We start from the raw sequence: 45,139 nt of genomic DNA on the forward strand, positions 1-45,139 counted from the left end.
GTGTCCTCGGCGAGCGCGTCCAGGGCGGCCAGGCCCAGGGCGTGCTCGCGCAGGGCCAGGCCGCGCTTGCGGCCCAGCGACCGCTTACGCAGCGCGGCGAGCTGACCCGGCTCGGTGTACCCGGGGCCGTAGATGATCCGCAGGTACTCCCGGCCCCGGCACTTGATGCCGGGCTGGAGCAGCGAACCCCGCGCCGACCGGGCGGCCGGGCCGGCGTACGGCTTGACCACCATGCCCTCCCCGCCGGCCGCCGTCAGCGCCAGCCACCACTCGGTGGCCGCCGCCACCGCCGCGGCGTCGGTCAGGTCGACCACCCGACGGCGGGTCGGGGTGAAGAACTCCGGGTCGGCCGCGCAGAGCCGGTCCGCCAGGTCGAGGTGCCAGCCGTGGTCCCGGTCGGCGTAGCTCACCCCGGCCCCGGCCAGCACGGCGAACGGCGCGAGGGTCACCCCGCGCAGCCCGTCGGTCGGCCCGACGTACGCCCGGTACGCCGCCGAGTACGCCTCGACCTCCGCCGCCCGGTCGGCCATCCGCCCGCGCAGCTCGTCGACCGGCAGTCCCCGTCCGGCCGCCGCGTCCAGCGTGGCGAGCACCGCCGGCAGGGCGGCCCGGCCGGCGGCGCCGACGCCCGCGTACTGCTCCCGGATCAGCCCATCCGCCTTCGCCGACCAGGGCAGCAGCTCGCAGTCGAGCAGCAGCCAGTCGGTGTCCAGCTCGGCCCAGAGCCCGGCGGCGGTGACCGCGGCGCGGACCCGGCCCAGCAGCTCGTCGTCGAGCGGCGGCCCGAAGAACGGCCGGCCGGTCCGGGTGTGCACCACCCCGCCGCCGAACCGGCCCGGCTCCCGCTCGACCAGCAGCACCGCCCGCGAGCCCATGTGCTTCTCCTCGCAGACCACCCGCTCCACGCCCGCCGACCGGTAGTCGTCGAACGCCTGGGCCGGGTGCTCGAGGAACCCGTCGACAGTGGAGGTCGAGCAGGGCGCCATGGTCGGCGGCAGCCAGACCAGCCGCCCCGGGTCCACCGCGAACCGGCTCATCACCTCCAGCGCGGCGGCGGCGTTCTCCGCCGGCACGGTCAGCGTCCCGTACGCGTGCTCCAGGTGCCGGCGGCCGGTGACGTCGGCCAGGTCGAGCACGGTGTCCGGTCGGATCGGCGTGGGCGCGACCAGCGGGCGGGCCGGGGCGTACCACTCCTTGACCGCGGCGACCGAGACCAGCTCCTTCTCGGGGTAGCGGAGCGCGGTGAGCTTCCCGCCGAAGACGCAGCCGGTGTCGATGCAGATGGTGTTGTTCACCCACTCCGGCTCCGGCGTCGGCGTGTGGCCGTACACGACCATGGCCGAGCCCCGGTAGTCGCGCGCCCACGGGTAGCGGACCGGCAGGCCGTACTCGTCGGTCTCGCCGGTGGTCTCCCCGAAGAGCGCGAACGCCCGGACCCGGCCGGAGGCGCGGCCCTGGTAGGCCTCCTTCAGCCCGGCGTGCGCGACCACCAGCCGGCCGCCGTCCAGCACGAAGTGGCTGACCAGACCGTCCACGAACGCCGCGACCTCCGCGACGAAGCCGTCCGGCTCCGCCGCCAGCTGGGCCATCGTCTCGGCCAGGCCGTGGGTGAGCCGCACGTCCCGGCCGCGCAGCTTGCGCAGCAGCTTCTGCTCGTGGTTGCCGGGCACGCAGATCGCGTGCCCGGCCGCGACCATGCCCATCACGAGGCGGAGCACGCCGGGGGAGTCCGGGCCGCGGTCCACCAGGTCACCCACGAAGACCGCGGTACGACCAGCCGGGTGCACCGCGTCCACCGGGCGGCCCGTGTCGTCGCGGCGCAGCGTCCAGTCGAGCCGGAGCAGCAGCGCCTCCAGCTCCTCCCGGCAGCCGTGCACGTCACCGACGATGTCGAACGGCCCGGTCAGCCCCCGCCGGTCGTTGAACAGCTTCTCGTACCGGATCTCCGCGGCGTCGATCTCCTCGATGCCGCGCAGCACGTGCACCTTGCGGAAGCCCTCCCGGGCCAGCTGCCCGTGCGACCGGCGCAGGTCCCGCTGCATCCGGGCCAGCACCGGCCGGCCGAAGGTGCGGTCGGCCCGTCCCCGCGTACGCTCCCAGGCCAGCGCCTCGGGCACGTCCAGCACGATCGCCACCGGCAGCACGTCGTGCTCGCGGGCCACCCGGATCAGCGCGGCGCGGGCGTGCGGCTGGAGGTTCGTCGCGTCCACCACGGTGAGCCGGCCGCGACGCAGCCGGGTCCCGGCGACGTGGTGCAGCGCCTCGAACGCGTCCGCCGAGGCGGACTGGTCGTTCTCGTCGTCGGCCACCATCGCCCGGAACATGTCTGAGGAGAGCACCTGGCTGGGCAGGAAGTGCCGGCGGGCGAAGGTGGACTTGCCCGAACCGGAGACGCCGACCAGCGCCACCAGGGCGAGCTCGGGGATGTCGAGAGTGGTCATCGGCTCTCCTCCTGTCGGGTCAGCACGGCCAGCTGGGTCGGTGCGCCCACCTCGGGGTCTTCGTCGCCTACCCCGCTGGTCGTGGCGGTGTAGCCGTACGTCGCGGCCACCCGCTCGACCCAGGAGGTGAACTCGGACCGGGTCCACTCGAAGCGGTGGTCGGCGTGCCGGAACCGGCCCGCGCCGAGCCCCTCGTAGCGGACGTTGTACTCGGCGTTCGGGGTGGTCATCACCACCGTGCCCGGCCGGGCGTGGCTGAACACCGCGTCCTCCAGCGCCGGCAGCCGGGGCGGGTCGACGTGCTCGATCACCTCCATCAGCACCGCCGCGTCGTACCCGCGCAGCCGGTCGTCCCGGTAGGTCAGCGCCGACTGCCACAGCCGGATCCGGTCGCGCTGCCGCTCCGGCAGCCGGTCCAGCCGGAGCCGGCGGGCGGCCAGGGTCAGCGCGTGGCTGGACACGTCGGTGCCGACCACCTCGGTGAACCGCCGGTCGGCGGCCAGCGCGGTGAGCAGCGCGCCACCGCCGCAACCCAGGTCCAGCACCCGGGTCGCCCCGCCGGCCCGCAGCGCGGCCAGCACCGCCTCGCGGCGCCGTACGGCCAGCGAGGCCCGCTGCGGGCTCTCGGCCGTCGGCTCGTCGGCGACGCTGTCCTCGGCCGGGGTCTCGTCGGCGAGGCGCAGCTCGGCCAGCCGGGCCAGGGCCTGGCCGGCCAGCGCCCGGCGGTGCGCCAGGTAGCGGCGGGTGATCAGGGCCCGCTCCGGGTGGTCGGCCAGCCAGCCGGCGCCGGCCCGGAGCAGCTTGTCGACCTCGTCCGGCGCCACCCAGTAGTGCTTGGCGTCGTCCAGCACGGGCAGCAGGACGTACAGGTGGTTGAGCGCGTCGGCCACCCGGAACGTGCCGGCGAGGGTCAGCGCGACGTACCGGCTGTCCCCCCACTCGGGGTGGGTGCCGTCGAGCGGGATCGGGTCGGCCGTCACCGTCCAGCCCAGCGGGGCGAAGACCCGCACGGCCAGCTCCGCGCCGCCCCGGCAGCGCAGCACCGGCACCCGGACCTCCAGCGGGATCGCGGTGGCGGCCAGCTCCGGCCGGTCCCGGGACTCGCCGCGCAGCGCCGACCGGAACACCTTGGCCAGCGCCGACGAGAGCAGGCTGGACGCGGCGTACGGGCGGTCGTTGACGTACTGGCCGAGGGTGAAGGTCTCCGGGGTGGCCGCCTTCGCCTTCCCGCGGCCGCGACCGCCGGCCAGCCGGAGCGGGTCGACCTCGACCAGCAGCGCGGCGGTGCAGCGCTGCTCGTCCGCCTCCGGGTAGAGCACGTGCGCGGTGCCGGTCGGCAGGTCGAAGCTCTGCAGCCGGTCCGGGTGCTTGACCAGCAGGTGACCGAGGTCGGTCGCCGGGCGGTGGGTGGTCGTCAGGGTGAGCAGCACGCGTCGATGGTGTCAGGGCGATCGATCTTGCGTCGTCCCGTTTTCGGTCGCGGCGGATACGGCGGTGCCCCGCCGACCGTGGTGGTCGGCGGGGGCACCGGGTGTCGCTGGGTGGTGCGGGATCCGTCAGGCGACGAAGCGGGTCTTGCGGCGGCGGGCCACCACGTAGCCGCCCGCGCCGGCCGCCAGCAGCAGCGCGCCCAGGCCGGCGATCAGCGCGGTCGAGCTACCGGTGATCGGCAGGGTGCCGCCGCCGCCGCCGCCGCCGCCGTTGCCGCCGTTGCCGCCGTTGCCGCCGTTGCCGGCACCCTTGATGACCAGGGCAGCCATGTCGTTCTTCGGGTTCAGGTCAGCTACCTGGTCCCCCTGCTCCAGGTCGAAGTGGAACAGCTTGACCTCGCCCGGCGTGCCGGCCACCTTGTCGATCCGCAGGCCGAACTCGAAGACAGCCGCGTCGCCCTTGTGCAGGGTGTCGTACCACTCGCAGAAGTAGACGCGGCCGCCCGGCTCGCCGTACCCGCCGGTGGGCTCCTCGGCGGTGCCCGGCGAGCACTCCCGAGGCGCCTTCACCACCACGGCGCCGGCGGGAACAGTGACGCGGGTGCCGGTGACGATCTCACCCGGCGTGTACGAGTTGGTCATGGCCGGGCCGTTGTTCACGAAACCGATCTTCGCGGTGACCGTCTTGCCGACGGCGCCCGGCAGTTCCGCGCCAGTGGCGGCGAGGTCGGCACGCTGGTTCCCGGTGACGGAGGCCTGGATGAAGGTGTAGTTGTTCTTCGGGTCCTTGTCCGTCTGCCGCAGCACGCTGGCCTGCTTAGCCGGTGCCGGCACGAGCTTCAGCGCGTCGCCGGTGCCCTGCTGCCAGCCGTCCCCGGGCAGGAGTCCCTTGGCGAACTCCTCGAAGTCATCCTTGGTAAACCAGATCGCCTGACCGTACTGCCGGCTCGGGGCCCACGCGTCGGCGGCGATCTTCAGGCCTGCGGAGCCGTCCAGCTGGAGGGCGTCACCGGCGGCGATCTCGTCGTCGAAGCGGCAGACGGTCAACTGGGAGCCGAACTCCTCCGTCGAGGAGCAGTTGCCGTAGCGCTGCGCCGGGGAGAGCGAGGCCATGGTGGCCAGGAACAGTACGGCCCCATGGGTCGTCGTGTCGCCGATGTTGGCGATCCCGACGGGGGTCTTGACCGTCGCGCCGGGGGCGCCGGACACGTTGAGCTGCTCCTGCGCCTGCAGGTCGACGCCCTCGCCCACCTCGATGGTGGACCGGGTGCTGACGGTCTCCCTGCCCTTGCTGGCCAGGCTCAGCAGCAGGTCGCCCTTGGCGCCCGCCTCGGCCTTGTCGGTGGCCTTGACCGTCAGGTCGAGCACGTAGTCGATGAGGTCCGCGCCCTTGAGGTCGCAGGTGATGACCGCGTCGGTCTCCGTGCAGCCCTTCAGCTTGTCGGACAGGGTGACCGTGGCGAAGCCGGTGACCGCGTGCCGGTCGACGGTGACGGTCACCTCGTCCGGAAGGGCGTCGGTGAAGGCCAGCAGGACGACCGACCTGGCCTCGCCGCCGGGGGCGATCAGCGCGTCGTTCGCGTAGAGCAGTAGATCGTCGACAGCCGGCTCGGCGAGGGCGGGGGTGGCGGAGGCGGCGACGAACGCGCCTGCGACGCCGATCCCGGCCAGCCAGCGCCGGGTGGAGTGCGTGAACATTGGTGGGTTCCTCCCGTGGGGGTGCAGGTGGAGCCCGTGGATCTTAAAGAACCCTTAAGTCGCGGCGCTGCCCCTGGTCAGGGATCGCGGCGGATAGGAGCCGAAAGGATGATCGGCGCTGCCGCAACGTTCCACGGGCCCGCACCCGTCAACAGGGCGGGACACCGGGAGGTGCAGTGACGTACGAGGAGTTCGCCGACTCGCGGCTGGGCGCCCTGCTGCGGTACGCGGTCATGCTGACCGGAGATCCGCACCAGGCCCAGGACCTGGTGCAGGACACCATGGTCCGAGTCCAGCTGAACTGGCGGCGGGTGGCGCGGACCGACTCCCCGGAGCGGTACGTCCGCCGGATGCTCACCAACCAGTACGTCGACTGGCGGCGGGGGTCGTGGGCGCGCCGGGTGCTGCTGCGCGGCGAGCCGGACGAGGGAGTGCCGGCACCGACCGACCACGCGCAGTCCGCGGTGGACCGGGACCAGCTCTGGTCCTGGCTGTCCCGGCTGCCCCGCCGGCAGCGGGCCACGCTGGTGCTGCGCTACTACGAGGACCTGCCGGACGCCGAGATCGCCGAGATCCTCGGCTGCGCCGTCGGCACCGTCCGCTCCAGCATCTCCCGGGCGCTGGCCACCCTCCGAGCCGAGTACGTGGAGGCCTGCTCATGATCGAGGACGACCTGCGGGCCGCCTTCGCGCGGCACGAGGAACTCACCCCGCCGACCGGTCCGCTCCGCGCCGCCATCGACCGGGCCGTGGTCCGCCGCCGGCGTCGCCGCCTCCGCCTCCGGCTCGCCGGTACGGCCATGGCGGTGGTCGCCGCCGCCCTGGCCGGCTTCACCGCGATCGCACCGCGGCAGCCGGAGACGGCGAACCTGATCGGTGCGCCGGCATCACCGACGCCCACCGGGGCCCTGAACGTGCTGATGCTCGGCGTGGACACGGCCGGGCCGGACGGCTCCCGACGGGCCGACTCCGTCCTGCTGGTGCACGTCCCGGCCGACCGGAGCCGGCTCTACCTCGTCGCCCTCCCGCGCGACCTGCTGGTGTCGATCCCCGGCCAGGGGACGGACAAGCTCAACAAGTCCTTCGCCTCCGGCACCACGTCGGCGAAAACCGACCTGGCGGCCGGCTACGACGCCACTCGACAGGTGGTCTCCCAGCTCACCGGGGTACGGATCGACGCCGGTGCGGTGCTGACCTACGGGGCGGCGCGGCAACTCACCGACGCGGTCGGCGGCGTACGGGTCTGCCTGCCGACCAGAATCCGCTCGCACCACACCCTGCGGGCCTATCCCGCCGGCTGCCAGCAACTCGACGGCGCCGCCGCGGTGGACGTGCTCCGGCAGCGCTTCAACATGCCCGACGGCAGCCTGGACCGCGACCGGAACGCCGAGCGGTACGCGGCGGGGCTGCTCCGCCGGATTCACGAGCAGGGGGTGCTGACCAACCCGGCGCTGCTCAGCAAGCTGGCCACACAGGCCGGCTCGGGCCTGGCGGTCGACACCGGGGACACCACCCTGCCGACGCTGGCCCAGGTCGTCGGAAAGGCGGCCGCCGTCGAGCCGGTCGCGCTCGGCCTGCCGGTCCGGTACGTGGAGAAACAACCGTACGGATTCAGTTTCGACCCCGCGCTGGCACCGGGATTCCTGGACGCGCTGCGCACCGACCGGCTCGGCGACTGGATGGCGGCCCATCCGGACCAGGTCGTCGGCCTGCGCTGACGCGGGAGGAGCCCGCCGGCCCCTCCCGCCGCGTCAGCGGTAGTCGTCCTCGTCGCCGGCGACCACCCGGGCCTGCTCCATCGCGTCCCAGTCGGCGACCTCCAGGCCGCGGTGCGGCTCGGTCTCGACGTCGCCCGGATCGGTGGAGATCGCCTGCTCGACGGCGTCGGCCGGTTCCGCCTCCAGATCCCGTTCCTCCGGAGCGAGGTGGTCGCTCGGGGCGAAGTCCTCGTCGGGCTGACCCATCGTCCCTCCCTGGATCTCGGTGCGGACAGCTACCCACACACCGTACGGGCTGTGCGCGGAGCCTGCTCGGAGCCGAGCGGAACCGGAGTCGGCGGATTGTCCCTCCGTAACCGGACCCCGGTGCCAGGATGGGGGCGTGGGCTTCCTGATCCGACTGGCGATCACCGCGATCGCGCTGTGGGTCACCACGCTCATCGTGCCCGGGGTCGAGGTGACCGGCCGCAGCGGCGCCGACACGGCGCTCACCCTGATCGTGGTGGCGCTCATCTTCGGCGTGGTCAACGCGGTGCTGAAGCCGGTCATCAAGGTGTTCGGCTGCGTGTTCTACCTGCTCACCCTCGGCCTGTTCGCGCTCGTGGTCAACGCGCTGCTGTTCCTGCTCACCGACTGGATCGCCCGGGGACTGGACCTGCCGTTCCACGTGGACGGCTTCTGGGCGGCCTTCTGGGGCGCCATCGTGATGGCGGTGGTGAGCTGGCTGATCAGCGTCGTGGTCCCGGACCGGCTGGAGAACCGGTGAGCACGCCGGCGGGCACGTCCCGGGTCGATTGTGCCCGTCGCCACCTTCTACGGGATACTGCCCGCGGTGGACAGCGCGGTCCGGCGCACCCATGGAAGACAGCGGCCTGCACGGCCGAGAGCGGTAAGTAAGGAGCGTTAGACATGCCCATCGCTTCCCCCGAAACGTACGCGGAGATGCTGGACCGCGCCAAGGCCGGCCGGTACGCGTACCCCGCGATCAACGTGACCTCCTCGCAGACGCTGAACGCGGCGCTGAAGGGCTTCGCCGACGCGGAGAGCGACGGCATCATCCAGGTGTCCACCGGTGGCGCGGAGTACCTCTCCGGCCCGTCCGTGAAGGACATGGTCACCGGCGCGGTGGCGTTCGCCGCGTACGCCCGCGAGGTGGCCAGGAACTACCCGGTGAACATCGCGCTGCACACCGACCACTGTCCGAAGGACAAGCTGGACAAGTTCGTCCGGCCGCTGATGAAGATCTCCCAGGAGCGGGTGAAGCGCGGCGAGGAGCCGCTGTTCCAGTCGCACATGTGGGACGGCTCCGCCGTGCCGGTGGCGGAGAACATGGAGATCGCGTCCCAGCTGCTCGACGAGGCCGCCAAGGCCGCGGTCGTCCTCGAGATCGAGGTCGGCGTGGTCGGCGGCGAGGAGGACGGCGTCGAGAACGCCATCAACGAGAAGCTCTACACCACCGTCGAGGACGTCCTGCGCCGCGTACCTGCGGATCGCCACCACCGGGCGGGCCGACGCCGAGGCGGTGGACCTGCTGCGCCGCTCCTCCCCGGCCGGCGTGCTCGACCGGGTCAAGGCGCCCACCCTGCTGGTGCAGGGGGAGGCGGACACCCTCTTCCCGCTGGCCGAGGCGGATGCCAACGCGCGGGGGATCGCCGCCGCCGGCACCCCGGTGCGGGTCGCCTGGTTCACCGGCGGCCACGACGGCGGCGCGGGGCCGATGTCCGACTCCGACCGGGTGAAGTTCCTCACCGCGCAGTGGCTCGACCACTACGTCAAGGGGGAGGGCGCGGCGCCGGGCGAGGGCTTCACCTTCTCCCGGATCGCCGGCTTCGACGCGCTGGACCGGGGGCTGGTGGCCACCGGGTACCGCACCGCCGACTACCCGGGGGTGACCGGGGACGCCCGCCGCGAGGTCGCGGTCGCCGGCCCGACCCAGCAGATCGCCAACCCGCCCAACGGGAATCCGGCGGCGATCTCCGCGGTGCCGTTCGCCGGGGCGCTGGGCTCGCTGCTGAACGGCGTGGCCGGCGACATCCCCGGCCAGCACGCCCGGTTCGAGTCCCCGCCGCTCGCCGAGGCGGTGGACGTGGTCGGCGCGCCGACGGTCCGGCTCCGGGCGGCGTCGCCGACCGGCGAGGCGGTCCTCTTCGTCAAGCTCTACGACGTCGACCCGAACGGCGCCGCCACGCTGCCCGACGGCCTGGCCGCCCCGGTCCGCCTCACCGGCCTGCCGAAGACCGTCGACGCGGCCCAGCCGGTCACGGTCACGCTGCCGGCGATCGTCCGCCGGGTCGAGGCCGGGCACCGGTTGCGGGTCGTCGTGGCGACCTCCGACCAGGCGTACGCCACCCCGCCCGAGCCGGGCGTCTACACGGTCGCCCCCGGCGGCGGCGCGCTGAGCCTGCCGACCGTCGACGGCGAGCCGATCCCCACCGCCGCCACGGTGTGGCGCTGGATCCTGGTCGGGCTGCTCGCCGCGATCGCGGTCGGGCTCGTCGTGGTCGTCCTGGTCGCCCGCCGGCGGCACCGCCGCCAGGACAGCTCCGTCCACCCGGAGTACGCGGGCGTCCCGCTCGCCGTCCGCCGGCTCCGCAAGGAGTACGCGGACGGCTTCGTCGCCGTCTCCAACGTCGACTTCGAGGTGCACCCCGGCCAGGTGGTCGGCCTGCTCGGCCCGAACGGCGCCGGCAAGACCACCACCCTGCGGGTGCTGATGGGGCTCACCCAGCCGACGGCCGGGGAGATCTACGTCTTCGGGCACCGCCTGGTGCCCGGCTCGCCGGTGCTCTCCCGGATCGGCGCGCTGGTGGAGGGGCCGGGCTTCCTGCCGCACCTGTCCGGGCTGGAGAACCTGAAGGCGTACTGGCGGGCGACCGGCCGGCCCTGGGACGACGCGCACTTCGACCAGGCCCTGGAGATCGCCGGCCTGGGCGACTCGGTGCACCGGCGGACCAAGAACTACAGCCACGGCATGCGCCAGCGGCTGGCCATCGCGCAGGCCATGCTCGGCCTGCCGGAGCTGCTGGTGCTGGACGAGCCGACCGACGGGCTGGACCCCCCGCAGATCGCCGAGATGCGCCGGGTGCTCCAGCGGTACGCCACCGACGGCCGCGCGGTGCTGGTCTCCAGCCACCTGCTGGCCGAGGTGGAGCAGACCTGCACCCACGCGGTGGTGGTGAACAAGGGCCGGATCGTGGCCTCCGGGCCGGTGGAGGAGATCGTCGGCGACTCGCCGAGCGTGCTGTTCGAGGTGACCGACCCGGACGCCGCCCGCACGGTGCTGGACCGGCTGCACGGGGTCCGGGTGCTGCCCGACGGCGACGGCGGGCTGGTGGTGGACACCAACGGCACCGCGCGCAGCGAGGTGGTGGCCGAGCTGGTCCGGGCCGGCATCGGGGTGGACCGGGTGGTGCCCCGGCGCCGCCTGGAGGACGCGTTCCTCGCCCTGGTGGGCGAGAACTCACGGGGAAGCGGTGACCGGTGATGGCAGGCTCTTCGGTCGGGTCGCGCGACGCGGCCGGCGCGGTCGGTCCGGGCGGGGCGGCGGCGGGCTACCGGCCGTCGGCCACCCTGCCGTTCGCGGCGGAGTTCCGCCGGCAGGCGTCGCGGCGGCGTACCCAGCTGGCGCTGGGGTTCATGGTGCTGCTGCCGCTGATCATCCTGGTCGCGTTCCAGTTCGACTCCGGCGAGGACGACCGCAACGGGCGCAACGAGTTCGGCAGCCTGGTCGACCTGGCCACCTCGGGCGGGCTCAACTTCACCCTCTTCTCGATCTTCGTGTCGGCGTCGTTCCTGCTGGTCGTGGTGGTGGCGCTGTTCTGCGGGGACACGGTGGCCAGCGAGGCGAGCTGGGGCAGCCTGCGCTACCTGCTGGCCATCCCGGCGCCCCGGGCCCGGCTGCTCACGGTGAAGCTGCTGGTCGCGCTCGCGTACTCGGCGCTGGCCCTGCTGCTGCTCGCGGGCACCGCGCTGCTCGCCGGCACCCTCCGGTACGGCTGGTCGCCGCTGCGCAGCCAGGTCTCCGCCGAGCTGGCGCCCGGCGAGGGACTGCTGCGGCTGCTGGCGGTGCTCGGCTACCTGGCGGTCGTCCTGCTGGTGGTGGCCGGGCTGGCGTTCCTGCTCTCGGTGACCACGGACGCCGCGCTCGGCGCGGTCGGCGGCGCGGTGCTGCTCTGGATCCTCTCCAGCATCCTGGACCAGATCACCGCGCTCGGCGGCCTGCGCGCCTTCCTGCCCACCCACTACAGCAGCGCCTGGCTGGGGCTGCTGTCCACGCCGGTGCAGACCGACGACGTGGTCCGGGGCGCCATCTCGGCGGTCGTGTACGCCACGCTCTTCTGGGGGCTGGCCTTCTGGCGCTTCACCCGCAAGGACGTGACGAGCTGACGCAGGCAGTAGCATGAGCCGGCGCCGGCCCCCCGGGGCAGTTGCCACCGTCGGCTGCCATCCGGTGCCGCGTCGTCCCGCCCCGCCGACCCACTCGCGAAAGCCCCCGCCATGCGCGTCTCAGCTCTGCTCCGCCAAGCTATCCGAGCCGATGGCGGCACCATTTCCCGGCCCTCCCGGGACGCCTACTTCGACAACGCCAAACTCCTGGCTACCGCCCTGGTCGTCCTCGGCCACACCTGGGGCCCGCTCGTCGGCTCCCCGAACGAGATGCGCGGCGTGCGGGCTCTCTACCTGCTGGTGTACGCCTTCCACATGCCACTGTTCGTCATGATCAGCGGCTACTTCTCACGCTCCTTCGCCCAGGACGCCTCTCACCCCGGCCGGCTGCGCAGACTCCTCACCAGCACCCTGGTCCCGTACCTGATCTTCGCCACCGCATACCAGCTGTACAACAACTACCGCCTGGACGAGTCCAACCCGATTGACCTGGTCACGCCCTTTTACCTGACCTGGTTCCTGGTTGCCCTGTTCGTCTGGCGGATTTCCGCCCCGCTCTGGCTCAACCTGCGCGCACCGGTCGCGGTGGCGACCGGCGTCATGCTCGCCTCGGGCGCCGCCTCGCTCTCCGGGGAACTGGACCTGGCCCGGATCCTCCAGTTCCTCCCATTCTTCGTGCTCGGCCTCACCGCCCGGCGCGAACACCTCGAATGGATCCGTGACACCCGATGGCTGCGCCCCGCCGCCGTCCTGGTGTTCGCCGCAGCCCTGATCACCGTGTACCACTACGCCCCACGGCTGCCCGCTGGCTGGTTCTACCGGCACAACGGGCACGCACAACTGGACGTCAGCTGGGGTACGTGGGCGGCCGGCGCACTCGGCTTGACGGCGGCCGCGCTCGTGCTCAGTGTCGCCTTTCTCGCCCTGGTGCCTTCGAACCGCAATCTGCTCACCCCGCTCGCGAGCGGCACCCAGTACACCTACCTGCTGCATGGGTTCATCGTTCAGATCGCGCTCGCCTACAGGTTCCAGAACTCGCCGTTCGTCAACTCCTTCGCCGGCGTATTGACCATCAGTGCTCTCGCCGTCCTCGCGACGGGAATCCTGGCCTCCCCGATCGTCCGCCGGCTTTTCGGCTGGGCGGTGGAACCGCAGATGAGTTGGGCCTTTGCCGAGGTGCGGGCGGAGAAGTTCGCCGATGCCAGACGGCCGGTGACCGCTCCTGGCAGTACAACGGCACCGTCTCCGGCGTCAGCGGCAACGTCGACCCCGGCGATGGGAACGGCAGTCGCTACCGACTCATCACGCTGACCTACAGCTCGACGGTGGACGTCGAGGGAGAGCGTCAGGAGCGGGTGGGCGCGGTGAGGACGGCGTCGAGCAGACCGGGGTAGAGGCGGTCGAGTTCGTCGCGGCGCAGTCGCACGTACCGGCTGGTGCCGGCGGCCCGGGTCCGGGTCAGGCCGGCCTCGCGCAGCACCTTCAGGTGGTGGCTGCGGGTCGCCTTGGACACGCCGAACTCGAAGGTGCCGCAGGCGTACTCGCCGCCCTCGGCGAGGGCGCGCACGATCTGCAGCCGTACGTCGTCGGCCAGCGCCGCGAGCACGGCGGTGACCGGTACGTCGCGCAGTTCGGGTTCGTGCAGCTCCATGTGACCAGTGTAACCCTTGTTCGACATGCGTCGAACAACCTCCTAGAGTCGGTGCCGTTGGTTCGACGGTACTCGAACATAGGAGCTGCGATGCGCTCTCGTCACGCCGCCTTCCCGCTCTTCGCGGTGCTCAGCTGGGGGGTCATGTTCCCGGTCCTGGCCAGCGCCCTCACCCGGGTCGACGCGCTGAACCTCACCACCGCCCGGTACGTCCTCGCGACCGCCGTCCTGCTCGCCCTGCTGCTGGCCCGGGAGGGTCTGGCCGCCCTGCGCTCCGGCGGCCGGGCGGTCGAGGTGGTGGCGCTCGGTGTGCTCGGCTTCGCCGGGTTCAACGTGCTGACCAACCTGGCGCTCGGGCACGCCGCCCCGCAGCAGATCGCCCTCTTCGCCGCCACCACCCCGCTGGTCACCCAGCTGGTCCGCTGGGTCCGCGACGGCGTACGCCCCCGCCCGGTGCTGCTCGGGTTCTCGCTGGTCGCCCTCGTCGGCGTCGGTCTGGTGATCACCCGGGGCCGGCTCGAGGGGCTGGGCCAGTTCGGCGTCGGCGGGCTGCTGATGATCGGTGCGGTGCTCGGCTGGGCCGTCTACACCCACGGCGCGAGCCGGTTCACCGGCTGGTCCCCGCTGCGCTACACCACCCTCACGGCGGTCGCCGGCACCGCGGCGATGCTCGCGGCCAGCGCCACCGCCGACCTCGCCGGCTGGCAGCACCTGCCGGCCGCCGCCGACCTCGTCGCGGTCGCCCCGCAGCTGGCGTACGCCGTGATCGTCGCCGCCGTCCTCGCGGTGCTCGCCTGGAACACCGGGGTGCAGCGGCTCGGCGCGGCCGCCGCCGCCCTGTTCATGAACCTGGTTCCGGTGACCACCTTCGTGGTGCAGACCGTCCGGGGCTACCGGCCCGGCGCGGTGGAACTGGTCGGCGCGGCCCTGACCATCGCCGCCCTGATCGGCGCCAACCTGGCGACCCGCTCCCGCGCCGCCACCGCCCCCGGCGCGGTGCCCGCCCGGGCGGTCACCGACCGGCCGGCCGTCGTCGACCCGATCGCCGTGGTGGCGCGCTGAGGTAGGCGGAGCTGCGAGTTACGGGAAGCGGGGGCATCCGGCGGCGGAGGAGGCCTCCACTTCCCGGAAGTCGTGCGGATCCTGACGGTGGTGAGCGGGAGTGGCTCACACCGTGGGAAGCCCGCTCGGCAGGCGCGGCGCGAGTGCATAGACTCGGCGGCACAACTGCATACCTCATCCAGAGGGGCTGAGGGATACGGCCCGACGACGCCCCGGCAACCACCCGCACGCTCGACGACGAGCGAGGAGCGGGCAGGTGCCAATTCCGTCCCCGCCGCAGGGTGCGATGCGGGGAAAGATGAGAGGAACCCCTCGACATGACGTCGACGCTTCCCGCCGCCACCGGCATCGACACCACCCTCAGCCCGGCCCGCGCCCTGGTCTGCCGCGCCTGCTCCGCGCGCTACCCGCTGGCCGCCCAGCACGCCTGCTACGAGTGTTTCGGCCCGCTGGAGGTCGACTACGACGCCGCCGCGCTCGCCGCCGTCACCCGGGAGCAGATCGAGGCCGGCCCGAAGAACCTCTGGCGGTACGCGGCCCTGCTCCCCGCCGGCCAGGACCCGGCCACCCGGGTGACCCTGAACCCGGGGCTCACCCCGCTGGTCGCCGCCCCGCACCTCGCCGCCGAACTGGGCATCACCGCCCCGCTCTGGGTGAAGGACGACAGCGCCAACCCCACCCACTCGTTCAAGGACCGGGTCGTCTCGGTGGCGCTGTCCGCCGCCCGGGCGCTCGGCTTCACCCGGTACGCCTGCGCCTCCACCGGCAACCTGGCCAACTCGGTCGCCGCGCACGCCGCCCGGGCCGGGGTGCCGTCGGTGGTCTTCATCCCCAGTGACCTGGAGCAGGGCAAGGTGGTCACCACCGCGGTCTACGGCGGCGACCTGGTCGCCATCGACGGCTCGTACGACGACGTGAACCGGCTCTGCGGGGAGCTGGTGGAGACCGACGAGTTCGAGGACACCGCGTTCGTCAACGTGAACGTCCGGCCGTACTACGCCGAGGGCTCGAAGACCCTGGGGTACGAGGTGGCCGAGCAGCTCGGCTGGCGGATTCCGGCGCAGGTGGTGATCCCGATGGCCAGCGGCGAGCTGCTCACCAAGATCGACAAGGCGTTCTCCGAGCTGGTCGAGATCGGCCTGGTCGAGGCGCCGGCCGGCGGCTGGAAGGTCTTCGGCGCCCAGTCGGCCGGCTGCAACCCGATCGCCACCGCGCTGCACGCCGACAGCGACACCATCACCCCGGTCAAGCCGACCGGCATCGCCAAGTCGCTGAACATCGGCGATCCGGCCGCCGGCCTCTACGCCCTGGAGGCCGTCCGCCGCACCGGCGGCTGGATGGAGTACGCCGACGACGACGAGATCCGCGCCGGCATCCGGCTGCTCGCCCGGACCACCGGCGTCTTCGCCGAGACCGCCGGCGGGGTGACCGTGGCGGTGCTGCGCAAGCTGGTGGAGTCCGGCCGGCTCGACCCCACGGCGGAGACGGTCGTCTTCAACACCGGCGAGGGCCTGAAGACCCTCGACGCCGTCGCCGCCCAGGTCGGCCCCACCCACCGGATCAAGCCCTCCCTCCGCGCCGCCCGCGACGCCGGCCTCCTCGCCTGACCCCGTCCCGCCCGCGCCCCCCTGCGGCATGTCGCGGCCTGTTCGCGCCCGGACACCGCGCCCTGCCGAAGGCGGATCGCCGGGGGCCGGCAGGCCGGGCGGCGGACGGGCGGATCGCCCGGACGGGGGATCGGGCGGATCCGCCGGGTAACTGGCTTTTCGCTGTGAGTGTAGAAAACCCGCCGCTAAGGACTTGACGGCAGGATTCGGACGGCGCAAGATGCTCCGTGCGGGAGGGCGTTTCGCCGGAGACTTTGTTCTTACGACCCAGCGCCAGAGGCGTTGTGCGATCGTCCCTCCCGACCAACGTCGCGGTCGCCAGCGTTAATTCGCTGGCCCCGATCGTCGTTCCGGCGCACCCTCGCAGGCATGGGCATCACGATCACGCCGTTCGACGCCGCCGACCAGGCCGCGATCGACGAGGCGTACCGGATCGGCGCGGCGGCCAACGAGGTGGACCTGCCGGACTTCCCGCCGTTCTGCCGGCGGCGCTTCGAGGCCGTGGTCCGGCATCCGATGCCGGGCAACGCGCCGCGCTGGGCGCTGGCCCGGCTCGACGGCGTACCGGCCGGCTATCTGGGGCTGGACCTGCCGCAGCTCGACAACACCGACAACTCGACCGTCGACCTGGTGGTCCATCCGGGGTACCGGCGGCGGGGCGTCGGCCGGGCGCTGCACGAGCACTGCCTGCGGCTGCTGGGTGAGCACGGCCGCAAGCGGGTGATGGGGATGGCGGTCTCGGCGCTGCCCGGGGGAGTGGCCCGACCGGAGGCGGGCGGCGCGTTCGCCGCCGCGGTGGGCGCCCGCCCGGTGCTCGCCGAGGTGCGCCGCCGGCTGGCGACCGAGCGGCTCGACCACGCCGTGCTCGACGCCCTGGCCGCCGGCGCCCGGGCGCACGCCAGCGGCTACCGCGTCGTCCGCTGGCAGGGCGACACCCCCGAGGAGTACGCCGCCGACGTGGCCTACCTCGACGGCCGGCTGATGACCGACGCGCCCCTGGGCGACCTGGAGTGGGAGCCGGAGCAGGTGGACGTCGCGCGGCTGCGGGGCACCGAACGGGCGCTGGACGCCCGGGGCCGCCGCCGCTACCACCACGCCGCCGTGCACGAGGCGACCGGCCGGGTGGTCGCCTGGACCCTGATCGACCTCGGGCCGAGCGCCGACTGGCACGCGTTCCAGCAGATCACCATCGTCGACCCGGCGCACCGGGGACACCGGCTGGGCCTGCTCACCAAGGCGGAGAACCTGCGCTGGGTGCTCGGTCACGAGCCGGCGCTGCGGGCGATCGACACCTGGAACGCCGCGGAGAACCGGCACATGATCACGATCAACGAGCAACTGGGCTTCCGCCCGGTCGACGCCTGGACGGACTGGCAGTTGACGATCTGACATGTGACACGGCCCTACTGATCGCGGGGCTTTCTGTTGCATGATGGCGGGCATGACGGAGACCCCGCACCCCCTGTACGACAGGCACGCCGACACCCTCAACCGCGCGCTGACCGCGATCACGGAGCGGGGCTACTGGTCCGCCTACCCCGAGTCGCCCAGCCCCCGGGTGTACGGCGAGACCGCCGCCGCCGACGGGAAGTGGCGGGAGACGCTGCGCGTCGACCGGGTGGGCGCCGCCGACAGCTTCTTCGACCTCGGCGGGCACTCGATCGCCATGGCCGAGGTGCAGCACCGGCTCGCCGAGGCGACCGGGCGGGAGATCGCCCTGGTGGACCTGTTCCGCTATCCCAACGTCCGCGCGCTGGCCGCGTTCCTGGACGGCGCGGAGAACAGCGACGGAATCCACCTCGCCCTGCAGCGCGCGGCCGACCGCCGGGCCCGGGCGCGTGGCCGGCAGCAGCGGCGGCCCACCGGCAGCCCCGGGCGGGCAGAGCCGTGACCTGGTCCATCCCGCCGGCCGGGCCCCGCAGTCTTGTCCGTCGTCAACCGTCCCGCCGCGTCAGCGGCCCCGCGAGATAGAGGAATCATCGTGGTCCTCCAGAACCGCACCGACATCCTGCCCGAGGACGGGGTCGAGCCGTTGGCCATCGTCGGGGTGGCCGCCCGGGTGCCCGGGGCCGACGACGTCCGGCAGTTCTGGCGCAACCTGGTGGACGGGGTCGAGTCGGTCACCTCGTTCAGCCGGGAGGAGCAGCTGGCCCGGGGCGCGAAGCTCGCCGAGGTGGACGATCCGGGCTGGGTCTCCCGGGCGCCGATCATCGACGGGTTCGACCAGTTCGACGCCGGGCTGTTCGGGATGACGGCCAGGGAAGCCGAGGTGATGGACCCCCAGCACCGGTTGTTCCTGGAGTCGTGCTACGCCGCGCTGCAGGACGCCGGGTACGACCCGGCCCGCTACGACGGGGCGATCGGCGTGTACGCCGGCACCGGCAGCCAGCACTACGTGTGGGAGAACATCCTCCACAACAGCCGGGTCAGTGGTTCGCCGAGCAGCATGGTGTCCATCAACACCGGCAACTCGCCGAACTACGTGACCACCACACCCTCCTACCGACTGGACCTGCGCGGCCCCAGCCTGACCGTGCAGACCGCCTGCTCGACCTCCCTGGTCGCCTTCCACCTGGCCTGCGAGGCGTTGCGCAACGGGGAATGCGACATGGCGCTGGCCGGTGGGGTCAACCTGGAGATGCCGCACGGCATCGGCTACCTGGGCATGGACGGGTTCACCTCCCCGGACGGGCACTGCCGTCCCTTCGACGCCGGGGCGAACGGCACGGTGTGGGGCAGTGGGGTCGGGGTCACCCTGGTCAAGCGGCTCGCCGACGCGGTCGCCGACGGCGACACGATCCGGGCGCTGGTGCTCGGCAACGCGATCAACAACGACGGCGCGCAGAAGGCCGGGTTCACGGCGCCCAGCGTCGACGGCCAGATCGCCGCCGTCGCTCAGGCGGTCGGCACGGCCGCGATCGACCCGAGGACCATCACGTACGTCGAGGCGCACGGGACCGGCACCGCGATGGGCGACCCGATCGAGGTCGCCGCGCTGTCCGCCGTGTACGGGCAGCACACCGGCGAGCGCGGGTGGTGCGCGCTGGGCTCGGTGAAGTCCAACATCGGCCACCTCAGCCAGCCCTCCGGCATCGTCGGCCTGATCAAGACGGTGCTGGCGATGGAACACCGGCTGATCCCGCCGACCCTCAACTACGAGCGGCCGAACCCGGCCATCGACTTCGCCGAGACCCCGTTCTATGTGGCCAACGCCCTGGCCAAGTGGGAGACCGGCGGGGTGCCCCGGCGGGCCGGGGTCAGCTCGTTCGGCATCGGCGGCACCAACGCCCACGTGATCCTCCAGGAGGCACCCGAGCCGGCATCCGCCGCCCGGCGGTCGCCGCCCCCCCGCCGTACCCGGCTGATGCGGGTCTCGGCGAAGACGGCGACCGCGCTGGAGCGCGCCGTCGGCCAGCTCGCCGAGCACCTGGAGACCGTCACCGACGGGACCCCCGAACTCGCCGACGTGGCCCACACGCTGCGCGTCGGCCGCCCGGAGTATCCGCACCGGACCAGCGTGGTCGCCGACGACCTGCCGGCGGCGGTCGCCGCCCTGCGGGACAAGCGCCGCCGGCAGGCCGGGGTCGTCGACGGGGCCGCGCCGCCGGTGGCGTTCCTCTTCTCCGGCCAGGGCGCGCAGTACGCCGGCATGGGCGCCCAGCTGTACGCCGAGGAGCCCGCCTACGCCAAGGTGGTGGACGACTGCGCGGAGCTGCTCGAACCGCAGCTCGGCCTGGACATCCGCGACCTCATCCTCGGCCGGGACCCCGGGGCCGAGGAGAAGCTGACCGAGACCCGGTACACCCAGCCGGCGCTGTTCACCGTCGAGTACGCGCTGGCGGTCACCTGGGAGCTGCTCGGCGTACGTCCGGCGGCGATGATCGGGCATTCCATCGGCGAGTACGTCGCGGCCACCCTGGCCGGGGTCTTCACCCTGCCTGACGCGCTGCGGGTGGTCGCCGCCCGGGGCCGGCTGATGCAGTCGATGCCGGCCGGTTCGATGCTCGCCGTCGCAGCCGACGAATCCGAGGTGGCCGCTCTGCTGCCGGACGGGGTCACGATCGCCACGGTGAACGGGCCGGGCACCTGCGTGGTGGCCGGCGAGACCGCGGCGGTCGCGGCGTTCGCCGACGGCCTGCCGGGCAGGACCAAGAAGCTGCGGACGTCGCACGCGTTCCACTCGCCGATGATGGACCCGATCCTGGCCGAGTTCACCCAGGTGGTGGCCGCCGTCCCGCTCGGCCCGCCGCGAACCCGGTTCCTGTCCAACGTCACCGGCACCTGGATCACCGACGAACAGGCGACCGACCCCGGTTACTGGGCGGCGCACCTGCGCCGGCCGGTCCGGTTCGGCGCCTGCGTAGGGACCCTGCTGGCCGAGGGGCGCTGGTCGCTGGTCGAGTGCGGTCCCGGCCGGCAGTTGTCCGGCCTGGCGCGGATGCAGGTGGCCCGGGCCACCGCGCCGGCGCAGCGGGCGCTCACCCCGCTGGCGAGCATGCCGGGGCCGGGCGAATCGACCGGCGATCTGACCACGCTGTCCAGCTCGATGGGCGCCCTGTGGGTGCGTGGCGTGCCGGTGCGTCCGCTGCCCAGCGAGGACGACGGCCACCCCGGGGACGGTCCGCCCGCGCTGTTCCGCGTGCCGCTGCCGGTGCACCCGTTCGAGCGCAAGCGCTACTGGGTGGACCCGGACCCGGAGCAGCCGGTCGTGCCGGTCGTCCCGCCCAGCGGGCCCCGCGCGCTCGCGGACTGGTTCGCGGTGCCGACCTGGCGCCAGGCCGCGCCCGACCCGCGTACCGGGCCGATCGGCCGTTGCCTGGTCTTCGTGGACGGGCCACGCGGCGACGAGTTGGCCGGTGCGTTGCGCGACGCGGGTGCCGACCTGGTCGAGGTGCGGCCGGGACCGGCCTTCGCTCCGGCGCCGCACGGCTTCCGGCTCCGGCCGGGCGTCCGCGAGGACCACGACGCCCTGGTCGGCGCGTTGTCCGCGGCCGGGGTGCCGGGGCGAATCGTGCACGCCTGGGCGCTGGACGGCGAGCCCGCCGGCACCGACATCGCCGCCGCCTGGGCCGGGCAGGACCGCGGGTTCTTCAGCGCGCTGCAGCTGGTCCAGGCGCTCGCCGGGACCGGGCTGACCGCCGGCGAGGAGGCCGCCGAGCCGATCCGGCTGGACCTGGTCACCGCGGGCGTCGGCGACCCCGCCGGCGGCGACCTGGTCCGCCCTGAGCACGCCACCCTGGCCGGGCTGGCCCGGGTGCTGCCGATGGAACAGCAGGGGCTGAGGGTACGGCTGATTGACGCCGATCCGGCCACCACCGACCCGTCGGCGCTGGTGGCCGAGCTGTGCCGGCCGGCCGACGGCGGGCCCGCCGAGGTGGCGTTGCGCGGGGCACGTCGCTGGGTCACCGGGTTCGAGCAGGTCAGCCTGGAGGGTGCGGCGGAGCCCGGGGTGCTGCGCGAGGGCGGCCGTTATCTGATCACCGGCGGCCTCGGCGGGATCGGCATCACCCTCGCCGAGGACCTCGCCGCGCGGGTGCGGGCGCGGCTGGTGCTGCTGGCCCGGTCCGGGTTGCCGGCCCGCGAGGAGTGGGACAGCTACCTGGCGGTGCACGGCAGCGACGACCGGGTGGGTCGGGCCATCGCGGCGATCCGCCGGATGGAGAGCGGCGGGGCCGAGGTGCTGGTGCTGGCCGCCGACGTGACCGATCCGGCCGACCTGCGCCGGGTACGCGACGACGTCGAGGCGGCGTTCGGCGGGCTGGACGGCATCGTGCACGCCGCCGGCCTGCCGGGCGGCGGGCTGGCCGAGGTCAAGGAACGGGCCGAGGCCGAGCGGGTGCTGGCGCCGAAGCTCGCCGGCACCCTCGCGCTGGCCCAGGTCTTCGGTGACCTGCCGATGGACTTCGTCGCGCTCTGCTCGTCGATCACCTCGGTGGCCGGCGGTCTCGGCCAGGTGGACTACTGCGCGGCCAACACCTTCCTCGACGCGTACGCCCGGGCCGGCCATGGTTGGCGCGCCCCGGTGGTGGCGCAGAACTGGGGCGGCTGGGCGGAGGTCGGGATGGCCGTCGAGACCACCTCGGCCACCCTCCGCGCGGCGGGCCGAGAGACGGTCACCGGGCCGGTCGACCACCCGATGCTGACCACCCGGGTCAGCGGTCCGGATCAGATCGTCGTGCACGGGGTGGTGTCGGCCGCCAGCCAGTGGGTGCTGGACGAGCACCGGATCGGGGGCGTACCGGTGGTGCCGGGCACCGGGCACCTGGAGTGCGCCCGCGCCGCCGTCGCGAGCGGTGTTCCGGCGCCGGGCGCCGGGCAGGTGGTCGAGCTGACCGACGTGGCCTTCCTGGAGCCGTTCGCGGTGCCGGACGGATCGGTGGCGCAGTACCGGGTGGAGCTGTCCACCGAGGACGGTACGTTCCAGGTCCGCAGCCTGGCCGCCGGCCGGACGCGGACCCACGTACGCGGATCGGCCGGCTGGACCGCGGCGGGCGACGCCCCGGTGCTGGACCTCGCCGCGGTGCTCGGCCGGTGCCGGCGGATCGACGACCGCCGGCCGCGGACCGGGATGGTGACCTTCGGGCCGCACTGGGACGTGCTGCGCGAGCACTACGTGGGCGACGGCGAGGAACTGGCCCGGATCGAGACTCCCGCGGCGTCCGCCGGTGACCTGGCGGCCTGGGGGCTCCAGCCGGCGATGCTGGACGTGGCCACCGCGTTCGGCCGCGGCCGGGGCGAGGGCAGCTACCTGCCGCTGTCCTACGGCCGGGTGGTCGTGCGCGGCGACCTGCCGGGCAACTTCTACAGTCACCTGCGGCACCGGGACACCACCACCGACGACGTCGTCGTGGCCGACCTGTCGCTGGTCGACTCCACCGGCCGGGAACTCGTCGCGATCAGCGAGTTCGTCCTGCGCCGGGTGGACCAGGCGGCGGTGACCGGCGACCTGGTCGCACCGGCGGCCGGCCCGGTCGCCGGACGGCCGGCCGGGCGGTGGACCCGGCGCCGGCGGCCCGTCGGGAGAGATCAGGCCGGCGGACGGGGCCGAGGCCTTCCGGCGGAGCCTCGGCGCGGGTCTCGGACCGCAGGTGGTGATCACCACCCGGCCGGTGGAGGACATCCTGCGCCGGACCCGGCAGCGGGCCACCGACGCCGACTCGGACCAGCCGGACGGGGCGACCGCGCCGGCCACCGGTGGTGATGGCTCGGCCGGCCCTGGCGGCGGGCTCGAGGCGGCCATCGCCGCGGTGTGGCGGGACAACCTCGGCGTGGACGACATCGGGGTGGACGACGACTTCTTCGAGCTCGGCGGCAACTCGCTGGTGGCGGTCCAGCTCATCGCCTCGATGCGCAAGGCGGTCGGGGTGCGGCTGCCGATGCGCAGCCTGTTCGAACGGCCCACCATCGCCGGACTGGCCGCGTTGATCGAACAGCTTCGGGCCGAGGCGCCCGCGGAAACCCCCGCCGCCGACCCGGCGGCCACGACCATCCCACGGCTGCCCCGCGGGTGAGCGCACAGAAGGAGGACCAGGTGACCGAATCGGCCGCAGCCGGGCTGCCCTTGACGATCGAGAGCGACGGCACACCCATCGTGGAGCTGGTCGAGGCCCGACGCGCGGAGATCCGTGCGGCCCTGGTCGAACACGGCGGGGTGCTGCTGCGCGGCTTCGACGTCGGCCGCGTCGACGGGTTCGACCGGGTGGTGCGGGCGCTGGCGGGCAGCCCGCTCACCTACACCGAGCGTTCGTCGCCCCGCAGCACCATCAAAGGGCAGGTCTACACGTCGACCGACTATCCGGCGGACGAGGAGATCTTCCTGCACAACGAGAACTCGTACCAGGCGAGCTGGCCGCTGACCCTCTTCTTCTACTGCATCCAGCCGCCCACCTCGCTGGGCGCGACGCCGCTGGCCGACGTCCGCCGGGTGTACCGGGAGATCGACCCGGCGGTCCGTGAGGAGTTCGAACGGCGCCGCTGGATGCTGGTCCGCAACTTCCACGGCGACTTCGGCACCCCGTGGCAGCAGGTGTTCAACACCGACGACCGGGACGCGGTGGCGGGCTACTGCGCGGCGAACGGGATCGAGGTGGAGTGGCTCGGCCGGGACGGCCTGCGTACCCGGTCGGTCCGCGACGCCGTCCACCACCGGCCCGGCAGCGACCTGCCGAGATGGTTCAACCACGCGACGTTTTTCCACGTGTCCACGCTGGCCAAGGACCTCCAGGAGGGCCTGTTGGCGATGTTCGGCGAGGACGGCCTGCCGACCAACACCTACTACGGCGACGGGGCGGCGATTCCCGCCGACGTGATGGACCACCTCCGGGCCGCCTACCGGGCGGCGACCGTGCGCTTCGACTACCGGGCGGACGATGTCCTGGTGGTGGACAACATGACCGCGGCGCACGGCCGGGAGCCGTTCACCGGGCCCCGCCGGATCGCGGTCGCGATGGCCGAGCCGTACAGCCCGACCAGCCAGCAGAATTCGATCGAGCAGCAGGAGCAGTGGTGACTCCGCTGACGCCTGAAGGCGCCAGCTTTTCAGGCCGCTTGCACGGACTGAAGGGCAAGCCCTGCCCTCAGTATGTTGCTGGCGCCAACTACGTCCGCGTGCCCGTTGTAGCCGCAGGTTGCGCAGGTGAAGCCGGCTTGAGTGGGACGGTTGTCCCGGGCACAGTGCCCACACTGGGGGCAGGTGCGGGAGGTATTGGCAGGGTTCACCGCAACCACCAGCCGCCCGGCGCTTTCAGCCTTGGCGGCAAGGATCCGCAGGAACGCCCCCCAACCCGCATCCAGGATCGAACGGTTGAGCCCGGACTTTTGCGCCACGTTGCTGCCCGGCGCGTCGAGGGTGCCGGCCGCCGAGCGGGTCATGTTGCCGATCCGCAGGTCCTCGTGCGCGATCAGATCGTGGTGTCGGACCAGCCATCGGGCGGTCTTGTGGGCGTGGTCGAGCCGCTGCCGCCGGACCCGGGCGTGCAGGGCGGCGACCCGCTCGCGCGCTTTCCGGCGCCGGTTCGACCCACGCTCGCGGCGGGCCAACACTTGCTGAGCGGCGCCCAATCGGGCGGTGGATGCGGCGAGGTACCGGGGATTGGCGACGTGTACGCCATCAGAGGCGCGGTGCGCGTGCACCCGCACGTGCCCTACACCCTGCAGGTACAGCCGAACCTGACCCGAATCGGGCGCCGAGTCCCAGCGGCAACCATCGCGGTCCTTGGGCCATTCCACGGTGTCGAACCAGCCGCTGCCCTTGAACCGCGGATATCCCGGGGCCTGGCCGGATTTGACCCGACGGAAGAACGCGGCGAAGGCCTTCTCCAGCCGGCGCAGGGTGGCCTGCTGGGAGGAGAACGACCAACGTGCCTGCCCCGACGGATCGGTCCGCCTGATGTCTTTGAGCTGGGCGGACTGATCGCCGTAGCGAACCGTCACCCGGGACCGACGCCAGGCCTCCCGGCGCTCCTCCAACGCCGCGTTGTAGAGGTTCCGGTGGTCGTCCAAGCAGGCCGCGAGAGCGGCGGCCTGCCGGGCGGTGGGGCGCAGCAGGAAGGTGTACGCCCGTCTCACCAGTCACGGTCCAGTAACTCACGGCCCACAAGCACGCCCAAATCGTACGACGTTTGTCCGCACCGGATTGAAGGGAGGGAGCGCGGATTCCCCCGGTACTTCACGGGTGCTGGTTTCCTCCGCGCGAATCTTATGGCCGAAGACCGTTTCGTCGTGGTGCGCAACGACGAGGAGCAGTATTCGATCTGGGCGGCCGACCGGGAGATCCCGGCCGGCTGGCAGGACGCCGGGTTCACCGGCTCCAAGGCCGACTGCCTCGCGCACGTGGACGAGGTGTGGACGGACATGCGCCCGCGCTCGCTGCGTGAGTCGGCGCGATGACGGAGGTCCGTGAGTGGAGCTTCCCCGCCTCGTACGCCCAGGAGCGGGTCTGGTTCGCCAACCAGCGCGACGTCGGATCACCGGTCCACAACGTGTCCAGCCCGTGGACGTTCCCCACCGGCCTGACCCGGGAGCAGGTCACCGCGGTGTTTGCCGAGGTCGTCGCCCGGCACGAGGCGCTGCGGAGCTGCCTGCGACTCCAGGATGGCGTCCTGCTCCAGGTGGTGCGTGCCGTCGAGCCGATCGAGCTTCCGGTCGACGACCTGCGTGAGCTGCCCGACGACGAGCGGGTCCGCCGGACCGCCGAGATCGCCGCGGAACTGTCCCGGACCGCGATCCCGCTGGACCGGCCGCCGCTCTGGCGCGCCCGGCTGGTGCGGCTGGGCGACACCGCGTGGCGGTTGCTGCTGGTGCTGCACCACGCGGTGTTCGACGCGCACTCGGTGGCCGTCTTCCGGGACGAGATGGACGCCCTGTCCCGGGCCGCGGTGTCCGGTACGGCGGCCGTGCTGCCCGAGCTGCCCATCCAGTACGCCGACTACGCCGCGTGGCAGCGTGAGCAGTTGGCCGGTGCCGGGCTGAAGACCCAGCTCGCGTTCTGGCGGGACCGCCTCGCCGACGCCCCGCCGGTGCTCGACCTGCCGCTGGACCGCCCCCGACCGGCCGAACTCGGCTTCGGCGGCGACGAGGTCCATTTCACCCTCCCGGACGGGCTGCTCGACCGGGTCTCGGCGCTCGGCCGAGGGGCGTCCGCCACCCCGTTCATGGTGCTCCTGACCGCGTTCTCCGCCCTGCTGTCCCAGCTGTCCGGCAGCCCGGACGTGGTGGTCGGGGTCTCCACCACCGGGCGGGACCTGCCCGAGCTGGCCCCGCTGATCGGGATGTTCGTCAACCCGATCGCGCTGCGCTGCGACCTCGACGGCGATCCCACCTTCACCGAGCTGCTCGGCCGGGTCCGGGACGCCCTGATGGACGCGATGGAGCACGGCCAGACCCCGTTCCAACTGGTCGTCGAGGCGGTCGCGCCGCAGCGGGACCCCGCGGTGCAGCCGATCTTCCAGGCGGCGATCAACTACGTGCCCGACACCGGCTTCGACCCGGTGCCGCTGGGCACCACCAAGGACGACCTCGCCTTCGATCTGGCCAGCGGTACCAGCCGGCTGCTCTACCGGACGGCGCTGTTCGACCGGTCCACCGCCGAGGCGATCGTCGACCGGTACGTCCGGCTGCTCCAGGCCGCGGTCGCCGACCCGGGGCTGCGGGTCTCCGCGCTGCCGCTGCTGACCGACGTCGAGCGGGCGCTGGTGGTGGGGGAGTGGAACGACACCACGCGCCGCATCGCCGAGCGCACCGTTCCGGCACTGGTCGAGGAGCAGGTCGGTCGTACGCCGGAGGCGACCGCGCTGATCTGCGACGGCGCCACCATGACGTACGCCGAGCTCGACGCGCGGGCGAACCCGCTCGCCCGGACGCTGATCGCCCGTGGTGTCGGCCCGGAGTCGCTGGTGGCGTTGGCGCTGCCCCGCTCGCCGGAGCTGGTGGTCGCGGTGCTGGCCGTGCTCAAGTCCGGTGCTGCGTACCTGCCGATCGACACCAGCTACCCGGCCGAGCGGATCGCCTGGCTGCTCGACGACGCGGCGCCCGCGCTGGTGCTGGCCACGGCGGCCACCGCGGCGCTGGTGCCCGGCGAGGTGCCGGTCCTGGCCGTGGCCGCCGACGTCGACGCGCCGTTGACCGACGCCGACCGCGTGCCGGTGACCGACGCGGACCGAGTCGCCCCCCTGCGGCCGGGACACCCGGCGTACGTGCTCTACACCTCCGGGTCGACCGGCCGCCCGAAGGGCGTGGTGGTCGAACACCGGTCGGTCAACGCCTACCTCGCCTGGGCCCGGCACAGCTACCCGGGACTGGCCGGCACCGCGCTGCTGCACTCGCCGATCTCCTTCGACCTCAGCGTGACCGGGCTGCTCGGCCCGCTCACCGCCGGTGGCGCCATCCGGCTGGCCGCGATCGACGCGCCCGCGGCACGGGCCGGCGGCGGCCCACGTTCCTGAAGGCGACGCCGAGCCACCTGCCGCTGCTGGACGGCGAGCTGTCGCCCACCGCGGACCTGGTGCTCGGCGGTGAGGCGCTGGCCGGCGAGCCGCTCGCGGCCTGGCGCGCCGCGCACCCCGAGGTCACGGTGATCAACGAGTACGGGCCGACCGAGGCCACGGTGGGCTGCGTCGCGGCCCGGATCGAGCCCGGCGAGTCGCTGCCTCCCGGCCCGGTCGCCATCGGCCGGCCGATCTGGAACGTCGAGGTGTACCTGCTCGACCCGGCGCTGCGGCCGGTGCCGGTCGGCGTGGCCGGGGAGTTGTTCGTCGCGGGCGATCAGGTGGCCCGCGGCTACCTCCGCCGGCCGGCGCTCACCGCGGAGCGCTTCCTGCCCTGCCCGTTCGGCGCGCCCGGACGGCGGATGTACGCCACCGGCGACCGGGCCCGGTGGCGGGCGGACGGGACCATCGAGTACCTCGGTCGCACCGACCATCAGGTCAAGGTGCGCGGCCACCGGATCGAACTCGGGGAGATCGAGTCGGCCCTGCTGGCCCGGCCGGACGTGCACCGTGCGGCGGTCCTGGTCCGCGAGGACGACCAGGGCGAGCCGTACCTGGTGGGCTACGTCGTCGGCCCGGCCGAGCGGGACGTCCTCGCCGCGGAGCTGGCCCGGACGCTGCCCGCCCATCTGGTGCCGGCCGCCTTCGTCCGGCTCGACGACCTGCCGCTGACCGCGAACGGCAAGCTGGATCGGGACCGGCTGCCGGCGCCCGAGCAGGTCAGCCAGGCCTACGTCGCGCCGCGGACCGACGCCGAGGCGCTGGTGGCCGAGGTCTTCGCCGAGATCCTGCAGGTGGAGAAGGTCGGCGCGCGGGACGACTTCTTCGCCCTGGGCGGCAACTCGCTGCGCGGGATGCGGGCGATGGCCCGGATCCGGTCCGAGGTCGACCTCGACGTGCCGATGCGGGCGTTGTTCAGCCACCCGGTCGTCGCCGACCTGGCGGTCCAGATCGAACAGCTGATCGCCGCCGAGGTGGACGACCTCTCCGACGCCGAGGTCGCCGCGCTGCTCTCGGCCGAGGAGGGAACGACCCGATGACCGCCCGGACCGAGGCGGCTGACCGCGACGCCGGTCGCGAAGCGCTGATCGCCCGGCGCCTGCGGCGCCGCGCGGCCGCACCCACCGCCGGGATCACCCGCCGGCCCGACGGCACCGACCCGCCGCTGTCGTTCGCCCAGGAGCGGGTGTGGTTCATGGAGCAGATCGCTCCGGGTCAGGCGGCGTACCTGATGGCAGTGCCGCTGCGGGTGCGCGGCCCGCTCGACGTGGACCGGCTGCGCGCGGCGCTGGACGGGCTCACCCGGCGGCACGAGTCGCTGCGGACCCGGTTTCCGGCGGACGCCGACGGGCGCCCGTTGGCGCTCGTCGAGGACGATGTCGAGGTGCCGCTGCGGATCGTCGAGGCGGCCGACGAGAGCGCCGCGCAGGCCCTGGTCGACCGGGCCGCGGTGGAACCGTTCGACCTGGCCGCCGGCCCGCTGCTGCGGGCCCTGCTGGTCCGGATGGCCTGCGACGATAATCCGGCCTCCGCGCCGCAAGACGGCACTCCGGACCGGATGAACGTCGCCGACGACCACGTGCTGCTGCTGACCCAGCACCACATCACCTCCGACGGCTGGTCGGTCGACGTGCTGCTGCGTGACCTGATCGCCCTGTACCAGCATTCGGAGCAGCTGCCCGAGCTGCCGATCCAGTACGGCGACTTCGCGCACTGGGAGGCCCGGACGTTGGCCGGCCCGCAGGTGCGGCGCCACCTCGACTACTGGACCGCGCGGCTGGCCGGGGTGCCGCCGCTGGAGTTGCCGCTCGACGCTCCCCGCCCGGCCACCCAGACCTACCACGGCGACTTCGTGGAGTTCCGGGTGAACCGGGAGGTGGTCGACGGGTTGGCCACCCTGGCCCGGGAGGCCGGCGGCACGCTGTTCATGGCGCTGCTGGCCGCGTACCAGGTCCTGCTGGCTCGGCACTGCGGTCAGGACGACTTCGCGGTCGGCGTCTCGGTCGCCGGCCGCTCCGCCCCGGAGCTGGAGAACGTGGTGGGCATGTTCATCAACATGCTGCCGATGCGGGCCGAGCTGGCCGGCGACCCGACCTTCACCGAACTGCTCGGTCGCACCCGCCCGGCGGTGCTGGACGCCTTCGAGCACGCCGACGTGCCGTTCGCCCGGGTGGTGCAGGAGCTGGGTGTGCCGCGCGACGTCAGCCGCTCGCCGGTGTTCCAGGCGATGCTCGTCCTGCAGAACTACGAGATGGGGCGGTTCGCGGCGGCCTCCGGCCGGGCCGACGTGGAGTTCGACTGGACCCCGATGGAGCTGCGGGCCACCCGGTTCGACATCGAACTGCACCTGGTCGAGGTCGGCAGCGGCCTGCTGGGCAAGTTGGTCTTCAACACCGACCTGCTCCACCGGTCCACCGTGGAGCGGATGGCGGACCGGTTCGGCGCGCTGCTGCGGTCCGTCGTCGTCGCGCCGGAGTCGCCGGTGTCCGGGCTGGAGGTGCTGGCCGACGGCGAGCGCGCGCTGGTGGTCGACGCCTGGAACGCCACCGCCACCCCGTTCCCCGAGCACGCGACGCTGCACGGCCTCGTCGAGGAGCAGGTGGCCCGGACGCCGGACGCCGTCGCGGTCCGGTTCGAGGGGCGTTCGGTGTCCTACGCCGAGCTGAACGCGGTGGCCAACCGGATCGCACACCGGCTGCGACGCGCCGGGGTGGGCCCGGAAACCCTGGTCGGGGTGTGCGCGGAGCGGTCGGTCGAGCTGGTCGCGGGGCTGCTCGGGGTGCTCAAGGCCGGCGCCGCCTATCTGCCGCTGGACCCCGAGTACCCGGCCGACCGGCTGGCGTTCATGGTCTCCGACGCCGCCGCCCCGGTGGTGCTGCTGCAGGACCGGCTGCGGGGGGTGCTGCCGGACACCGGCGCGACGGTACTGGCGCTCGACGACGAGTCCGAGTGGCGCGGTGAGTCCGGGGACGACCCGTCGCCCACCGCCACCGCCGGCAACGTCGCCTACGTGATCTACACCTCCGGCTCCACCGGACGGCCGAAGGGGGTCGCCAACACCCACCGGGGCATCGTGAACCGGCTGGACTGGATGCAGCGGACGTACCGGCTCGGCGCGGACGACGCGGTGCTGCAGAAGACACCGGCCAGCTTCGACGTGTCGGTCTGGGAGTTCTTCTGGCCGTTGCAGACCGGTGCCCGGCTGGTGTTGGCCAGGCCCGGCGGGCACAAGGACGCCGCCTACCTGCGCGATCTGCTGATCGCCGAGCGGGTGAGCACCGCCCACTTCGTGCCGTCGATGCTCACCGCCTTCCTCGCCGAGGAGGGCGTCGAGGCGTGTGCCGGCCTGCGCCGGGTGATCTGCAGCGGCGAGGAACTGCCGCTGGCGTCGGCCGTCGAGTTCTCCGGTCGGCTTCCGGACTGCGAACTGCACAACCTGTACGGGCCGACCGAGGCGGCGATCGACGTCAGCTGGTGGCCCTGCCGGCCGGCGGAGCTGGCGGGGCTGACCAGTGTGCCGATCGGTGGTCCGATCGCCAACCTGCGCCTGTACGTGCTCGATGAACGGCTCAACCCGGTGCCTCCCGGGGTGAACGGTGAGCTGTACATCGGCGGCGTCGGCCTGGCCCGCGGCTATCATCGCCGGCCCGCGTTGACCGCCGAGCGGTTCGTCCCGGACCCGTTCGGCCCGACCCCGGGAGCCCGGCTTTACCGGACCGGCGACCTGGTCCGCTGGCGGCCGCCCCACGGCTCGCGGCGGCCCCCCGGCTCGTCCGAGGCCGCACCGGCGGGGGCGGGCGGGATGGCTCCACCGACGGCCGGGGTGATCGAATTCCTCGGCCGGATCGACCACCAGGTCAAGCTGCGCGGCCTGCGGATCGAGCTCGGCGAGATCGAGAGCGCGCTGCGCGAGCAGGACGGCGTGGTCGAGGCCGCGGTCGTGGTCCGCGAGGACACCCCGGGCGACAAGCGGCTGGCCGCCTACCTGGTCGGCCCGGCGTCGGCCGCCGAGCTGAAGGCGGCGCTGAAGCAGCGGCTGCCGGAGTACATGGTGCCGGCGGCGTTCGTGTCGCTGGACGCGTTGCCGCTGACCACGAACGGCAAGCTCGACCGCAGGGCGTTGCCCGCCCCGGTGGCGTCCCGTGAGTCGGCCGCGCAACTCGTCGAACCCCGTAACCCGACCGAACGGACGCTGGCCCGGATCTGGTCGGAGGTGCTCGGCGTGCCGACGCTCGGCATCGACGACGACTTCTTCGACCTGGGCGGCACTCGATGCTGGCCACCCAGGTCGTCGCGCGGATCCGCAAGGCCGAGCTGGCCGGCCGCCCGGTCGGCGTGATGGACCTGTTCCAGAACCGGACGATCCGCGATCTCGCCGGGTTCATCGACGGACCGGCGCAGGACGACGGGCCGCGCCGGCTGCTCTACGAGCTGACCAGGCCAATCCCGGCGGACCGGCGGACGCTGACCTACGTGTGCGTGCCGTACGGCGGCGGCAGCGCCATCGTCTATCAACCGCTGGCCGACGCGCTCCCCGACGGCGTCGCGCTGTACTCGGTGGCGATTCCGGGGCACGACGTCGGCCTCGAAGAGGACGCGGTGCGCCTGGACGAGCTGACCGGTCGGGTCGCGGCGGAGGTGCTGGAACGGATCTCCGGCCCGCTCGTGCTGTACGGGCACTGCGGCGTCGGTAGCGCGATCGTGGCCGAGGTGGCCCGCAAGATCGAGGCGGCCGGGCGGGACCTGGAGGCGGTGTACATCGGCGCGATGTTCCCGTTCGCCCGCCCCAAGGGCGCCTTCTCGGCGATGCGTATCCGGCTGGAGGCGCTGCGGAGCAACAAGCACTACGCGAGCTGGCTGAAGGGCATGGGGGTCGACACCGACGAACTCGACCCCGAGCAGGCCGACCGGATCATCAGCAACATGCGGGCCGACTCGCGGGCCTCCGAGGAGTACTTCACCGGGCTGTTGGACCGGCGGGTGGAGAAGCTCCGCGCGCCGATCGTCTCGGTGGTCGGTTCGGCCGACCCGGTCACCGAGTACCACGCCGAGCGGTACGCGGAGTGGCAGTTCCTCAGCGACACCCTGGGCCTGGTGGTGCTGGACGAGGCCGGGCACTTCTTCCTCAAGCACCGGGCCGACGAGCTCGCCGAGATCGTCACCGCTACGCATCCGGCGCTGGCCGCCGGCGACACGACGGCGCTGGAACCCGCGGCGCGCGGGGCGGACGCGGCCTGGGCGCTGCGCGACTGGCAGCGCCTCGGCCTGGACGCCGACCAGGCCACGAAGACCGTCAAGCCAAGCATGGGCCGGTTCCTGGCCGTCTCGCTCGGTCAGCTCGTCTCCACCACCGGTTCGGCGTTGACCAGCTTCGCGCTGCCGGTCTGGCTCTACACCCGGACCGGCTCCGTCACCGACCTCGGCCTCCTGTGGGCGCTGGCGTTGATCTGCGGGGTGCTCACCCTGCCGGTCGCCGGCGCGCTGGTCGACCGGGTCGACCGGCGGCGGATCATGATGATCGCGAGCTGCGTCTCGGGCACCCTGCAGCTGATCCTGGCCGGGCTGCTCTGGTCCGGACATCTCGCGCTGTGGGAGATCTACGCGCTGGTGTCGCTGAGTCAGGTGGCCGCCTCGTTCCAGCGGATCGCGTTGCAGTCGGCGGTGCCGCAGTTGGTGCCGAAGCGCTACCTCGGCCACGCGATGGGCATCACCCAGCTGACCAACGGGTTCGCGCTGTTGCTGATGCCGGTGATCGCGGCCGGTCTGCTCGCCGCGATCGAACTCAAGGGCATCCTGCTGATCGATGTGGCGAGCTACCTGTTCGCGGTGCTGACCCTGCTGTTCATCAGCTTCCCCGACTCGCTGGGCTGGCGGCCCAGGGAACCACTGCCGGTGGCCATCGTCAACGGCCTGCGCTACTCGTGGAACCACCGCGGATTCCGGCTGATGCTGGGCTACTTCGCGCTGGGGAACGTGTTTCTCGCTCCGGCGCTGGTGCTGACCACCCCACTCGTGCTTTCCTTCGGGACGGTGGCCCAGGTGGCCCAGGTCGCCGTCGCGGAGGCGCTCGGCGCGATCGCGGGCGGCACGTTGATGACCGTCTGGGGTGGCCCACGGCGGCGCCGGATGATCGGGGTGCTGATCGGCAACCTCGGCACCGCCGCGGGCTGCGCGCTGGTGGGCGTGCGCCCCTCGATCGTCGTGGTGACGGTCGGGCTGTTCCTGATGACCGCGGCGATGGCCACGGCGCAGGACATCTACGCCACGATCGTGCAGGTCAAGGTGCCGCAGCGCTATCACGGACGGGTGTTCGCGCTGAACCAGACCATCTCCTGGTCCACCCTGCCGATCGGGTTCGCGCTCCTCGCCCCGTTGGGGACCGCGCTGTTCGAGCCGATGCTCGCCCCCGGCGGAGCGCTCGCCGGCTCGCTCGGCGCGGTCATCGGGGTCGGCCCGGGACGTGGAATCGGGTTCGCGTACCTGGTGTTCGGGTTCATGCTCGCGCTGGTCACCGCCGGTGGTTTCCTGATCAGGGCGTTTCGCCGGTTCGACACCGAGGTGCCCGACTCGCTGCCCGACGACCTGATCGGCGCCCAGGAGCGGGCGCGGCGGCTGGCCGCGGCGAAGGTGGAGGACCGAGAGCCGGCCGTCGTGGCCACCGGAGGTTGAGTTGGCTGAGTATCCGCAGGAGGTCACAGCGCTTCCAGGGCACCCCCGAGCGGTCGGGCTGGGCGCCGGCGTGGAGCGCCGGACGCGAGGCGACGATCCGGCGGACCCGTTCTACTACGTCGTCATGCGCGACCCGGAGGGCAACGAGTTCTGCGTGAGCTGACCCTCCGATCCATGGGCCCACCGCGCCCGCGCGAGCTGAAGCCGCGATCCCGTCAGTGCGGCGGCTCGCGGCGCAGATCGTAGGTCAGTTCGGCGATCTGGCCGTCCTGCACCATCCGGGTCAGTCGCACCTGGGAGGACAGGAGCCGGCGGGGCAGCAGCGGCGCGCCTCCGCCGAGGAAGACGGGCGTGACGCCAATGATGATCTCGTCGAGCAGCCCGTGGTCGGCAAAGGCTCCCACCAGCTCACCCCCGCCGACCAGCCACACGTTGGCCCCCTGTGCGGCCTCGACCATCGCGACATGGACCGGGCCCACGTCGCCGGAGACGAACGTCAGGTTCGCACCCGGTATCGCGGGCAGCTCACGATGGGTGAACACCCAGCAGGGCGTGTCACCGTAATAGTCCTGCCACTTCTGGGGCTGCGCCAGCAGCCGGTCGTGGCCGAGCACCCACTCGTAGGTGGTCGCGCCCATGCACATGGCACCCACCCCGGCGAAGAACTCGGCGAACCGGTCAGGGCCGGTGCGTTCGACGTCGAACAGCCAGTCCAGCGAGTTGGCCTCGTCGGCGATGAAGCCGTCGGCGCTGGTCGCCGTGTAGTACTGGGTCTTCGTCACCGGCTCACCATGCCACGCCCGTACGACCTCAGGCCTGGGCGATCTGGTCGCCCCAGCGCTTCCACGCGTCGTCGACGACGGCATCGACGCCGCGGGCGACCGCCCGCAGGTCCGCCACGGTGAACGATTCCTCGTGACCGGCGCGCCACCGGACGGCCCGGTGGGCCAGGGCTTCCCAGTCGGGGAAGGTCTCGGCGAGGTACGTCGCGGCGCCGGCCTTCGAGGTGATGTCTCCGTGGGCGAGCGTGTAGTGCAGCCGCGCCGGACCGAGGACGCACCACGCGACGCCGGATGCGTCCACCGGGGTGTCGGCGGGCAGTTGGGCAACGGCCTGAACGACGCCGGTCGCCAGTGGCCGCCAGTAGTCACGAAGGTTCTCGAGGTTGTACCGGCGCAGCGCCGCTGAGTCGACGGGTATGCCGAGTTCGTCGACCTCCACCCCCCGAGCCCGGATTCCGTAGCGCCGCAGGGTCAGCCAGAGCACGGGAGTCAACTCCCCGCACGGCTTGTCAATCCGGAACTCGCCGTCGACCACGAACGGCACCACCCGACGATCGACGGGGAACTCGTCGAACGTCGCCCGATCGAGGTACACGCCGTCCAGGTGCGGCCTGGCCGGCATGCCCTCGTGAACCTTCGCCAGCGCAGCCAGGTCACCTGGGCTCGCGACGCGCGACGTCACGATGACCGTGTCGACGTCGCTGGCGTCGGGCACCCAGGCTCCGAGTGCCGCCGAGCCGACGACGTAGAGCCGCTCGACGAAGCCCGGCAGCGCCTCGTCCACCGCCCGGAGGTACGCGTCCGTCAACTTCCGGATCACGCGCGCACCGTATCAGCGCGCCCCGGTCATCTCCCGGACGCGCGGGATGACCTGGGTGCCGTAGAGCTCGATGGCGGTCATGAGTGCCTCGTGTGAGAGGCCGCCCATGCCGTACTTCAGCTCGAAGCGGTTCGCGCCGAGGACGGTGAGGTTCGCCGCGATCTTCTGGGCGACGGTCTCCGGCGATCCGACGTAGAGCGACCCGTGTGGCCCGATCTCGTGCAGGAAGGATTCCTTGGTCGGCACGGCGAATCCGCGCGTCCTGGCGACGCGGCGGATGACCTCCTGGTAGCGCGGCCAGAACTCCGCGCGGGCCTGCTCGTCGGTGGCGGCGACGTGCCCGGGCGAGTGCACTCCGACCGGTCGCGGGGCCTGTCCGAGCTGCTTCAGGGCCTGCTGGAAGAGCTGGGAGAACGGGGCGAAGCGCGCCGGGGACCCACCGATGATGGCGAGCATCAGCGAGTATCCGTACCGGGCGGCGCGGATGACCGACTGGGGGTTGCCGCCGACGCCGATCCACGCCGGGAAGGGCCCGGACTCGGTGTGCGGCACGACGTCCTGGTTGTGCAGCGGGGCGCGCATCGTTCCTTCCCAGGTGACCGGCCCGCCCTTGAGCAACTCGGCGAAGAGCTGCGCCTTCTCTTCGAAGAGCTGCTCGTAGTCGGACAGGTCGTAGCCGAAGAGCGGGAACGAGTCGATGCTGGATCCCCGGCCGAGGATGACCTCCGCCCGACCGCCGGAGATCGCGTCGAGGGTGGAGTAGCGCTGGAACACCCGGACGGGATCGTCGGAGCTCAGCACCGTGACCGCCGACCCGAGGCGGATCCGGGTGGTCCGCCCGGCGATGGCGCCGAGTACCACGTCGGCGGCCGAGAGCGGAAAATCGTCGGTGTGGTGTTCACCGATCCCGAAGAAGTCCACCCCGACCTGGTCCGCGAGGACGCCCTGCTCGACGAGGTTGCGGATCGTCCGGGCGTGGGACAGAGGGCGGTCGTGGTCGTCATGCGTGACGTCGCCGAAGGTGTCCAGGCCGAGCACGAGTGGGAACGTCGTGGGTTCGGCGGCGGCCGCCCGTACGGCGTCCGAGGGTGCGGTGGTCATGGTGAGCCCTTCTGTGCTGATTGCGGAACGGGGTTCGGTTGTGCGGCTCAGGCGGCCAGCGCCTGCTCGAAGTCGGCCCGGCGCAGCGACACACCGAAGACCGGGCCGCCCGGTTGGAGGAGGCGTCCGGCCCGCAGGCTGTCCAGCGGGACGACGTCGTAGCCGATGCCCTCGATGACTTCCGCCGCGGTCTTCACCGCGCCCGGGTCGTCGCCGGCGACGCCGAGCGCGCGGCGCTCCGGCGAGCCCGCCGGGCGGCGGTCGTCCTCGAGTTCGTGGTAGCCGATGTGGTTGAGGGTCTTGACGACCGTCGACCGGGCGAGCCGGCGCTGGACGATCTCGCTGCTGCCGTACCGGGGGTCGTCGAACATCTCCTGAACGCCGTCGACGGGCGGCCAGTAGTTCATCGTGTCGACGACGAGCTTGCCGGCCACCAGGGCGGGGTCGAAGGCCGCGAACCTGTGCAGCGGGATGGCCAGCACCACGACATCGGCGTCCTCGACGGCATCCGCCGCCCATCGCGGCTCGGCCCCCGGCGCCAGTAGTTGGGTGATGAGGGCGATCTTCTCGGGGTCGCCGGAGGCCGCGATCGTGACGGGGTGGCCCGCGGCGAGCGCGACGCGGGCGATCACCGGACCGGTGTGGCCCGCGCCGAGCACGGCGATCCGCGGCGGCTGTGGCGTGGGCGGCAGGCTGGCCGTCATGGCCGTTTCTCCTCAACACGAGTGGTCGGTTCCGGGTGGAGATGGCTCTGCAGCGCCCGCAGTACGTCGGCGAGCGCCTCGACCTGCTCGGGCGTCAGGGCGTCGGTGAAGTGCCTCTTGATGGCCCTCAGGTGGGGGAGGGTCGCGCCGGAGAACATCCGGGCGCCGTCGTCCGTGAGCGAGACCTCGGAACCGCGGCTGTCGGTGGCGCAGTGGTTCCGGCCGATGAGGCCGCGCCGCTCCATCCGGTTCAGGTGATGGGAGAGCCGGCTCCGCTCCCAGCCGATGATCGCGGCCAGCTCCGACGATCGCAGCCGCCGGCCCGCCGCCTCGCTCAGCGCGAGGAGCACCTGATAGTCGGCCGGTGAGAGGCCCGAATCCTGGAGCAGCTGCGCGCCCAGGATCCGCCGGAGTTCGGCGGTGGTGTCGATCAGCGTCCGCCAGACCGTCAGTTCGCTGCTCGTCATCCGCCGCCCGGCGACCGGAGTCGCAGCGTGGCCGTCGTCACTCATTCGCTGTCACCTCATCTCCTTGACTGGTCAAGTATAGGCATATGATTGACGCATCAACATTGACGCGTCAATCACACTTCGGGGAGTTGACGATGACCAGTACGCGCGGCGGACACCGGATCGTGATCGGTGTCGACAGCTTCGGGGAGATGACCCTCGGCGGTGACGGCAAGCTGCTCAGCCAGCCGCAGAACATCCGTGAGCTGGTCGCGGAGGGGGTCCTCGCGGAGGAGTCGGGGCTCGACTTCTTCGGACTGGGCGAGCACCACATCGAGGAGATGCCGCTGTCCGCGCCCGACCTGGTCCTGGCCGCCCTCGCCGCCCGGACCTCCCGCATCCACCTGGGGTCCGCGGTCACGGTGCTGAGTTCGGACGACCCGGTGCGCGTGTTCCAGCGGTACGCGACCCTCGACGCCCTCTCCTCCGGCCGCGCCGAAGTGATCCTCGGCCGAGGCTCCAGCACCGAGTCGTTCCCGCTGTTCGGCTTCGACCTCGCCGACTACGACCGGCTGTTCGAGGAGAAACTCGAACTCTTTGCCCGGCTGCGCACGGAGCAACCGGTCACCTGGTCGGGAACCACGCGGGCCGCCCTGCCGGGACTTCAGGTCTACCCGCGTACCGCCGACGGAATGCTGCCGACCTGGGTGGGCGTCGGCGGGAACCCGGCCTCCGTCGTGCGCGCCGCGCGGCACGGTTTCGCACTGATGCTCGCGATCATCGGCGGCAATCCCGCCCGCTTCGCCCGCCTCTCCGCGCTCTACCGGGCGGCCACCGAGCAGTCGGGGATCGGCCCGCTGCCGATCGGGGTGCACTCGCCCGGGCATGTCGCGGCCTCCGACGAACAGGCGAAGGAGCAGTACTGGCCCACCTACCGGACGTTCATGCTCGACGCCCGCCGGCAGCGCGGCTTCCCGGAGATCACCCGTGACTACTTCGAACACGAGGTCGAGTACGGCTCCCTCTACGTCGGCTCGCCGGAGACGGTCGCCCGACGCATCGCCAAGACCATGACCACCCTCGACGCGAACCGCTTCGACCTGAAGTACGGCATGGGCCCGATGCCGCACGCCGTCCTCATGGAGAACCTCCGCCTGTTCGGCACCGAGGTCGCGCCCAGGGTGCGCGAGCAACTCCAGCAGCGGTAAGTGAACCCGGCCGCCCGTCCCGCGGCAGTTTGGACCAGGTGCGGACGGGTACGGCCGACCGGGCACCGGGACACGGAGGGCGGTACGGCGATGAACACTGGTCGACTGGGTGACGTGCTCGTCGGCGCGGCGGGCAACGTGGCCGGTACCGTCGTCGACCCGCGCAAGGGGCTGAGCCAGCTCCGCTCGGCGGTCTCCGGGCGGACCCTGGCCACCGTGGCGGCGGGCCTGGTCATCGGCTTCCTGGTGGCCCGGTCACGGCGCCGGGGGTGACGCCCGCCGCCCGGCGCACCGCAGCGGGGGATCAGGGGTGGGCGGCCAGCAGCCGGGTGATCTCCGGGGCGGCCGGGTGTTCCGGCGCGACGGTGAGGAAGCGTCGCAGGGTGCGCGGCGCCTCGGCGGGGCGGGTACGCCGCTGGGCGAGGCCCAGCACGAGCAGCCCGTCCGGGGAGTCCGGGGTGTGACCCAGCACCTCCTGCGCGGCCTGCGCCGCCCCGGCCGCGTCCCCCGCCCTGAGCAGGGCGAAGGCGAGACGCAGCCGGATCGTGTCGTCGGGGCGGTCGCGCAGCGCCTCCCGGTACAGCTGCGCGGCGGCGTCGTACCGGTCCTGCGCCTCCAGGTCGCGTGCCAGCCCGACCGCCACCGCGACCGGGCCACCGTGCAGCGGCTACGGGTGCCGACGCGAGACGGGCACCCTCTGGACGTCGTCCTCGGCTACTCCGACGTGGCCTCGTACCTCTCCCCGACCAACCCGTATGTCGGCGCGACCGTGGGCCGCTACGCCAACCGCATCGCCGGCGGTCGCTTCACCCTCGATGGGAAGACGTACCCGCTGACGACGAACGAGGCGGACACCTGCCTGCACGGCGGCACGGAGGGCTTCCACCTCCGCCTCTGGACCGTCGTCGACCAGGCCGCCGATTCACTCACGCTGGAACTCGTCAGCCCCGACGGGGACCAAGGGTTCCCCGGCGAACTGACGGCCCGCGCCGCGTACCGGGTGGCGGGGGACACGGTCACCATCGAGTTGTCCGCCGCCTGCGACGCACCGACCGTCGTCAGCCTGACCAACCACGCCTACTTCAATCTCGGAGGGCCCGAGTCCGGAAGCGCCGAGGACCACCTGCTGGCCGTCGACGCCGACACCTACCTGCCGGTCGATCCTCGCGCCATTCCCCTGGGGCGGCTGGATCCGGTCGCCGGAACGCCCTTCGACTTCACGACGCCGGCCGCGATCGGCCACCGGGCTCGTCACCACCATCCACAGGTACTGCGGGTGGCCGGTATCGACCACGCCTACCACCTGCGCGGCGAGGGCCTGCGCCGAGCGGCGCGGCTGGAACATCCGGACAGTGGACGCTTCCTGGAGATCAGCACCGACCAGCCGTCGCTGCAGGTCTACACCGGTAACCGCCTCGACGGCACGCTGAATGGGCGCGACGGCAGGCTGCTCCGGCAGAGCGACGGAATAGCCCTGGAGACGCAACGGCACCCGGACGCCCCGAACCAGCCCGCGTTCCCCTCGCCGGTGCTCAATCCAGGCGAGACGTACCGCTCGATCACCACGTGGCGGCTGGGTAGTTCCTGAGGGCGGCGGCCCCGACTCGCCGCACGGCCGTCCCCACAAGGACCAGGACCTGGATCGGGACGCAGCGAACACTTCCGGTGCCCACCGTCGAGGGTGGGCACCGGAAGTGGTCGGTGTTGACTGGGTTCAGTTGCGCCGTCGGTGCGTCACGGTGCCGGGGCCCACGGCGAGGCGGCCAGCCAGCTCGTGTCGTCGGCATACGACACGCTGGTGTCCCACTCGTTGGTGCCGGGCGGGCCGGCGAGGTACACGCCGCCGTTGTAGGCGCGGAGGTACCGCGTCGAGTAGTTCACCGATTGGAACGACACGCCCTGACCGCTGTTACCGGCCACCTGGCAGAAGGTGGCGTCCTGGGAGAACAGCGTGCTGCCGTCGTCGGGCTGAAGGGAGACCACGAAACCCTGGTGCCGCAGGTAGTTTCCGGGCCGGTTGACCGCCTCGAACGAGAAGCAGTTCGGGTTGGCCAGGCCGGCCGCCTTCACGAAGGTCGCGTTCTGCTTGTCGGCGGTCGAACTGGCCGCCGTCACCGCGGCGGTGACCACGCTGGTGGTAGTGGAGCTGTGCTGCATGTAGTTTGATGAGCCACTGGGCGTCGTCGTCTGCAGCGAGACGCGGGGACCCGGGGAGAGGGTGAAGCTGACGTCGTTGGACGCCCCGGGCGTGGGCCCGCTCGCGGTCTGGAAGTCTCCGCAGTTGCTGTCGGTGTCGTTGCCGTCAGGGAAGCGGGCAGCGCTTCGCCCGTTAGCACCCGTAGTGCCCGGGTTGGTCACTCGGCAGCCGCTCTGCCCCGCCCCAGAGGTCGCTTGGTAGCCTTCGGCGGTCCACGGGTCGACCATGGTTCCGTAGTTGAGGCTGTCAACTACCAGGTCCTGGGCGTCACGCAGGACCATGTTGCCGGCGGTGGCGAGGGCGGGGCCCCCGAACCATTGGTTCGGTGCCGTCGTGCCCTGGTAGCCGGCGTTCGTGACTGCGGTGTCACGCACTGGCGTGTTGACGGCGTGGCCGTTGTCGAGGGGCTTGTCGAGGGTGACCCCGCTGCCCAGTGCCTGCACCGGCTCGTTGCTCGAGTGCGGGAAGCGGGTCGCCGGCGTGAAGCTGACCCCGGTCCCCCACACGCTGTAGGGGAGGTTGGACGCGTGGTCGAACTGCAGCGGGGCGGCGATGGTGATGCCCGTGCCGTTCGCGCCGGAGGTGCCGACCGCGGTGACCGTGACGTTGTCGATCCCGTGGCCGGGGCTGTCGATGTCCAACCTGATCTTGTCACCCACCGAGATGTTGGCGGTGGACGACATCTTGATGTTGGTGGCACCCGCGCGCGCGGCCGCCGACAGGCGCCCTTGCGTGCCCGGCCTGCCGACCGCGGTGACCGTGGCCACCTCGTGGTCAGCGCCGTAGCCGAGGCCGATCTTCTGGCCGACCGTGAAGCCGGTCGTGCTCGTGACAGGCACGTTGGTCGAGCCCGCGGGGACCGTGATGACCGGCCCGTCGGGGACGGGCTGCCACAGGGTCGTACTGGCGGTGGCCGCCGTTCCGACGCTGACGATCGTCCGATTTTCCACGCTGGAGCCGGTGTCGATGGCGATCTGACGGCCTGCCGCCAGCCCGGTCGTGCTTCTGACATTGATGGTGGCGTCGCCGGCGGCGGCGGGGGCCGCCAGTCCGGAGTTGGCCAGGCCGAGCACGTAGAAGCTGTGGCTCGCGAGCGTCGTTCCGGCCGGCACGGTCACCGTGGAGAAGGTGGCCTGCTGGGTCGGGTGCTCGGTCAGGGTCCAGTTGGAGATGTCGACGTCGGTGGCGCCGGCGTTGTAGAGCTCGATGAAGGCGTTGGTCGAGTTGCCATTGCTGCCCGTACGGAATTCATTGATCTTGATCGGGCTGACGTTCCGCACCTTCTCGGCCGTCGTCTCGAACTGCCTCCCACCCTTCGTCGGGTTCGTCCACCAAGCCTTGCCGATCAGGTCGCCGTTGAAGGGCGCCGGTCCCGAGGTGACCTTGAAGGTCGCGCTCACGGTCGCGCCCGGGGCAACCGGATCCTCGAACGTCACCGACGTGTCGGTGGTGCCCGGGACGACGGACGTCCACTGCTTGTTGGGCAGGGAAATGCTCAGCTTCACGCCCACCGCGGGGGACCCCGTGGTGTTGGTGAACGTCACGGTGGTGTCCTGCGAGGACCCCGGGACGAACGTCTGGAGACCGGGCGGAGTCGCAACTGCCGACGCCGGCGCGATGCTCAGCCGCTGCACGTCGTACTTGGTCGCCACGACGTTGGCCTGAATCTGCTGGTCAACGGCGTCCGACGGGTACCCGGTCGTCATGGCGCCCTCGTAGAAGGTGCCCTGCGAACCCACGCTGTTGTCGCCACCGTTGCCCAGGAGGATGGCCCCCTGCTTGCGCATCGGGTCGTAGCTGGAGTCGATGCGTGGCCCGTCGAACATGGTCGACAGGGAACCCTGCTGCGCGTCGCCGCCCAGGGAGGCCCAGTGGTGCGGCTCGCCCTTGGCCATCGCGGTCACGAACCGCCAGTTGATGCTCGGCAGGTCCGAGCAGAGCTTGGACGTACTACCGGGGTTGACACAACCAACCAGGTTGTTCTCCTGGTCGGTCATGATCCACGGACCGGGTCCGCTCCCGCGGTACCAGGCGGTGGCGTTGCCGTAGTACGTGGTTTCCATCGTGCCGTTGCCGTCGTCACGGCTGTCGATCTCGGCGTTGCCGTAGTCGTAACAGCAGCCGTTGTTGTAGTGGTGGCCGTTGATGACCCAGTACTGTCCCTCGGGCTGGTCGTCGACCGCGACGCCCTTGGTGTCGTTGTTGCGGAGGCCCATGCCGGGCTCGATGAAGATGCCGTATGCCTTGTGCCCACCGATAGTGATCGGCGCCATGTCCGCGATCGGCAGGTTGTTGAAGCCACCCATGGCCGGGCCGCTGAATCCGCCGCGGGGCGCCTGGGTGAGGTCGTTGTGCATGGGCGACTGGTCGTAGAGCTTCGTGATGAAGCATGTCGTGTCGGCACAGAACTGGTCCTGCGCGGCGGCGTCGGCGTATCCGCCCGCATCCGGGAACGGCCGAGCAACGGGTTGGACGATGCCAATGTCCTTGACCGCGTCGTCCGACAGGCGCCGGACCTGGTAAAGCGGGCCGTCGTAGGAGGCGTACATGGCCCGTGTGGTGCTGTGGGCGGCTACGCAGGGGGTGCCGCCCGCGGCGTAGATGTCACATGGCCCCTGCGGTCTGGCCGGGGGCTCCGGTTGTGCCGCCTGCGCTGACGGTGCCACCGCGAACGTGGCGCCAATCATGGTCAGCGCAATCGCCGCGCGAGAGGCGAGGGTCCGGCCGCGTACGCGGCGAGTGGGGGATCTGAACATGTGCATGTGCTCCGATCGTTCGTCTGCTGACCGAGCCGAATTGGTTAGGTTTGCCGTGACGAATAGGGGGAACTCTGCGCGACACGGGTGTCGCTGATCCGGCGAGCGCCGAGCGCCGTGACCGGGCCTGGCAGTTCTGACCACGAGAGGTGTGGTCAATCGGGCTGAAACCGCGGATCGCTCGCTGGAGGACCGTGAGCTGGCGGCGTCGGGAGGGGACAATCTGCCGACGCCGTGCAGTTGCGCGTCTGCGCCGGCGGAGGCCCTCGTGTCCGCCCCATACCGCCCGGCGTTGGTGATGGTGCCTGCGGGGCGCGCCACTTCCCGATTGCCCCCGGGCTGGCTCGGCGACTTCGAGCGCGCCTCAGTCCGATCACCGTACGTATTCAGCCTGAGGTGAGTCGCTGATCGGGGCCTGCTGTCCACTGTGGCTTGGCTGACTGGCATGATCTTGGTGTGCAGCCCGGGTCGCAGCTT

34 protein-coding genes, 2 pseudogenes and 1 riboswitch are annotated in these 45,139 nt (G+C 72.3%); of the genes and pseudogenes, 23 read left to right on the plus strand and 13 right to left on the minus strand.

Going from position 1 to position 45,139, the window contains the following annotated elements:
• The 3 genes from JNW87_RS05025 to JNW87_RS05035 all read right to left on the minus strand — a co-directional run.
• Positions 1-2,441 (minus strand): polynucleotide kinase-phosphatase (locus tag JNW87_RS05025; RefSeq protein ID WP_238453199.1); only part of this gene is annotated, 2,441 nt, incomplete at its 3' end.
• Positions 2,438-3,871 (minus strand): 3' terminal RNA ribose 2'-O-methyltransferase Hen1, encoded by a 1,434-nt coding sequence (locus JNW87_RS05030; protein ID WP_109801077.1) that lies wholly within the window; start codon positions 3,869-3,871, stop codon positions 2,438-2,440. The genes JNW87_RS05030 and JNW87_RS05025, both read right to left, overlap by 4 nt.
• A 126-nt stretch (positions 3,872-3,997) precedes the next feature.
• Positions 3,998-5,569: an LPXTG cell wall anchor domain-containing protein gene (locus JNW87_RS05035; RefSeq protein WP_238453200.1), complete on the minus strand. Its 1,572-nt coding sequence runs from the start codon at positions 5,567-5,569 to the stop codon at positions 3,998-4,000.
• A 176-nt stretch (positions 5,570-5,745) separates the two neighbouring features.
• Here JNW87_RS05035 and JNW87_RS05040 point away from each other — a divergent pair, with 176 nt between their 5' ends.
• On the plus strand, positions 5,746-6,231 hold the full coding sequence (locus JNW87_RS05040; RefSeq protein ID WP_238453201.1) for a SigE family RNA polymerase sigma factor: 486 nt from the start codon (positions 5,746-5,748) through the stop codon (positions 6,229-6,231).
• Complete coding sequence (locus JNW87_RS05045) at positions 6,228-7,286, plus strand: LCP family protein (protein WP_238453202.1); 1,059 nt, start codon at positions 6,228-6,230, stop codon at positions 7,284-7,286. The genes JNW87_RS05040 and JNW87_RS05045 overlap by 4 nt, the downstream gene beginning before the upstream one ends.
• Positions 7,287-7,319: 33 nt before the next feature.
• Here the strand turns inward: JNW87_RS05045 and JNW87_RS05050 are convergent, their stop codons facing one another.
• Complete coding sequence (locus JNW87_RS05050) at positions 7,320-7,532, minus strand: hypothetical protein (RefSeq protein WP_109801081.1); 213 nt, start codon at positions 7,530-7,532, stop codon at positions 7,320-7,322.
• 136 nt (positions 7,533-7,668) lie between these two features.
• Between JNW87_RS05050 and JNW87_RS05055 the strand changes: the two genes are divergently transcribed.
• The 5 genes and pseudogenes from JNW87_RS05055 to JNW87_RS05075 all read left to right on the plus strand — a co-directional run bounded on the left by JNW87_RS05055 (position 7,669) and on the right by JNW87_RS05075 (position 12,983).
• On the plus strand, positions 7,669-8,052 hold the full coding sequence (locus tag JNW87_RS05055; protein WP_109801082.1) for a phage holin family protein: 384 nt from the start codon (positions 7,669-7,671) through the stop codon (positions 8,050-8,052).
• Positions 8,053-8,195: 143 nt separating this feature from the next.
• Positions 8,196-8,774: pseudogene (locus tag JNW87_RS05060) on the plus strand (class II fructose-bisphosphate aldolase); the annotation flags it as partial.
• A pseudogene (locus JNW87_RS05065) lies at positions 8,758-10,770 on the plus strand (ATP-binding cassette domain-containing protein); the annotation flags it as partial. The pseudogenes JNW87_RS05060 and JNW87_RS05065, both read left to right, overlap by 17 nt.
• A complete protein-coding gene (locus JNW87_RS05070) occupies positions 10,770-11,672 on the plus strand; it encodes an ABC transporter permease (RefSeq protein ID WP_238453203.1) in 903 nt (300 codons plus the stop codon). The pseudogene JNW87_RS05065 and the gene JNW87_RS05070, both read left to right, overlap by 1 nt.
• A gap of 111 nt (positions 11,673-11,783) precedes the next feature.
• Positions 11,784-12,983, plus strand: a complete 1,200-nt coding sequence (locus tag JNW87_RS05075; RefSeq protein ID WP_238453204.1) for an acyltransferase family protein — start codon at positions 11,784-11,786, stop codon at positions 12,981-12,983.
• 34 nt (positions 12,984-13,017) lie between these two features.
• Here JNW87_RS05075 and JNW87_RS05080 read toward each other — a convergent pair whose 3' ends face one another.
• Positions 13,018-13,323 (minus strand): helix-turn-helix transcriptional regulator, encoded by a 306-nt coding sequence (locus tag JNW87_RS05080; RefSeq protein WP_109804260.1) that lies wholly within the window; start codon positions 13,321-13,323, stop codon positions 13,018-13,020.
• Between the two features lie 90 nt (positions 13,324-13,413).
• Here JNW87_RS05080 and JNW87_RS05085 point away from each other — a divergent pair, with 90 nt between their 5' ends.
• The 7 genes from JNW87_RS05085 (at position 13,414) to JNW87_RS05115 (ending at position 24,501) form a co-directional block, all read left to right on the plus strand.
• Positions 13,414-14,385 (plus strand): DMT family transporter, encoded by a 972-nt coding sequence (locus JNW87_RS05085; RefSeq protein ID WP_109804259.1) that lies wholly within the window; start codon positions 13,414-13,416, stop codon positions 14,383-14,385.
• A gap of 171 nt (positions 14,386-14,556) precedes the next feature.
• Positions 14,557-14,690, plus strand: a riboswitch (SAM riboswitch).
• 12 nt (positions 14,691-14,702) lie between these two features.
• Positions 14,703-15,992 carry a threonine synthase gene (gene thrC / locus JNW87_RS05090; protein ID WP_238453205.1) on the plus strand — a complete coding sequence of 430 codons (1,290 nt, stop codon included), beginning with the start codon at positions 14,703-14,705 and terminating at the stop codon, positions 15,990-15,992.
• A gap of 369 nt (positions 15,993-16,361) precedes the next feature.
• A complete protein-coding gene (locus JNW87_RS05095) occupies positions 16,362-17,381 on the plus strand; it encodes a GNAT family N-acetyltransferase (protein WP_238453206.1) in 1,020 nt (339 codons plus the stop codon).
• A 214-nt stretch (positions 17,382-17,595) separates the two neighbouring features.
• A complete protein-coding gene (locus JNW87_RS05100) occupies positions 17,596-17,883 on the plus strand; it encodes an acyl carrier protein (protein WP_255543449.1) in 288 nt (95 codons plus the stop codon).
• Positions 17,884-17,973: 90 nt separating this feature from the next.
• A complete protein-coding gene (locus JNW87_RS05105; RefSeq protein WP_238453207.1) occupies positions 17,974-23,193 on the plus strand; it encodes a type I polyketide synthase in 5,220 nt (1,739 codons plus the stop codon).
• Positions 23,102-23,503: a phosphopantetheine-binding protein gene (locus JNW87_RS05110; RefSeq protein ID WP_238453208.1), complete on the plus strand. Its 402-nt coding sequence runs from the start codon at positions 23,102-23,104 to the stop codon at positions 23,501-23,503. Before JNW87_RS05105 ends, JNW87_RS05110 begins: the two co-directional genes overlap by 92 nt.
• A gap of 20 nt (positions 23,504-23,523) precedes the next feature.
• On the plus strand, positions 23,524-24,501 hold the full coding sequence (locus JNW87_RS05115) for a TauD/TfdA family dioxygenase (RefSeq protein WP_255420195.1): 978 nt from the start codon (positions 23,524-23,526) through the stop codon (positions 24,499-24,501).
• 29 nt (positions 24,502-24,530) lie between these two features.
• Here JNW87_RS05115 and JNW87_RS05120 read toward each other — a convergent pair whose 3' ends face one another.
• Positions 24,531-25,559 (minus strand): RNA-guided endonuclease TnpB family protein, encoded by a 1,029-nt coding sequence (locus JNW87_RS05120; protein WP_109801470.1) that lies wholly within the window; start codon positions 25,557-25,559, stop codon positions 24,531-24,533.
• A 132-nt stretch (positions 25,560-25,691) separates the two neighbouring features.
• Between JNW87_RS05120 and JNW87_RS05125 the strand changes: the two genes are divergently transcribed.
• The 6 genes from JNW87_RS05125 to JNW87_RS05145 are packed head-to-tail and all read left to right on the plus strand — an operon-like array spanning position 25,692 to position 34,808.
• Positions 25,692-25,880, plus strand: coding sequence for an MbtH family NRPS accessory protein (locus JNW87_RS05125; RefSeq protein WP_109801471.1), 189 nt, complete (start codon positions 25,692-25,694; stop codon positions 25,878-25,880).
• Complete coding sequence (locus tag JNW87_RS05130; protein WP_255543446.1) at positions 25,877-27,934, plus strand: condensation domain-containing protein; 2,058 nt, start codon at positions 25,877-25,879, stop codon at positions 27,932-27,934. Before JNW87_RS05125 ends, JNW87_RS05130 begins: the two co-directional genes overlap by 4 nt.
• Positions 27,935-27,972: 38 nt before the next feature.
• Complete coding sequence (locus JNW87_RS39280) at positions 27,973-29,016, plus strand: non-ribosomal peptide synthetase (RefSeq protein ID WP_255543453.1); 1,044 nt, start codon at positions 27,973-27,975, stop codon at positions 29,014-29,016.
• Positions 29,013-32,315: an amino acid adenylation domain-containing protein gene (locus JNW87_RS40445; protein WP_309233907.1), complete on the plus strand. Its 3,303-nt coding sequence runs from the start codon at positions 29,013-29,015 to the stop codon at positions 32,313-32,315. The genes JNW87_RS39280 and JNW87_RS40445 overlap by 4 nt, the downstream gene beginning before the upstream one ends.
• A complete protein-coding gene (locus JNW87_RS40450; protein WP_309233908.1) occupies positions 32,249-34,645 on the plus strand; it encodes an MFS transporter in 2,397 nt (798 codons plus the stop codon). Before JNW87_RS40445 ends, JNW87_RS40450 begins: the two co-directional genes overlap by 67 nt.
• Before the next feature lies 1 nt (position 34,646).
• A complete protein-coding gene (locus JNW87_RS05145; protein ID WP_146231037.1) occupies positions 34,647-34,808 on the plus strand; it encodes a VOC family protein in 162 nt (53 codons plus the stop codon).
• A gap of 52 nt (positions 34,809-34,860) precedes the next feature.
• On the opposite strand, the gene JNW87_RS05150 is transcribed toward JNW87_RS05145, so the two are convergent.
• Genes JNW87_RS05150 through JNW87_RS05170 form a run of 5 tightly spaced genes read right to left on the minus strand, consistent with a single transcriptional unit; the run spans position 34,861 to position 38,564 of the window.
• Positions 34,861-35,427: a dihydrofolate reductase family protein gene (locus JNW87_RS05150; protein WP_109801474.1), complete on the minus strand. Its 567-nt coding sequence runs from the start codon at positions 35,425-35,427 to the stop codon at positions 34,861-34,863.
• Between the two features lie 28 nt (positions 35,428-35,455).
• Positions 35,456-36,247, minus strand: a complete 792-nt coding sequence (locus JNW87_RS05155) for a nucleotidyltransferase domain-containing protein (RefSeq protein WP_109801475.1) — start codon at positions 36,245-36,247, stop codon at positions 35,456-35,458.
• A gap of 12 nt (positions 36,248-36,259) precedes the next feature.
• On the minus strand, positions 36,260-37,348 hold the full coding sequence (locus tag JNW87_RS05160; RefSeq protein ID WP_109801476.1) for an LLM class flavin-dependent oxidoreductase: 1,089 nt from the start codon (positions 37,346-37,348) through the stop codon (positions 36,260-36,262).
• A 47-nt stretch (positions 37,349-37,395) separates the two neighbouring features.
• Entirely contained in the window at positions 37,396-38,052 is a 657-nt protein-coding gene (locus JNW87_RS05165; RefSeq protein WP_109801477.1) for an NADPH-dependent F420 reductase, read from the minus strand.
• Positions 38,049-38,564 (minus strand): MarR family winged helix-turn-helix transcriptional regulator, encoded by a 516-nt coding sequence (locus JNW87_RS05170; protein ID WP_109801478.1) that lies wholly within the window; start codon positions 38,562-38,564, stop codon positions 38,049-38,051. Before JNW87_RS05170 ends, JNW87_RS05165 begins: the two co-directional genes overlap by 4 nt.
• Positions 38,565-38,656: 92 nt before the next feature.
• On the opposite strand from JNW87_RS05170, the gene JNW87_RS05175 reads away from it, so the two are divergent.
• Both JNW87_RS05175 and JNW87_RS05180 read left to right on the plus strand, forming a co-directional pair.
• The gene (locus JNW87_RS05175) at positions 38,657-39,709 is read left to right on the plus strand and encodes an LLM class flavin-dependent oxidoreductase (RefSeq protein WP_109801479.1); all 1,053 of its coding nucleotides are present in this window, start codon (positions 38,657-38,659) and stop codon (positions 39,707-39,709) included.
• A 90-nt stretch (positions 39,710-39,799) separates the two neighbouring features.
• On the plus strand, positions 39,800-39,982 hold the full coding sequence (locus JNW87_RS05180; protein WP_146231038.1) for a hypothetical protein: 183 nt from the start codon (positions 39,800-39,802) through the stop codon (positions 39,980-39,982).
• A gap of 31 nt (positions 39,983-40,013) precedes the next feature.
• Here JNW87_RS05180 and JNW87_RS05185 read toward each other — a convergent pair whose 3' ends face one another.
• The gene (locus JNW87_RS05185; RefSeq protein ID WP_238453209.1) at positions 40,014-40,352 is read right to left on the minus strand and encodes a tetratricopeptide repeat protein; all 339 of its coding nucleotides are present in this window, start codon (positions 40,350-40,352) and stop codon (positions 40,014-40,016) included.
• A 15-nt stretch (positions 40,353-40,367) separates the two neighbouring features.
• Between JNW87_RS05185 and JNW87_RS05190 the strand changes: the two genes are divergently transcribed.
• Positions 40,368-41,297 (plus strand): aldose epimerase family protein, encoded by a 930-nt coding sequence (locus JNW87_RS05190; protein ID WP_309233909.1) that lies wholly within the window; start codon positions 40,368-40,370, stop codon positions 41,295-41,297.
• Positions 41,298-41,443: 146 nt separating this feature from the next.
• On the opposite strand, the gene JNW87_RS05195 is transcribed toward JNW87_RS05190, so the two are convergent.
• Positions 41,444-45,109, minus strand: coding sequence for an arabinofuranosidase catalytic domain-containing protein (locus JNW87_RS05195; protein WP_309233910.1), 3,666 nt, complete (start codon positions 45,107-45,109; stop codon positions 41,444-41,446).
• Positions 45,110-45,139: the final 30 nt, after the last annotated feature.

Origin of the sequence: Micromonospora sp. ATA51 (assembly GCF_016802855.1) — a bacterium.
GTDB classification, from domain to species: Bacteria; Actinomycetota; Actinomycetes; order Mycobacteriales; family Micromonosporaceae; genus Micromonospora; species Micromonospora sicca.

Coding starts and splice junctions, on each gene's coding strand:
- JNW87_RS05095 (WP_238453206.1), top strand. CDS start 16,362: ATGGGCATCACGATCACGCCGTTCGACGCCGCCGACCAGGCCGCGATC.
- JNW87_RS05070 (WP_238453203.1), top strand. CDS start 10,770: ATGGCAGGCTCTTCGGTCGGGTCGCGCGACGCGGCCGGCGCGGTCGGT.
- JNW87_RS05195 (WP_309233910.1), bottom strand. CDS start 45,109: ATGCCAGTCAGCCAAGCCACAGTGGACAGCAGGCCCCGATCAGCGACT.
- JNW87_RS05130 (WP_255543446.1), top strand. CDS start 25,877: ATGACGGAGGTCCGTGAGTGGAGCTTCCCCGCCTCGTACGCCCAGGAG.
- thrC (WP_238453205.1), top strand. CDS start 14,703: ATGACGTCGACGCTTCCCGCCGCCACCGGCATCGACACCACCCTCAGC.
- JNW87_RS05125 (WP_109801471.1), top strand. CDS start 25,692: ATGGCCGAAGACCGTTTCGTCGTGGTGCGCAACGACGAGGAGCAGTAT.
- JNW87_RS05085 (WP_109804259.1), top strand. CDS start 13,414: ATGCGCTCTCGTCACGCCGCCTTCCCGCTCTTCGCGGTGCTCAGCTGG.
- JNW87_RS05180 (WP_146231038.1), top strand. CDS start 39,800: ATGAACACTGGTCGACTGGGTGACGTGCTCGTCGGCGCGGCGGGCAAC.
- JNW87_RS05080 (WP_109804260.1), bottom strand. CDS start 13,323: ATGGAGCTGCACGAACCCGAACTGCGCGACGTACCGGTCACCGCCGTG.
- JNW87_RS05035 (WP_238453200.1), bottom strand. CDS start 5,569: ATGTTCACGCACTCCACCCGGCGCTGGCTGGCCGGGATCGGCGTCGCA.
- JNW87_RS05075 (WP_238453204.1), top strand. CDS start 11,784: ATGCGCGTCTCAGCTCTGCTCCGCCAAGCTATCCGAGCCGATGGCGGC.
- JNW87_RS05160 (WP_109801476.1), bottom strand. CDS start 37,348: ATGACCACCGCACCCTCGGACGCCGTACGGGCGGCCGCCGCCGAACCC.
- JNW87_RS05175 (WP_109801479.1), top strand. CDS start 38,657: ATGACCAGTACGCGCGGCGGACACCGGATCGTGATCGGTGTCGACAGC.
- JNW87_RS05045 (WP_238453202.1), top strand. CDS start 6,228: ATGATCGAGGACGACCTGCGGGCCGCCTTCGCGCGGCACGAGGAACTC.
- JNW87_RS05165 (WP_109801477.1), bottom strand. CDS start 38,052: ATGACGGCCAGCCTGCCGCCCACGCCACAGCCGCCGCGGATCGCCGTG.
- JNW87_RS40445 (WP_309233907.1), top strand. CDS start 29,013: ATGACCGCCCGGACCGAGGCGGCTGACCGCGACGCCGGTCGCGAAGCG.
- JNW87_RS40450 (WP_309233908.1), top strand. CDS start 32,249: ATGCTGGCCACCCAGGTCGTCGCGCGGATCCGCAAGGCCGAGCTGGCC.
- JNW87_RS05170 (WP_109801478.1), bottom strand. CDS start 38,564: ATGAGTGACGACGGCCACGCTGCGACTCCGGTCGCCGGGCGGCGGATG.
- JNW87_RS05050 (WP_109801081.1), bottom strand. CDS start 7,532: ATGGGTCAGCCCGACGAGGACTTCGCCCCGAGCGACCACCTCGCTCCG.